At 70.4% G+C, this 55272-nt stretch carries 56 protein-coding genes, 3 tRNA genes and 2 pseudogenes (2 of these 61 only partly in view); 22 read left to right on the top strand and 39 right to left on the bottom strand.

Features of this window, described 5'->3' with window-relative positions; genetic code table 11:
• Window positions 1-630, bottom strand: partial view of a hypothetical protein gene (locus ACGFNU_RS07085; RefSeq protein WP_392590918.1) — the 5' portion only. Its footprint begins 333 nt before the window's first position; only the first 630 of its 963 coding nucleotides appear in the window; its start codon is at window positions 628-630; its stop codon lies off the left edge, out of view.
• 269 nt (window positions 631-899) lie between these two features.
• Between ACGFNU_RS07085 and ACGFNU_RS07080 the strand changes: the two genes are divergently transcribed.
• Window positions 900-1955: an adenosine deaminase gene (locus tag ACGFNU_RS07080; protein WP_392590917.1), complete on the top strand. Its 1056-nt coding sequence runs from the start codon at window positions 900-902 to the stop codon at window positions 1953-1955.
• Here the strand turns inward: ACGFNU_RS07080 and ACGFNU_RS07075 are convergent.
• The 10 genes from ACGFNU_RS07075 to ACGFNU_RS07030 all read right to left on the bottom strand — a co-directional run bounded on the left by ACGFNU_RS07075 (window position 1934) and on the right by ACGFNU_RS07030 (window position 8744).
• On the bottom strand, window positions 1934-3418 hold the full coding sequence (locus ACGFNU_RS07075) for an MFS transporter (protein WP_392590915.1): 1485 nt from the start codon (window positions 3416-3418) through the stop codon (window positions 1934-1936). The genes ACGFNU_RS07080 and ACGFNU_RS07075 overlap by 22 nt on opposite strands.
• A gap of 87 nt (window positions 3419-3505) precedes the next feature.
• On the bottom strand, window positions 3506-4051 hold the full coding sequence (locus ACGFNU_RS07070) for a TetR/AcrR family transcriptional regulator (protein ID WP_392590914.1): 546 nt from the start codon (window positions 4049-4051) through the stop codon (window positions 3506-3508).
• Window positions 4052-4067: 16 nt separating this feature from the next.
• Entirely contained in the window at window positions 4068-4727 is a 660-nt protein-coding gene (locus tag ACGFNU_RS07065) for a GntR family transcriptional regulator (protein ID WP_392590912.1), read from the bottom strand.
• Between the two features lie 202 nt (window positions 4728-4929).
• Window positions 4930-5517, bottom strand: a complete 588-nt coding sequence (locus ACGFNU_RS07060) for a TMEM165/GDT1 family protein (protein WP_392590911.1) — start codon at window positions 5515-5517, stop codon at window positions 4930-4932.
• A 228-nt stretch (window positions 5518-5745) separates the two neighbouring features.
• Entirely contained in the window at window positions 5746-6813 is a 1068-nt protein-coding gene (locus ACGFNU_RS07055) for a UDP-N-acetylmuramate dehydrogenase (protein WP_392590909.1), read from the bottom strand.
• Between the two features lie 95 nt (window positions 6814-6908).
• Window positions 6909-7334 carry a MaoC family dehydratase gene (locus ACGFNU_RS07050; RefSeq protein WP_392590908.1) on the bottom strand — a complete coding sequence of 142 codons (426 nt, stop codon included), beginning with the start codon at window positions 7332-7334 and terminating at the stop codon, window positions 6909-6911.
• The gene (locus ACGFNU_RS07045) at window positions 7334-7771 is read right to left on the bottom strand and encodes a MaoC family dehydratase N-terminal domain-containing protein (protein WP_392590906.1); all 438 of its coding nucleotides are present in this window, start codon (window positions 7769-7771) and stop codon (window positions 7334-7336) included. Before ACGFNU_RS07045 ends, ACGFNU_RS07050 begins: the two co-directional genes overlap by 1 nt.
• A 426-nt stretch (window positions 7772-8197) precedes the next feature.
• Window positions 8198-8362, bottom strand: a complete 165-nt coding sequence (gene rpmG / locus ACGFNU_RS07040; RefSeq protein ID WP_026404241.1) for a 50S ribosomal protein L33 — start codon at window positions 8360-8362, stop codon at window positions 8198-8200.
• A gap of 122 nt (window positions 8363-8484) precedes the next feature.
• Window positions 8485-8558, bottom strand: a tRNA-Met gene (locus tag ACGFNU_RS07035).
• 113 nt (window positions 8559-8671) lie between these two features.
• Window positions 8672-8744 (bottom strand) — tRNA-Thr (locus ACGFNU_RS07030).
• A 133-nt stretch (window positions 8745-8877) separates the two neighbouring features.
• On the opposite strand from ACGFNU_RS07030, the gene ACGFNU_RS07025 reads away from it, so the two are divergent.
• Window positions 8878-9912 carry a hypothetical protein gene (locus tag ACGFNU_RS07025; protein ID WP_392590903.1) on the top strand — a complete coding sequence of 345 codons (1035 nt, stop codon included), beginning with the start codon at window positions 8878-8880 and terminating at the stop codon, window positions 9910-9912.
• 3 nt (window positions 9913-9915) lie between these two features.
• On the opposite strand, the gene ACGFNU_RS07020 is transcribed toward ACGFNU_RS07025, so the two are convergent.
• The 3 genes from ACGFNU_RS07020 to ACGFNU_RS07010 all read right to left on the bottom strand — a co-directional run bounded on the left by ACGFNU_RS07020 (window position 9916) and on the right by ACGFNU_RS07010 (window position 12244).
• Window positions 9916-10656, bottom strand: coding sequence for a protein phosphatase 2C domain-containing protein (locus tag ACGFNU_RS07020; RefSeq protein WP_392590901.1), 741 nt, complete (start codon window positions 10654-10656; stop codon window positions 9916-9918).
• 84 nt (window positions 10657-10740) lie between these two features.
• A complete protein-coding gene (locus ACGFNU_RS07015; RefSeq protein ID WP_392590899.1) occupies window positions 10741-11256 on the bottom strand; it encodes a PH domain-containing protein in 516 nt (171 codons plus the stop codon).
• A 79-nt stretch (window positions 11257-11335) separates the two neighbouring features.
• Window positions 11336-12244: an NADP-dependent oxidoreductase gene (locus tag ACGFNU_RS07010; protein ID WP_392591037.1), complete on the bottom strand. Its 909-nt coding sequence runs from the start codon at window positions 12242-12244 to the stop codon at window positions 11336-11338.
• Window positions 12245-12374: 130 nt separating this feature from the next.
• Between ACGFNU_RS07010 and ACGFNU_RS07005 the strand changes: the two genes are divergently transcribed.
• The gene (locus tag ACGFNU_RS07005; RefSeq protein WP_392590897.1) at window positions 12375-13250 is read left to right on the top strand and encodes an NAD(P)H-binding protein; all 876 of its coding nucleotides are present in this window, start codon (window positions 12375-12377) and stop codon (window positions 13248-13250) included.
• Here the strand turns inward: ACGFNU_RS07005 and ACGFNU_RS07000 are convergent.
• Entirely contained in the window at window positions 13237-13689 is a 453-nt protein-coding gene (locus ACGFNU_RS07000; RefSeq protein WP_392590895.1) for a nitroreductase family deazaflavin-dependent oxidoreductase, read from the bottom strand. The two genes, ACGFNU_RS07005 and ACGFNU_RS07000, sit on opposite strands and share 14 nt — an antisense overlap.
• Window positions 13690-13730: 41 nt before the next feature.
• The gene (locus ACGFNU_RS06995; RefSeq protein WP_392590893.1) at window positions 13731-14489 is read right to left on the bottom strand and encodes a DUF6348 family protein; all 759 of its coding nucleotides are present in this window, start codon (window positions 14487-14489) and stop codon (window positions 13731-13733) included.
• A gap of 323 nt (window positions 14490-14812) precedes the next feature.
• On the opposite strand from ACGFNU_RS06995, the gene ACGFNU_RS06990 reads away from it, so the two are divergent.
• Window positions 14813-15115, top strand: a complete 303-nt coding sequence (locus ACGFNU_RS06990; protein ID WP_392590891.1) for a hypothetical protein — start codon at window positions 14813-14815, stop codon at window positions 15113-15115.
• A gap of 251 nt (window positions 15116-15366) precedes the next feature.
• Here the strand turns inward: ACGFNU_RS06990 and ACGFNU_RS06985 are convergent.
• Window positions 15367-15448 (bottom strand) — tRNA-Tyr (locus ACGFNU_RS06985).
• Between the two features lie 226 nt (window positions 15449-15674).
• Between ACGFNU_RS06985 and ACGFNU_RS06980 the strand changes: the two genes are divergently transcribed.
• Together ACGFNU_RS06980 and ACGFNU_RS06975 are read left to right on the top strand one after the other, a co-directional pair.
• The gene (locus ACGFNU_RS06980) at window positions 15675-16163 is read left to right on the top strand and encodes a YajQ family cyclic di-GMP-binding protein (protein ID WP_392590889.1); all 489 of its coding nucleotides are present in this window, start codon (window positions 15675-15677) and stop codon (window positions 16161-16163) included.
• A gap of 353 nt (window positions 16164-16516) precedes the next feature.
• Window positions 16517-16909, top strand: coding sequence for a hypothetical protein (locus tag ACGFNU_RS06975; RefSeq protein ID WP_392590887.1), 393 nt, complete (start codon window positions 16517-16519; stop codon window positions 16907-16909).
• Window positions 16910-16945: 36 nt separating this feature from the next.
• Here the strand turns inward: ACGFNU_RS06975 and htpX are convergent, their stop codons facing one another.
• From htpX to ACGFNU_RS06940, 7 genes and pseudogenes are all read right to left on the bottom strand, one after another.
• The gene (htpX, locus tag ACGFNU_RS06970; protein ID WP_392590885.1) at window positions 16946-17803 is read right to left on the bottom strand and encodes a zinc metalloprotease HtpX; all 858 of its coding nucleotides are present in this window, start codon (window positions 17801-17803) and stop codon (window positions 16946-16948) included.
• A 105-nt stretch (window positions 17804-17908) separates the two neighbouring features.
• Window positions 17909-19432 carry an NADH-quinone oxidoreductase subunit N gene (locus tag ACGFNU_RS06965; protein ID WP_392590884.1) on the bottom strand — a complete coding sequence of 508 codons (1524 nt, stop codon included), beginning with the start codon at window positions 19430-19432 and terminating at the stop codon, window positions 17909-17911.
• Window positions 19433-19436: 4 nt separating this feature from the next.
• Window positions 19437-20942 carry a NuoM family protein gene (locus ACGFNU_RS06960; RefSeq protein WP_392590882.1) on the bottom strand — a complete coding sequence of 502 codons (1506 nt, stop codon included), beginning with the start codon at window positions 20940-20942 and terminating at the stop codon, window positions 19437-19439.
• A complete protein-coding gene (locus ACGFNU_RS06955; protein ID WP_392590880.1) occupies window positions 20939-22897 on the bottom strand; it encodes an NADH-quinone oxidoreductase subunit L in 1959 nt (652 codons plus the stop codon). The genes ACGFNU_RS06960 and ACGFNU_RS06955 overlap by 4 nt, the downstream gene beginning before the upstream one ends.
• Before the next feature lie 104 nt (window positions 22898-23001).
• A pseudogene (gene nuoK, locus ACGFNU_RS06950) lies at window positions 23002-23298 on the bottom strand (NADH-quinone oxidoreductase subunit NuoK); the annotation flags it as partial.
• Complete coding sequence (locus ACGFNU_RS06945) at window positions 23298-23885, bottom strand: NADH-quinone oxidoreductase subunit J (RefSeq protein ID WP_392590878.1); 588 nt, start codon at window positions 23883-23885, stop codon at window positions 23298-23300. The gene ACGFNU_RS06945 and the pseudogene nuoK, both read right to left, overlap by 1 nt.
• A 91-nt stretch (window positions 23886-23976) precedes the next feature.
• Complete coding sequence (locus ACGFNU_RS06940) at window positions 23977-24513, bottom strand: NuoI/complex I 23 kDa subunit family protein (protein ID WP_392590876.1); 537 nt, start codon at window positions 24511-24513, stop codon at window positions 23977-23979.
• A 60-nt stretch (window positions 24514-24573) separates the two neighbouring features.
• Here ACGFNU_RS06940 and ACGFNU_RS06935 point away from each other — a divergent pair, with 60 nt between their 5' ends.
• Window positions 24574-25410, top strand: a complete 837-nt coding sequence (locus tag ACGFNU_RS06935) for a helix-hairpin-helix domain-containing protein (RefSeq protein ID WP_392590874.1) — start codon at window positions 24574-24576, stop codon at window positions 25408-25410.
• 22 nt (window positions 25411-25432) lie between these two features.
• On the opposite strand, the gene ACGFNU_RS06930 is transcribed toward ACGFNU_RS06935, so the two are convergent.
• From ACGFNU_RS06930 to ACGFNU_RS06915, 4 genes and pseudogenes are all read right to left on the bottom strand, one after another.
• Entirely contained in the window at window positions 25433-26389 is a 957-nt protein-coding gene (locus ACGFNU_RS06930; protein ID WP_392590873.1) for an NADH-quinone oxidoreductase subunit H, read from the bottom strand.
• Window positions 26382-26933, bottom strand: a complete 552-nt coding sequence (locus tag ACGFNU_RS06925) for an NADH-quinone oxidoreductase subunit C (RefSeq protein WP_392590871.1) — start codon at window positions 26931-26933, stop codon at window positions 26382-26384. Before ACGFNU_RS06925 ends, ACGFNU_RS06930 begins: the two co-directional genes overlap by 8 nt.
• A 644-nt stretch (window positions 26934-27577) precedes the next feature.
• Window positions 27578-28021, bottom strand: a pseudogene (locus tag ACGFNU_RS06920) (NADH-quinone oxidoreductase subunit B); the annotation flags it as partial.
• Window positions 28022-28099: 78 nt separating this feature from the next.
• Window positions 28100-28471 (bottom strand): NADH-quinone oxidoreductase subunit A, encoded by a 372-nt coding sequence (locus ACGFNU_RS06915; protein WP_392590869.1) that lies wholly within the window; start codon window positions 28469-28471, stop codon window positions 28100-28102.
• Window positions 28472-28829: 358 nt separating this feature from the next.
• Here ACGFNU_RS06915 and ACGFNU_RS06910 point away from each other — a divergent pair, with 358 nt between their 5' ends.
• From ACGFNU_RS06910 to ACGFNU_RS06885, 6 genes are all read left to right on the top strand, one after another.
• A complete protein-coding gene (locus ACGFNU_RS06910; protein WP_392590867.1) occupies window positions 28830-29972 on the top strand; it encodes a hypothetical protein in 1143 nt (380 codons plus the stop codon).
• A gap of 155 nt (window positions 29973-30127) precedes the next feature.
• Window positions 30128-31261, top strand: a complete 1134-nt coding sequence (locus ACGFNU_RS06905; protein ID WP_392590865.1) for a hypothetical protein — start codon at window positions 30128-30130, stop codon at window positions 31259-31261.
• Window positions 31262-31263: 2 nt separating this feature from the next.
• Window positions 31264-31443 (top strand): putative leader peptide, encoded by a 180-nt coding sequence (locus ACGFNU_RS06900; protein ID WP_392590863.1) that lies wholly within the window; start codon window positions 31264-31266, stop codon window positions 31441-31443.
• A gap of 419 nt (window positions 31444-31862) precedes the next feature.
• A complete protein-coding gene (locus tag ACGFNU_RS06895; RefSeq protein ID WP_392590861.1) occupies window positions 31863-33704 on the top strand; it encodes a 2-oxoacid:acceptor oxidoreductase subunit alpha in 1842 nt (613 codons plus the stop codon).
• An 85-nt stretch (window positions 33705-33789) separates the two neighbouring features.
• Complete coding sequence (locus tag ACGFNU_RS06890; RefSeq protein ID WP_392591036.1) at window positions 33790-34839, top strand: 2-oxoacid:ferredoxin oxidoreductase subunit beta; 1050 nt, start codon at window positions 33790-33792, stop codon at window positions 34837-34839.
• A 666-nt stretch (window positions 34840-35505) separates the two neighbouring features.
• On the top strand, window positions 35506-36294 hold the full coding sequence (locus tag ACGFNU_RS06885; RefSeq protein WP_392590859.1) for a hypothetical protein: 789 nt from the start codon (window positions 35506-35508) through the stop codon (window positions 36292-36294).
• A gap of 33 nt (window positions 36295-36327) precedes the next feature.
• On the opposite strand, the gene ACGFNU_RS06880 is transcribed toward ACGFNU_RS06885, so the two are convergent.
• Window positions 36328-37884, bottom strand: coding sequence for an MFS transporter (locus tag ACGFNU_RS06880; RefSeq protein WP_392590857.1), 1557 nt, complete (start codon window positions 37882-37884; stop codon window positions 36328-36330).
• A 115-nt stretch (window positions 37885-37999) separates the two neighbouring features.
• Here ACGFNU_RS06880 and ACGFNU_RS06875 point away from each other — a divergent pair, with 115 nt between their 5' ends.
• The gene (locus tag ACGFNU_RS06875; RefSeq protein WP_392590855.1) at window positions 38000-38950 is read left to right on the top strand and encodes a LysR family transcriptional regulator; all 951 of its coding nucleotides are present in this window, start codon (window positions 38000-38002) and stop codon (window positions 38948-38950) included.
• Here ACGFNU_RS06875 and ACGFNU_RS06870 read toward each other — a convergent pair.
• Both ACGFNU_RS06870 and ACGFNU_RS06865 read right to left on the bottom strand, forming a co-directional pair.
• Window positions 38947-39786, bottom strand: a complete 840-nt coding sequence (locus ACGFNU_RS06870) for a YceI family protein (RefSeq protein WP_392590853.1) — start codon at window positions 39784-39786, stop codon at window positions 38947-38949. The genes ACGFNU_RS06875 and ACGFNU_RS06870 overlap by 4 nt on opposite strands.
• Window positions 39787-39916: 130 nt before the next feature.
• Window positions 39917-42565 (bottom strand): MFS transporter, encoded by a 2649-nt coding sequence (locus tag ACGFNU_RS06865; RefSeq protein ID WP_392590851.1) that lies wholly within the window; start codon window positions 42563-42565, stop codon window positions 39917-39919.
• 87 nt (window positions 42566-42652) lie between these two features.
• On the opposite strand from ACGFNU_RS06865, the gene ACGFNU_RS06860 reads away from it, so the two are divergent.
• The 3 genes from ACGFNU_RS06860 to ACGFNU_RS06850 all read left to right on the top strand — a co-directional run bounded on the left by ACGFNU_RS06860 (window position 42653) and on the right by ACGFNU_RS06850 (window position 46931).
• The gene (locus tag ACGFNU_RS06860) at window positions 42653-43330 is read left to right on the top strand and encodes a TetR family transcriptional regulator (protein ID WP_392590849.1); all 678 of its coding nucleotides are present in this window, start codon (window positions 42653-42655) and stop codon (window positions 43328-43330) included.
• Window positions 43331-43485: 155 nt separating this feature from the next.
• Complete coding sequence (locus ACGFNU_RS06855; protein ID WP_392591035.1) at window positions 43486-46044, top strand: alpha/beta fold hydrolase; 2559 nt, start codon at window positions 43486-43488, stop codon at window positions 46042-46044.
• Window positions 46044-46931, top strand: a complete 888-nt coding sequence (locus tag ACGFNU_RS06850; RefSeq protein WP_392590847.1) for an ABC transporter permease — start codon at window positions 46044-46046, stop codon at window positions 46929-46931. The genes ACGFNU_RS06855 and ACGFNU_RS06850 overlap by 1 nt, the downstream gene beginning before the upstream one ends.
• A gap of 70 nt (window positions 46932-47001) precedes the next feature.
• On the opposite strand, the gene ACGFNU_RS06845 is transcribed toward ACGFNU_RS06850, so the two are convergent.
• Together ACGFNU_RS06845 and ACGFNU_RS06840 are read right to left on the bottom strand one after the other, a co-directional pair.
• On the bottom strand, window positions 47002-47541 hold the full coding sequence (locus ACGFNU_RS06845) for an isochorismatase family protein (protein ID WP_392590845.1): 540 nt from the start codon (window positions 47539-47541) through the stop codon (window positions 47002-47004).
• Window positions 47542-48045: 504 nt separating this feature from the next.
• A complete protein-coding gene (locus tag ACGFNU_RS06840; RefSeq protein ID WP_392591034.1) occupies window positions 48046-48390 on the bottom strand; it encodes a VOC family protein in 345 nt (114 codons plus the stop codon).
• Between the two features lie 62 nt (window positions 48391-48452).
• Here ACGFNU_RS06840 and ACGFNU_RS06835 point away from each other — a divergent pair, with 62 nt between their 5' ends.
• Genes ACGFNU_RS06835 through ACGFNU_RS06825 form a run of 3 tightly spaced genes read left to right on the top strand, consistent with a single transcriptional unit; the run spans window position 48453 to window position 50669 of the window.
• Window positions 48453-49355 (top strand): LysR family transcriptional regulator, encoded by a 903-nt coding sequence (locus tag ACGFNU_RS06835; protein WP_392590843.1) that lies wholly within the window; start codon window positions 48453-48455, stop codon window positions 49353-49355.
• A 44-nt stretch (window positions 49356-49399) separates the two neighbouring features.
• The gene (locus ACGFNU_RS06830; protein ID WP_392591033.1) at window positions 49400-50095 is read left to right on the top strand and encodes an SDR family oxidoreductase; all 696 of its coding nucleotides are present in this window, start codon (window positions 49400-49402) and stop codon (window positions 50093-50095) included.
• A 46-nt stretch (window positions 50096-50141) separates the two neighbouring features.
• Window positions 50142-50669, top strand: coding sequence for a GNAT family N-acetyltransferase (locus tag ACGFNU_RS06825; RefSeq protein ID WP_392590841.1), 528 nt, complete (start codon window positions 50142-50144; stop codon window positions 50667-50669).
• Between the two features lie 13 nt (window positions 50670-50682).
• Here the strand turns inward: ACGFNU_RS06825 and ACGFNU_RS06820 are convergent, their stop codons facing one another.
• Genes ACGFNU_RS06820 through ACGFNU_RS06800 form a run of 5 tightly spaced genes read right to left on the bottom strand, consistent with a single transcriptional unit; the run spans window position 50683 to window position 53528 of the window.
• The gene (locus tag ACGFNU_RS06820) at window positions 50683-51180 is read right to left on the bottom strand and encodes a flavoprotein (protein WP_392590839.1); all 498 of its coding nucleotides are present in this window, start codon (window positions 51178-51180) and stop codon (window positions 50683-50685) included.
• Between the two features lie 3 nt (window positions 51181-51183).
• The gene (locus tag ACGFNU_RS06815; RefSeq protein ID WP_392590838.1) at window positions 51184-51549 is read right to left on the bottom strand and encodes a hypothetical protein; all 366 of its coding nucleotides are present in this window, start codon (window positions 51547-51549) and stop codon (window positions 51184-51186) included.
• A 41-nt stretch (window positions 51550-51590) separates the two neighbouring features.
• Complete coding sequence (locus tag ACGFNU_RS06810) at window positions 51591-52268, bottom strand: hypothetical protein (RefSeq protein WP_392590836.1); 678 nt, start codon at window positions 52266-52268, stop codon at window positions 51591-51593.
• Window positions 52235-52888 carry a peptide-methionine (S)-S-oxide reductase MsrA gene (gene msrA / locus ACGFNU_RS06805; RefSeq protein ID WP_392591032.1) on the bottom strand — a complete coding sequence of 218 codons (654 nt, stop codon included), beginning with the start codon at window positions 52886-52888 and terminating at the stop codon, window positions 52235-52237. Before msrA ends, ACGFNU_RS06810 begins: the two co-directional genes overlap by 34 nt.
• A 22-nt stretch (window positions 52889-52910) precedes the next feature.
• Entirely contained in the window at window positions 52911-53528 is a 618-nt protein-coding gene (locus ACGFNU_RS06800; RefSeq protein ID WP_392590834.1) for a class I SAM-dependent DNA methyltransferase, read from the bottom strand.
• Window positions 53529-53604: 76 nt separating this feature from the next.
• On the opposite strand from ACGFNU_RS06800, the gene rarD reads away from it, so the two are divergent.
• Together rarD and ACGFNU_RS06790 are read left to right on the top strand one after the other, a co-directional pair.
• Window positions 53605-54501 (top strand): EamA family transporter RarD, encoded by an 897-nt coding sequence (gene rarD, locus ACGFNU_RS06795; RefSeq protein ID WP_392590833.1) that lies wholly within the window; start codon window positions 53605-53607, stop codon window positions 54499-54501.
• Window positions 54502-54613: 112 nt separating this feature from the next.
• The gene (locus tag ACGFNU_RS06790) at window positions 54614-55024 is read left to right on the top strand and encodes a hypothetical protein (RefSeq protein WP_392590832.1); all 411 of its coding nucleotides are present in this window, start codon (window positions 54614-54616) and stop codon (window positions 55022-55024) included.
• A 29-nt stretch (window positions 55025-55053) separates the two neighbouring features.
• Here the strand turns inward: ACGFNU_RS06790 and ACGFNU_RS06785 are convergent, their stop codons facing one another.
• A protein-coding gene (locus tag ACGFNU_RS06785) for a cytochrome P450 (RefSeq protein ID WP_392590830.1) crosses the window boundary here: on the bottom strand, window positions 55054-55272 show its end. 915 nt of this gene lie beyond the right edge of the window; only the last 219 of its 1134 coding nucleotides appear in the window; the start codon falls outside the window, past its right edge; it ends in the stop codon at window positions 55054-55056.

Raw genomic sequence — 55272 nt, 5'->3', positions numbered from 1 at the left:
CCGCAGGCCCTTCGGCAGGATGAAGGTCTTCTCGAGCGAGCCGCCGACCGGCACCGCGGGGGGCAGCTTGTCACAGCTGAGCTTCGGCGCGGCGGGGAGCTTCGGCGAGCCCGGCAGCTCCGGCTTCGGCGCGGCCGTGGGGTTGGTGCTCGGCGCGGTGGACGGCAGCTTGCCGGTGCTGGGCAGGCAGTCCGGCAGCGCCGGGGTGTCCTTGGGCGCGCCAGGGACGTTCTTGGGGGTGCCTGGGACGTCCTTGGGCGCATTCGGGACGTCCTTGGGGACGGCGGGGACGTCCTTGGGAAGACCCGGGACGTCCTTCGGCGCGCCGGGGAGGTCCTTGCCGTTGGGCACGTTCGGGACGTTCGGCAGGTTGGGCTTCGAGGCGTCGGGGGCCTTCGGGACGTTCGGGAGGCTCGGCGCCTTGGCACCCGGCACCTTGGGGAGCCCGGCCTTCGGGAGGCAGGTGGGCGGCGTGGCGGGGAGCGCGTCCCGCACCTTCTCGACGGCCACCGGCGCCTTGGGGGTGCTGCTGCCCATGAGACCGAGATCCGTCTGCCCGGTGGCGGCCCAGGTGACCCCGCCGACCGTGACCGCGCCGGCGGCGGACGCCGCGATAAGGGCTGCCTTCATCGTGAACATTTCGTGTGTCCCTTCGACCCTCTTCGACCCTCTGACCTCTTGCGCCCCTCATATACGCGCGACCCCACAGCGGGGTTGCACGGTCACCCGAAGTATTTTCAGCGACTTTCGGTGAGGGTCCCCGGACAGCCGGTGCGTGCCCGGTGCCATGCCGCGCACTGGTCGTTCCGGGCCATGGGTGATGACCGTCACGGGTGGTCTGGGGGCACCCGCGGGGCATCCGCGCACGTACGGGACCCAAGATCGGGCAACATTGGTTCATGGAGGCCCGTTTCCGACCCGCACCGCGTGATCTCGCCGCACTGCCCAAGGCTCATCTGCACCTGCACTTCACCGGCTCGATGCGGCACTCGACCCTGGTCGAGCTCGCCGCCGAGCGCGGCGTGCACCTGCCGGACGCCCTGGTCGACGACTGGCCCCCGCACCTGCAGGCGACCGACGAACGCGGCTGGTTCCGGTTCCAGCGGCTGTACGACATCGCTCGTTCGGTGCTTCAGACGCCTGATGACCTGCGCCGGCTGCTGCGCGAGACGGCGGAGGACGAGGCCGCCGAGGGGTCGGGGTGGCTGGAGATCCAGGTCGACCCGAGCGGGTACGCTGCGCGCTTCGGCGGGCTGACGCCGACCGTCGAGCTCGTCCTCGACGCGGCCCGCGAGGCCGAGGCGGCCACCGGGGTGGGCATCGGGCTGGTCATCGCGGCCAACCGGACCCGGCATCCGCTCGACGCCAAGGCCCTCGCCCGGCTGGCGGTGCGCTACACCGACCGGGGCGTCGTCGGCTTCGGCCTGTCGAACGACGAGCGCCGCGGCCGGGCGTACGACTTCGAGGGCGCGTTCCGCATCGCGCGCCGCGGCGGCCTGCTCGCCGCCCCGCACGGCGGTGAGCTGCTGGGTCCCCAGAGCGTGCGCGAGTGCCTGGAGACCCTGGAGGCCGACCGCATCGGGCACGGAGTGCGGGCCGTCGAGGACCGCCGCCTGCTGGAGAGGATCGTCGATCGCGGCGTCACGCTGGAGGTGTGCCCGGCCTCCAATGTCGGCCTCGGGGTCGCCCGCACGGCCGCCGACGTGCCCGTGCGCGACCTGTTCGAGGCGGGCGCCCGGCTCGCCCTCGGTGCCGACGACCCGCTGCTGTTCGGCTCGCGGCTCGTCCGGCAGTACGAGCTGGCCCGCTCCAACCATGGGTTCACCGATGCGGAGCTGGCCGAGCTCGCCCGCCAGTCGATCCGCGGATCGGCCGCCCCCGAGGCCGTCCGCAAGCGTCTCCTCGCCGACATCGACGCCTGGCTGGCGTCGCCTCAGGCCGACGTGGGCACCTGAGCCGGAGCCGGCTCGCCGGACTTGCCCGGCTCGACCGGCGCGGTCGGCTCGGCCGATGCGCCCGGCTCGACCGGCGCCGGAGCGGAGGCCGCCTCGACGGGTGCGGGCAGGCGGGCCGGGATCATCAGGGCGATGACGACCGCGACGGCCAGCACGGCGGCGCCGCTCCAGGTCGCGGCGGTGAGGCCGGTCGTGAACGAGGCGGGGCTCTCGAAGTCGCCGTTGGCGGCGAAGACCGCGCCGAGCACAGCGATGCCCAGCACCGTGCCGAGCTGGCGAAGCGCGTTGCTGACGCCGGACGCGACGCCGGTGAACTCCTGCGGCGCGAAGGCGAGCACCAGCCGGGCCTGCGGCGAGAAGAACAGCCCCATGCCGATGCCGGCCAGGACGAACGCGGGCAGCAGCGCCGAGTAGGAGACGGTGGCGGTCGTCACCGCGCTCATCCAGACGATCCCGGCGGTCTGGAACGCCAGCGCGATCACCAGCACGTTGCGCGGGCCGATGCGGGCCATCAGCGGGGCGGTGAGCGGGGCGACCAGCACGGGCATCGCCGTCCACGGCAGGGTCCGGACACCGGCCTCAAGAGGTGACATGCCCTGCACGCCCTGGAGGAACTGCGCGAGCAGGAAGACCGCGCCGAACATGCCGAACGACATCACCAGGGCGGCTCCGTTGACCGCGCTGAAACCGCGTCCACGGAACAGCGCCAGCGGCAGCATCGGGTGGGCGGCGCGCGCCTCGTACACCAGGAAGGCCACCAGGACGGCCGCGCCGGCGATCAGCGACGCGAGGACGAGGCCGCTGGTCCAGCCCCGGCCGTTGCCCTCGACCAGGCCGAGCACGACGCCGAGCAGACCGGCGCTGACCAAAAGCGTGCCGATGAGGTCGAGCGGCTTGCGCGGGCCGTGGCTCTCGGTCAGGAACGGCCGGGCGAGGGCCAGCAGGGCGACGCCGATCGGCACGTTGATCCAGAAGATCCACTGCCAGGTGGCGTAGTCGGTGAGCGCGCCGCCGACGACGGGGCCGAGCGCGACCCCGAGGCCGCTCATGGCGCCCCAGGCCGCGAGGGCCTGGCCGCGCTTGGCCGCGGGCACCGCCGCGGCGAGCATGGTGAGCGTCAGCGGCGTGATGATGGCGGCGCCGGCGCCCTGGACCGCGCGGGCGGCGATCAGCGTGCCGATGCCGGGGGCCAGGGCCGCGGCGGCCGAGGACGCGGTGAAGACGGTCAAGCCGATCATGAAGAGCCGGCGGCGGCCGAACCGGTCGGCGACGGCGGCGCCGGTGAGCAACAGGACGGCGAACGTGAGCGTGTAGGCGTTGACGGTCCATTCGAGCGCTTCGAGGCCGGTGCCGAGGTCGGCCCGGATCGAGGGCAGCGCGTTGGTGACGATCAGGTTGTCGAGGGACACCATGAACAGCGCGATGCCGGTCACGATGAACGTTCTGAGCGGGTGGTGCCGCATGGCCTTTCTCCTTGGTTAGTTATCGGTCACTAACTTTGATGCCGAAAAAAATAGGCGGGCGGAGGCGGACGCGAACGTCCCGGGGTGTCAGGTGTTCTCGGCCCATTCGATGAGCGATCGGCCCAGCTCCGGGCCAGGGGTGTAGGGGACGTCGAGCGCGGTGAGGATGTTGAGCAGCATGCCCCTCGCCACGAACGTCGCGATCGCGTCGGCCGGCTCGCCGGTCAGCTCGGCGATGGTGCGCCACAGCTTGGCCCAGCGGGCGTTCCCGATCTCCCGCACCTCCTCGTCGTCGAGCGCGGTCGCGTAGAGCTGCAACTGGAACTTGAGCTGGACACCGGAGTCGAGCAGCTGCCGGTAGCGGGCGCCCATGGCGACGAGCGCCTCTTGGCCGTACTTGCCGCCCGCGGCCTCGCGCATCGCCTCGTCCATCTCGTCGAAGCAGCGCTCCACCGCGGCGAGGAAGAGGGCGCGCTTGGACGGGAAGAGCCGGAAGAGGTACGGCTGCGACACGCCGACGCGCTTGGCGATCGCGGCGGTCGAGGTGCCCTCGTAGCCGGTGCGCCCGAACTCGCAGATCGCCACGCGGACGGTCTCCTCGCGCCGCTCGTCGGCGCTCATGCGTGGGCTCATGCGGCTAAGTTAGTGGTCAATCACTAACTTCGTCAAGCATCACCCGCCACATTCCCTGCCGTTCCAGATGGGCGATGAGGAGCTCGCCCGCCTGGGTGATGTGCAGCCGCATGGCCTCGCTCGCCGCCTCGGGGTCGCCCAGGCTCAGCGCCGCCATGATCTGGTCGTGATCCCGTACGGCCACGGCCGGCCAGTCCGGCAGCCGCCCGTACAGGCCGCGCGGTACGTAACGCGCGACCGAGCCCAGCGACCAGGCCAGCTTCGGTGATTCCGCCGCCAGATTGATCGCCCGGTGGAACGCGTGGTTGTGCTCCTCGACATGATCGACCCGGCCGGCGCCCACCGCCTGGCCGAGCGCCCGGTGGATCGCGGTCAGCTCCCGGAGCGACTCCGGCCCGATCAGGCCGGCCGCCCGCGTGGTCAGCTGGGCCGCGATGGTCGCCTGTACCCAGAACAGGTCCTTGACGTCCTGTTTGGACAGCGGCGCGACGACGAAACCGCGCCGCGGCTCCAGCTGTACGAAACCCTCACTGCGCAGGGACTGCAACGCCTCCCGCACCGGCGTCACGCTGATGCCGAAGTCGAGCGCGAGCTTCTCCAGCCGGAGGAACTCGCCCGGACGCACCCGGCCTTCCATGATCAGCTCACGGATGCGGGCAGCGACCTCGTCGCTCAACTGAGGACGCAGTCCCAGACCCCGTTGGGGTCGCGGAATGGCCACCTCGTACTCCGCCCCATCAAGGCCCTCGCGGGTGCGATGAGCCTTGCCCCTCATGATGCGCGCGAAATCGCCCATGTGGAACGCACAGAGCACCTGCGACCCTGAGAAAACAATTGTTACCGCCGCGCACGACCTGTCAGCAATTGCTCGCTTCGCGTCACCGCAGGTCGCGGACGCCCTCGGCGAGCAGCAGCACCCCGAAGATCGCGAAACCCGCCGCCGCGCCGTACCGGATCACCCGCTCGGGCAGCCGCCGGCCCAGCATCCGGCCGGCCACGATGGCGAGCGCGTCGGCGGCGACCATGCCGACCGTGGAGCCGAGCCAGACACCGGTCAGGCCGGCCACACCGCCGTGGTCGGCGGCCAGCGTGACCGTGGCGAGCATCGTCTTGTCGCCGAGCTCGGCGAGGAAGAACGCCGCGCCCACCGCGAGGATCGCCGATCCGGTGGCCCGGCGGGCCTTGGCGCGCTCGTCGTCGTCGAGCTCGTCGCCGCGCAGCGTCCAGGCCGCGAAGCCGAGGAACGCCACCCCGGCGAGGACCGAGATCGGCCCGGTGGGGATCGCGGCGCCCAGCGCGGCGCCGAGCGCCACGCTGGCCAGGTGCACCACGGCGGTCGCGGCGGTGATGCCGGCGAGCACCGGAAGCGTCCGGAAACGCGTGGCGAAGGTCATGGCCATGAGCTGGCTCTTGTCGCCCAGCTCCGCGACGAAGATCACGACCAGGCTGATGATGAACGCGGACACCGCTTCCCTCTCACTCGGTAGCCGAGCGGAGGGCGGGAATCTCGCCGGTCAGGGCGCACGACCTCGGCCCGGCATGGCTGCCAGACCGAAGGTCTCGTCCGCCCGCGCGAATGCGGGCCCGGGCGACCGGGCGCCCCCTGAATGCGGGCCGCCAGTATGTCGATCGCTCGATTGGGACTACTCCCCCTCGACGCCGACCAGGCTAGCAGCCAGCCGACGACCCCCAGCTCAGAGGGTGACGCCGATGAAGACGGGCTCGTTGACCAGCTCGACCCCGAACGCTTCGCGTACTCCGGCGCGCACATGCCGGGCCAGCGCCAGCAGATCCTCGGTGCGGCCGCCATCGGGGTTGGTGAGGGCCAAGGTGTGCTTGGTGGAGATGCGCATCGGGCCGAGCGTCTCGCCCTTGGCGAAGCCCGCCCGGTCGATCAGCCAGGCGGCGGAGGTCTTGGTGCGGCCGCCGCTTTCGGGATAGCGGGGGAACGCGGCGTCAGGGCCGAGCCGTTCGGCGACGCGGCGTTCGAGCTCGGCGAGCTGCGCCGTGTCCAGGATCGGATTGGTGAAGAAGGAGCCGGCGCTGCGGGTGTCGGGATCGTCCGGGTCGAGCACCATGCCCTTGCCGCGCCGGAGCTCCAGCACGGCGTCGCGGGCCTCCTTGAGCGCGACACGATCACCGGGCTCGGCGCCCAGCTTGCGGGCGAGCTCGGCGTACGCGATCGGCTGCGACTCCTCGGACTGGCTCAGCGCGTACGTCACGTCCAGGACCACGTAGCGGTCGGAGCCCTTGAAGACGCTGTGCCGGTAGGTGAAACGGCAGGCGTCGCGGTCGAGGGCGACGATCTTGCGGGACTCCCTGTCGTAGGCGCGGACCTCGACGATCGTCTCGCTGACGTCCTGCCCGTACGCGCCGACGTTCTGGATCGGGGTGGCGCCGACGCGGCCGGGGATGCCCGCCAGGCACTCTACCCCGGCGAGCCCGTCCTCGACGCAGCGCGCGACGAACGGATCCCACTCCTCGCCCGCCTGCACCCGCACCAGCACCCGCCCGCCCTCGGCCGGAACGATCTCGGTGCCGCGCGTCCCGACATGCACGACGGTGCCGGGGAAACCCTCATCGGAGACCACGAGGTTGCTGCCGCCGCCCAGCACCAGCACGGGCACGCCGTCCTCGTCGGCCCGCCGGACCGCGGCGACGATCTCCGCCTCCGTCGTCGCCTCGACGAAACGGCGCGCCGGGCCACCGAGCCGAAGCGTGGTGTAGCCGGCCAGGTTCACATCCTCCGCGAACACTGCCACGCGGTCTTCCCCTCCCGTACGTCCACCCCGATCGTAATGGCCCCCACCTCAGGACCGCGGGACGGTGGCTCGGAGGCGGGGGCGGAGACGGAGGGTCAGGCGAGCCGGACCACGGCCTTGGCGCGGGTGAGGACCTTCTGCTCGTTGGACCGGGCGGTCAGCGCGACGACGACCTTGTTGTCGTCGAGCTTCTCCTCGACCTTGCCGCTGATCTCCAGAGCCGCGCCACCCTGGTCGGGCACCACGACCGGCGCCGAGAACCGGACCCCGTAGTCGACGACCGCGCCCGGGTCGCCCACCCAGTCGGTGACGAACCGGCCGCCCTGGGCCATCGTGTACATGCCGTGCGCGATCACGTCCGGCAGGCCGACCTGCTTGGCGAAGCTCTCGCGCCAGTGGATCGGGTTGAAGTCGCCGGAGGCACCGGCGTACATGACCAGGTTGGTCCGGTCGATCTCGTAGGTCTGCGCGGGGATCTCCGTGCCGACCTCGACGTCGCTGTACTTCACCTTGGCGGTCATCAGGCCCCCCGCTCCACGATCGTGTTGAACGTCTTGACGATCAGCTCGCCGTCGACCGTCGAGATGTCGGTCTCGATGTCCATCTTCTCGTTCTTGCCGATCGACTTGATCAGCGTGATCGTGGACGTGCAGGTCACCACGTCGCCGGCCTGGAGGGGACGCCGGTACTCGAAGCGCTGCTCGCCGTGCACCACCATCGCGAGGTTGAGCCCGAGGTCGGGGTCCATCAGCGCGGCGCCGCCGAGCGAGACCACGATCGGGAAGGTCGGCGGGGCGATGACGTCGGGGTGCCCGGCCGCCTTGGCCGCCTCCGGGTCGCGGTAGATCGGGTTGCGGTCCCCGATCGCGTCCGCGAACTCGCGGATCTTCACCCGGCTGACCTCGTACGGCTCACTGGGCGGGAACGTCCGCCCGATGAAATCACGGTTGAGTGCCATGCAATCCGTCCCTCCAGGTGCGACAGGGCCACCGCTGCGGCCCGCGGCAGGCGCGTGCTTCTCGTCTCGGACGGACCGTAACAGAACGACGTTCAGCCCGCCCTCGCGGGTATCCGCGGGGACGGGCTGAGGACGTCAGAGCAAGCGATGGGAAGTCGCCATCCAACCTGATGTGCCGGTCAGGGGCCCTCCGGCCCGTGCGGGCGAGGGGACCTCAGCACGGCGAGCCACCGGCGGTTCGTCGCGACCGGCGGTTCGTCGCGACCGGCGGTTCGTCGCGACCGGCGGTTCGTCGCGACCGGCGACGAGACTCGGGCGGTCATCGCGGAACGGTCACCGCGATCACGATCGCGAGGTCGTCACCGCGATCACGATGCGACCGCGACCGCCGCCGCGACTCGCGGAGAGCCGCCGCCGTCGTGATGACTAGCGGGTCTCGCGGTGCGGACGGTGGGTCCGGCAGTTGGGGCAGTACTTCTTGATCTCGAGGCGGTCCGGGTCGTTGCGCCGGTTCTTCCTCGTGATGTAGTTGCGGTGCTTGCACTCCTGGCAGGCCAGCGTGATCTTCGGCCTAACGTCGGTGGCAGCCACGATGGAGTGCCTTTCTGACTAGGGACTTGGACATACGTTGCAATCCTGGGCCGTCCGGGCGGACAGCCCCTGATCTTGAGCACCGGCCATCCCGCCCGGTGCAGGGACGAGAGGTCGGGTAGTAGCGAGGGCCGGACTTGAACCGGCGACACAGCGATTATGAGCCGCTTGCTCTGCCTGACTGAGCTACCCCGCCGTGATGGTCGGTGTGGACCGATAGGTCAGGATACCCGATGGTCACGACACCTCGGAAAACCGAACAACCCCGGCCCGCTCCGAGCGGACCGGGGGAGGATGCGGGTTTCCTTGAGCCCCTTTACGGAATCGAACCGTAGACCTTCTCCTTACCATGGAGACGCTCTGCCGACTGAGCTAAAGGGGCCTATCGCCTTGGCGACGGGTGTAACCATACACGGCCTGCGGACCGGATACGAAATCAAATCCGGCCCCCTGGCGCACGGCCTCCGGGAACACCGGCGACGGGCGATCACACGCGATATGCCAAGGTGATCGACATGAGTGACTTCCTCCGCCACGTGGACGCCACGGTTCAGGCCGCCGTCGCCGAGGACCAGGCTTTCAGTGATCTGATGCCCCGGTTGATGAGCGAATCGCAGGGCGCTCCCCCCGCCGTCCTCAACATGGCGATGATGAAGATGGGCGAGGGCATCGCCGCCGCGCCGCCGAACCTCGGCTGCTGGCTCGCGGTGATCGCTGGTTCCTGGGTCGAGAACGGCGCCACGGTCTTCGGCGTCGGTGAGCCCGTGCTGGACCGGCTGCTGGCGGTCGCCGAGAGCGGCGTCGCGTTCGCCGCGGCCTGGCAGAAGGCGACCGGCCAGCAACCGCCCGACCCCGAGGGGCAGCCGTCGCAGCAGATCGTCGACACCGTCTCGCGGGACTTCGACGACCCGGTCGCGGCGATGATGTCGTGGTTCTCGATGGAGAAGTTCGCGCTGTCGGCCAACACGATGTTGTCGGCGTCGGCGGACCTGCGCGCCTCGGTGACCGACCGGGAGACCAAGTCCGATCTCGTCCGGCAGCTCGCCGAGCACTCCGCGAAGATGGACTGGGTGGCGCGGCTGCTCCGGGTGCTGGACGGCGAGCGGCTGCTCGTTCTGGACCGTTCCTCCGGGCAGGGCTGGACGGTCTCCATCGGCGGCGTCGGCGACAACTTCCAGCTGCACGTCCTGCTCGGGGGCGCCCTCCTCGGCCGTCCCGGCGGCATGCCGGGCGAGCCGGTGCCGGCCGAGCTGGTCTCGTGGTTCACCGATACCGACGTGCCCGACCGGGGCCCGATCGTGAACAGCTTCTGGAACCTGGTCGACGCGCACGGCGAGTGGATCTACAACGAGGGTGTCCCCGCCGACATCCCCGTCGTCAACGGCGTGCGGGTCGTCGTGCTCGACCCGCCCTCGTACCGGCGGTCCTTCCCGGCGGGCCGGAAGCATCCGATGATGATCGGGCGGCTGACGGTCGAAGGCAGGCACCTGCCGGACGACCTGGCCGGCTGGTGGCAGCACATCGCTCCGGCCAACAACCCCGTCGGATAACCGTCAGAAGCGCACCATCACGGCCGTCGCGTCGTCGTAGCGCTTGCCCCGGAGCATCGTCTCCGTCGCCTCCGCCTCCCTCGTCCGCCTGATGACCTCGCGCGGCCCGGCCTGGTCGAGCAGGTCGAACAGCTCGTCCCAGCCGATGCGTTCGAACCGCTCGACCAGCCGGGCCGCGCCGTCGCTCAGCAGGGCCGCGCGCCGCACCCGATCGATCGAGATCTCGCCGGCGAGCGCCTCGTACGCCGCCTCCGGGCGGGTGCTCGCCACCCAGAAGCCGCCTGGGCTGTTGCGCGCCGCCCGGACCGCCTCGTCGGTGTAGCTCGGCAGCTCGTCCACCCGCCCGTCGCGGACGACCCGTACCTCGTCACCGAGATCGAGCAGGACCGGCGAATCCGCCAGGACGAGGTATTCGATCCGGTCGCCGGCCCGCCGGAGCAGGGCGACGGTGCTGGACGGACTGTCGGGATTGTCCAGGTCGCAGGTGTCCGCGTGGAGCTCGCGCACACCCTTGATCGAGTCGGCCAGCAGGTCCACCAGCGACGTGCCGTCCTCCAGCATCAACCGCGCGCCGAGCTCCGCCCCGAGCCGGCGGACGAGCCAGGCCGGATCGTGGACGCATCCGCTCTCCACGCCGGGACGCGCGGTGGCCCCGTCGAGGACGGCCACCCATCCCGGTCCTGCGACGACGTAGTCCTCGTTTCCCCGCCCGGGCGTCGCGTCGCTCGCGAAACTCACCTGCACGCTGAAGGCCTTCCCCTCACACCGCTCCGGGCGGCTTCCGACGACAACGGCCTTACCTGGGGTACCGCAGCAGTCCCGTCCGGGCTAGGGAACGGTGGCGATGTGTCTCTGCCACTCCTCCCAGAGCTCGGCATGCAGCTTGTAGAGGCCGCACGGCTCGTCTCCTGACGGCTCGTACAGCCGGGTCCCCGGCTCCGGCGACCTGCTCCGGCCGGTGGGGAAGATCACGGCGGCGTGTTCACGTTCGGCCGTCCGCATGTGGAGGTACCAGCCCGGGCCGACCCCCGCGGCGTCCGCCGTGATCTCGGTGATCTCCTCCCATGCCAGGCGCCGCTGGTGGAATCCCCAGACGACCTTGATCCCGGACGCGTCGACGACGGTCCGCGTACGGAGGAACGCGACGCACACCACGGCCAGCACAAGGAACAACGCCCCTCCGATGGCGCGGGTGCCAGCGGAGGGGTTGGACCGGCCGGAGATCTCCCCGGTGAGGAGAAGCGTGGCGGTGAGCCCGCAGAACGCGGCCATGACGACCATCACACCGAGGAATCGCCAGCCACGCAGCGTCCGGGGATACGTTGCGGTGTCGCTACCTGACATGCCGCCACAATTTCACGGCATCCACCCAAAGCGCGATCAGCCGTTGGACGGAAGCCCTGGGGGATCGCGGCAAGGCGCGTCAGATCTCCAGCACGATCTTGCCGGGAACGCCGCGCTTGCCCTGGAACGCCGCCTTCGTCTCGGCCAAGGGGTGAACGGCGCCCACATGCGGCCGGAGCCGGCCCGCCTCGGCACGCCGTCCGAGCTCGGCGAGCTGATCACGGTTGGGCTCGACGATGAAGAAGAGCGCCCGTCCCTCTTCAGGCCGGACGGGCGGCGGGGCGGTGACCGAGACGAGCGCGCCGCCCGGCTTGACCTTCGCCGCCGAACGTTCGAGCAGCTCGCCCCCGATGGTGTCGAAGACCAGATCGACCGCCTCCACGTCCTCGAACCGTTCCCGCTCCAGATCGACGAACGTCTGGGCGCCCATCTCCATCGCCACTTCAGCGGCCCGTCCCCGGCCCGTGGCGATGACCTCGGCCCCGGCCTCGCGGGCCAGCTGCACGGCCATCACGCCGGTCCCGCCGCCGGCTCCATGGACGACGACGCGCTGACCCGGCTTCAGCCCACCGTGGGCGAAGAGCCCCTGCCAGGCGGTCAGCCCGGCCAGGGGCAGCGCGGCCGCCTGGACGTAGGTCAGCGACTCGGGCATCAGCGCGAGGTTGCGCGCCTCGACGGCCACGTACTCCGCCGCCGCACCGTCCCGATGCCAGTCGGTCAGCCCGAAGACACGGTCACCGACCGCCAGGCCACTCGTTCCGTACCTGACCTCGGAGACGACACCGGCGACCTCATGGGCCGGAATCGACGGCGTCCGGTCTCGGCCCGCCCGATCGACCCACGTCGCGGGCCACTCCAGTTCATCCGGAACGAAGCCGGCCGCGCGAACCTCCACGACCACGTCGCCGGTGGCGGCGTGCGGAAGCGGCGCGTCCTCCAGGACGAGCCCATCGCTCCCACCGCGTTTATGAATACGCACTGCTCTCATGGTCACCCATCCTCTCCTTCATGCCAGGTAGACAACGCAGCCCACCCGTATGTGACAAGAGCTCGAAAGCGGCCAGAAGCTGTCCTCTTTCGTTCGTAGGGTTCCCATCGAGCCGACAGAGAGGAACGTCATGACCATCGCCGTCACCACTCCGACCGGGCACGTCGGGTCCCGCGTGGTCCGGTTGCTGCTGCAGGCAGGCGTCCGGCCCCGGGTCCTGGTCCGCGACCCGGCGCGGCTGGACGCCGCGACCCGCGAGCGCGTCGACGTACGGCGCGGTGACCTGACCGACGCCGCGTTCGTCCGCGAGGCGACGGCCGGCGCGCGGACGGTCTTCTGGGTCGACCCGACTCCGCCCTCCGCGGAGGACCCGATCGAAACCTCGGAACGGACCGCCTCCGGCATCGTGGAAGCCGCCCGAGCCGGCGACGTCGCGCGGGTGGTGCTCCTCAGCAGCGTCGGCGCCGAGAAACGTCACGGCGCCGGCCACATCGACGCCCTGGCCCGGATCGAGGAACAGCTCGACGCCACCGGCGCCGACACACTGCACCTGCGCTGCGCCTACTTCTTCACCAACCTGCTGATGGACCTGGACGACCTGGCCCGCGGTGTGCTGACCACAGCGTTCACGCCCGACATGCCCATGCCGTGGGTGGACCCGCGCGACATCGGCGACGTCGTGGCCGCCCGGCTGCTCAACGACGCGTGGAAGGGCCGCACGGTGCAGGCCGTCCACGGGCCCGAGGACCTCACGTTCGAACAGGTCGCGCGAACGCTGACCGAAGTACTGGCCCGTCCCATCCAGCTCAAGCCCGTCGGGGACGACGACGTCCGTGCCGCGCTGCGTTCGGCGGGCCTGTCTCCCAGCGCCGTGGACGGCATCGTGGGCATGACCGCCGGGACACGCGACCTGATCCCCGAGCAGCCACGCGACCTGGTGACCACGACGCCCACGACCCTCGCGGCCTGGGCCTACGTCCACCTGCGCCCGGCTATGGCAGCGTAAGCCGGACAATCGGGTATTCGCGGTCGGACTTGCTCTGGTACTTGGCGATCCGAGGCTGAGCCTTGGCGATGCGCTCCCAAGCCTGCTCACGCTCAGCGCCCTCAAGCCGCTGCGGCGTCACCGGCTTGGCCTCCTGCCCCGGCAGTTCCACCGAGGCCTGCTCGGGGTGCGCCATCAGATTGACGTACCAGTCCGGGTCGAGGTCTCCCCCACCCGACCCGATGGCCAGCCGGCCATCCTCCCCGTCGGGGAACCACACCACGGGCGTCTCCCGCGCCTGCCCGCTCCGCCGCCCCACGGTGTGCAGGACCAGCACGTCCATCCCCATGAACTTGTCACGGCCCCGCCGCATCTTGCGTATCAGACGGTTGTTCATCCGGTGCTGCATCCACCGGGAGAACGCGGACGTCCCCTTCTTGGCCTTCTGCTCCTGCGCCATTGCCTACCTCCAGTCGTCGTGAAGGCAACGCTAGGCGCGGCTCAGGGACCGACGCTTCTCGAATCCTGATCGCTGACCGGCACAAGAAGACCAAAGAGCCGCACCGCGACACGTCCCTCGGCCAGAGGCGCCCGACTCCCTGCCACCACCGCCTCTCCACCGACCCACCGTTCGCCGTCCAGAAGCACCTCATTGGTCTGCAACCGGCCATCGAGGTAGGCGATGAAGAAACGTAGCCCGTGCACCTTCCGGATGAGCGGCTCCGAGCGCAGCGCCTCCAGCAGCCGATCGAGCAGGGGCCCGGCACCCGGCACTGGCCGGTCGGTGAACATGTTGAGCTGAGCACCCAGAACGAACTCGAACCCCCCATCCGGGTGCTCATACCGCTCCCGCTGCACCTGGTCAGGAGCAGCACGAAACAGCCCCTCCACAATCGGATGCAAAGCACCACGTTCGAACTTGTTCACCGCCCCACCAACAGCCTCGCGCCAAGTAACACCGTGCCCGGCGAAGCTCTCCACCAGTGTCTTGGCCAGAGCCGGATGCGACACGGCGAAGTCGACCTGAGCCATCACACCGGCCGGCGCCGGGTGAGCAAACAACTTCGCGCCAACCCTGACGTCTCCGTTGAGCACCACGCCATGCCCTCGCAGAAGGCCCTCGAAAATCCCCAGCGCCGAAGGCACACCACCATCGCCTGCCTCGACCAGCAGCAAATCCTCGGTCAATGCGGCCTCGCTGAACACCAGATCCGATAGCCGCGACCCGGCGTGCGCCAACGCCGCCACGAACGGGCTCACCCGAAAGGCTCACCCGCCCGCCGGGAGTCACCACCCCGTCCGGAAACGCGACGTCCGGCAGCAGCCGCCGCGTGTACGCCATGGGCAAGAAAATGAGCAGCCGCTCAGCAAGCCAAGGCTCGACACCGCCCCCACACTTCCTCATCAGTGGGCGGCTCCTCACCCGCACAAAACGCGGCGACCCCAACCTCAACGGCATCATCAAAGAGCATCGCGAAACCCTACCCCCGCGGCCATAGCCTGTAAGCCCCAAGGTCGCCCAGCCATCTCAGATCAACCGCGTCGCTGAAGGGGAAGTTGAATGAGCGGAGGACCCGTCAACGGTGTGGCACTCAGCCCAGGGGTGGGGAGTCCTCGTTTCACCCGACGTCCCCGGCGACGTTCGGGTGCACTTCTCGGCGATCTGGAACAACGAGCCAGACACCTTCCGGAGCCTGTCCCCCAAAGAACCAATCGTCTTCACCTGGGAGCGAGCCGATCAAGACGGCTACTCCTTCACCGCGGCCGAGGTGCGCCGACCAGAAGACGTCGGCGACTCCACAGTCTGGGGCATGCCCCAACCCACCACACCAGCCGGCGGCAATGCCTACTCCTCCACCCTGCACATCACCTGGGACCCAGAGTGACAACCACCTGGGCCGGATTCCCAGTCCTCCGACGAAACGCCCCGCCTGTCGCGCCCAGAGAGTTCAAGATCACCGCCACCGAGGCCATATCGCCTCCAATTGCGACGTGCACACACCCTGCGCCACACCGCAGCGCCTCGGATTCGAACCGGCCAGCCGTGGGGGCCATAGACGAACGAGTGCGGTCCGACAGCAACAAAAACGGCCTCTCGCCAGTGTCAGCACTGGTGAGAGGCCGTTTCTCTGTGGTGTGGCGGGTGCAGGGTTCGAACCTGCGTAGGCTAAGCCGACGGATTTACAGTCCGCTCCCATTGGCCACTCGGGCAACCCGCCGTGGCGTCGCTCTCGCGACGGCACTGGAAAGAATAGCGGACCCCGGCAGTGCTCGTGACATCAGTATCGGCGGTTGACGATCAGGGGTTGCGGGCGTTGGGGCGGCGCCCGGTGATCCTCGGTGGTCTTCTCCGAGGACGGTGCGCTGCGGCGGCCGAACGTGTCTGGCGCGGCGTCTCGCTACGCTCTGGGGACTACCACAAGAAGCAGACGAGAATGGTGTTCCATGGCCGACTCATCGTTCGACATCGTGAGCAAGCTGGACCGGCAGGAGGTCGACAACGCCCTGAACCAGGCCGCCAAGGAGGTGGCCAACAGGTTCGACTTCCGGAACGTGGACGCCGGGATCAAGTGGTCCGGCGAGACCATCGAGGTCCAGGCCAACACCGAGGAGCGGGCGAACGCCGTCCTGGACGTCCTGAAGGACAAGCTGGTCAAGCGGAGCATCTCGCTGAAGGCCATCGACCCGGGCGAGCCCAAGCTCTCGGGGAAGGTCTACAAGCTGAGCGTCGCCCTCAAGGAGGGCATCTCCCAGGAGGACGCCAAGAAGATCGGCAAGATCATCCGCGAGGAGGGGCCGAAGGGGATCAAGGCCCAGATCCAGGGGGACGAACTGCGGGTGAGCTCGAAGAAGAAGGACGACCTGCAGGACGTCATCTCCCTGCTGAAGGGCAAGGACCTCGACGTCGCCCTGCAGTTCACGAACTACCGGTAAGACACGCGGCCGGCACGCTGAGGGGATGACGTGCCGGCCGCGAGTGCTTTCAAGCAACGAGCGCGCCGGCCGTCTTCCCCCGCAGAAGGCGCCCGGCGCGCCCGCACTACTTATGACGGGGGAAGGCGCCGGAAGGTTCAGAACGAATTTTGAGCCCGTGGCAGAGCGCCGACAGGACGTGGTCAAGGGCCGTGGCGGGCGCAACTGGCGAAGTCAATGACTTTTAGTTGTTTGCTTTGCACTGATGGTAGTTACCGGTGGTGGGCAACGGGAAGACCCGTCTCGGCGCCCTTCAGGCGTCGCCCGGACGCAAACGTTCGGGGAAACCAGATCACCGAACTCCGGGGAAGACCATGCTCAGCACGAAAAAGCTGTTCGCGTCCCTGACTCTCAGCACGTTCGCCGTCGGTGGCGCCATGGTCGTGGACGGGGCGGCGCAGGCGAGCACCGCCGACGTCGCGACCACGTCCGCGGCACCGGCGCCCGCCGCCGAGCCCTTGTGCAGGTTCAAGGTCCGCAGCAAGTACCGCCGGGTGATCGTGCGCAAGGCCAAGAAGAGGGGTCACTACCTCCGTGTCGGCAGGCCGATCGGCTATCTCAAGCCGCGAGAGGAGACCATCGGCACCTGCAAGAGCTACCGGGGCTGGCACATCGTCGGCGGTCACCGGTTCGGCAAGCCCAAGGCGAAGGTGGCCGGCGCCGTGTGGCACTCCTCCCTCTTGAGGATGGGCAAGTTCGTGCAGTAGGTGCTGTTCGCCCGGCGGCCTCAGGGCCGCCGGGCGTCAGCGGGAGTGGCCGGCCATCCGCTCCAGGCGGGCGATGCGCTCGGCCGTCGGCGGGTGGGTGGAGAAGAGCTTGCCCATGCCGCCGCCCCGGAACGGGTTGGCGATCATGAGGGAGCTGGTCGAGGCCAGCTCGGGGTCCTGCGGGAGCGGCATCGCCTGCGTCCCGGCCTCGATCTTGCGGAGGGCGCTGGCCAGCGCCAGGGGGTCGCCGGTGAGCTGGGCCCCGGACGCGTCGGCGGCGAACTCGCGGGTGCGGCTGATCGCCATCTGGACGACCGCGGCGGCGATCGGACCGAGGATCATCATCAGCAGGGCGCCGAGGAGACCGGGGCCGTCATCGTCGTCGGAACGGCCGATCGGCAGGAAGATCGCCAGGTGCGACAGGTACGTGATGACGGTCGCGATCGCGGCGGCCACGGAGGAGATGAGGATGTCGCGGTTGTAGACGTGGGAGAGTTCGTGGCCGAGCACCGCCCGCAGCTCCCGCTCGTCCAGCATCCGCAGGATTCCGCGCGTGCAGCAGACCGCCGCGTTGCGCGGGTTGCGCCCGGTGGCGAACGCGTTGGGCTGCATGGTCTCCGACACGTAGAGCCTCGGCATCGGCTGCCGCGCCGACGTCGCCAGCTCGCGGACCAGCCGGTAGAGCACCGGTGCCTCGACCTCGCCGACCGGGTGGGCGCGCATCGAGCGCAGCGCGATCCGGTCGCTGAAGAAGTACGCGATGCCGTTGGTGCCCAGCGCGATGAGAAGCGCGATGAAGAGGCCGGCGCTGCCGCCCAGTACCCAGCCCACCGCGAGCATCAATGCCGACAGCGCACCGATCAGAGCCGCCGTCTTGACGCCGTTGAACTGCACTTCTGTCCTGCCTCCCCGTTCGTCCCGTCCCTTGTAAAAACGGTTTGACCTGGCCGAATGTTCCACGGTCAGGCGCCGTCAAACAGGTGTGGAAGGGCTGGCAGGTCAGCTCACTGCGGTGACGGTCTGCAGGACCAGCTGCGGCGCCACCGAGAGGACGACGGCACCGGCGGCCGTCGCCGCGATGGCTGCGCGCACCGGGAAGCTTCCAGGCCCAGCGGCGACCAGGTACGGGCGTCCCGCTGGCGTCGCGAACAGCCGGACGGCCCAGACCAGGTAGTAGTAGAGCCCGATCACGGTGTTGATCGCCATGACGACCGCCAGCCACGTGACGTCGCCCGCGACCACTGCGCGGAACACCACCACCTTGGCGAAGAGGCCCATGACGCCCGGCGGCAGCCCGGCCAGGCAGATCAAGAAGAACGCCAGGGACGCGCCGATCGCCGGGTTGTGACGCGCCAGTCCGCGATAGTCGTCCAATGTGTCCCACTCGGCGGTGGCGCCATGCTCGGCGAAGCCTTGGTTCATCCGTGCGCGGAACGCGATGACCACGGCGAACGCACCTAGGTTCATCACCGCGTAGAGCGCGACGTACGCCGTCGTGGCGGCGACCGCCTCCGGCAGGCGGTGAGTGCCTACCGCCAACGGCGCGAGCATGTATCCCGACTGCGCCACCGACGACCAGGCCAGCAGGCGGATCGCAGTGCGTTGCCGCAGGGCCATCAGGTTGCCGAGCGTCATCGTCAGCGCGGCCAACAGCGCGACCACCGGACCCCAGACGTGCGCGTACGCGGGGAAGCCGAGCGCCAGGACGATCGCCAGCCCCGCGAACCCGGCCGCCTTGGACACCACCGAGAGGAACGCGGCGACCGGCAGCGGCGCGCCCTGGTAGACGTCGGGCGCCCAGAAATGGAACGGCACCGCGGCGACCTTGAAGCCGAAACCCACCAGGACGAGCACGATCCCGACGCCCACGACCGGGTCGTACTCGCTGGGCAGGCGTTCGAGTGCCGGCGCGATGCGGTCGAGGTGCATCGCGCCCGTCGCCCCGTACACCAGGCTGATCCCGAACAGCATCAGCGCCGCCGAGACGACCGAGACCAGGAAGAGCTTCAGCGCCGCCTCCGAGCCCGTGCCGCTGTACCTCTTCAACGCGACGAGCGCGAACACCGGCAGCGACAGCGTCTCCAGCGCCACGACCAGCAGCACCAGGTCACGCGCGGCCACGAGGCTCAGCGCACCGACGATCGCCGACAGCAGCAGGAAGTGGTACTCCCCCGCCGGCATCTCCGACTCGGTGATCTCGCGCAGCGACAGCAGGACGACGATGACGGCGGCCGCCAGCACGACGCCCTGGAAGAGCAGCGTGAAGTCGTCCGCCACGTACGAGCACGACCGCGGGCCGTTGCCGCGCAGGTCACCCGGCAGGCAGAACGTGGCGCGGCGGTCGCCGAACGCCAGCGCCACGACGCTCAGCAACGCCGCGGCGAGCGCTCCGCCGCTGAGCAGGCCGATGAGCCGGCGCGGCAGGTCGAACGCGTCGGCCAGCAGCAACACGATCGCGGCCACCGCCACGATCAGCGCCGGCGCGATCGCGGCGTAGTCGATGCTCTGGATCACCTGGCCCATGACGTCAGCCACCTCCCAGCAGCGCCCGTACGGGGGCGGTGGTCACTTCGAGCAGGGCCTTGGGCCAGAGGCCGACGAGCAGCGTCAGGACGATGAGGGGCGTCCAGGCCGCGTACTCGTACACGGAGATCCCGGCTACCTGCCGCGCGGCGACGACCTCCGACGGCGGCCCGTGGGTGATCTTGGCGAGCATGCGCAGGAAGTACGCGGCGGTCAGCACCGCGCCGAGCCCGCCGATCGCCATGAACGTGACGAACGTCTCGCGGGGCAGATCGCCGTGCGGCTTGTACGCGCCGAGCAGCGCCAGCATCTCGCCCCAGAATCCCGCCAGCCCCGGCAGTCCGAGGCTCGCGACCGAGGCGAACGTGAGGATCGAGGCCAGCCGGGGCGCCTTCGCCAGCATCCCGCCGCCCAGCACGTCCAGGTCACCCGTGCCGTACCGCTCCTTGACCGCCCCGGCGAGGAAGAACAGCAGCCCTGTGATCAGGCCGTGCGCGATGTTGCCGAACAGCGCCGCGTTCAGCCCGACCGGCGTCAGCGTCGCGATGCCCAGCAGGACGAAGCCCATGTGCCCGACCGACGAGTACGCGATCATCCGCTTGAGGTCGCGCTGGGCCAGGCAGGCGAGCGCCCCGTACACGATCCCGATGACGGCCAGCAGCCCCAGCCAGGGCGCCCAGAACTCGGCGCCCTCCGGCGCTCCGGGCACCGCGACCCGCACGAAGCCGTACGTGCCCATCTTCAGCAGTACCCCGGCCAGCAACACCGAGCCGACCGTCGGCGCCTCGGTGTGCGCGTCCGGCAGCCAGGTGTGCAGCGGCCACATCGGGGCCTTGACCGCGAACCCCAGCCCCATCAGCAGGAACGCCGTCACCTGGATGCCGTGGCCGACCCCGGCGCCCTGCCGCGTGGCGAGCTCGGTCATGTCGAGCGTGCCCGCGTTGACGGCGACGAGCAGCATGCCGACCAGCAGCAGGCCGGACCCGAGAAGCGTGTAGAGGATGAACTTGTACGCGGCCGCCCGCCGTCCCGCGCCGCCCCACAACGCGATCACCACGTACATGGGAATCAGGACGACTTCGAAGAACACGAAGAAGAGCACGAGGTCGAGCGCCACGAACGTGCCGAGGAGCCCGACCTCCAACACCAACAACAACGCGGTGAGTAGCCGTGCTGACCCGCCGAGCGGTGGGTGGTTGATTGTGTAGAGGAAGCACAGGAACGTCAGTAGGGCGGTGAGGACTACCAGCGGCAGGGAGATGCCGTCCACGCCTAGGTGGAAGCGCAGTCCGACTGAGGGCGCCCACTTCTCGTTTACGCCGAACTGCATGCGCGTGGGACTGCCGAAGTCGAACGCGGCCAGAGCCACGACCGCCACTAGCAACGTCAGCCCGGAGACTGCCACGCCGTAGCGGCGGACGGCCACGTCGCCCGGGAGGAAGCGCGCCGCGGGCAGGAGCAGCAGCAGCGCTCCGGCGAGCGGTATCCCCACCATCAGCAGGAGGATCACAGGAAGATCACCACCCCGGCGACGATGACGACGGTTCCGGCGAGGACGCCGGTGAGATAGGCCTGCGGGTTGCCGTTCTGTGGCAGGCGCACCAGCTCGCTGAGCCGCCGCGCCGTCCGCGCGGTGCCGACGACCGCGGCGTCGATGCCCCGGCCATCGAACGTGACGACGTACCGGGCCAGCGCCCGTACGGGCCGGACGACCACCGCGTCGTACACCTCGTCCACGTAGAAGGCCCGCAGGAAGACCAGCCGCGCGGGGCCGAGGGCACGGGCGGGGTCGAGCGCCGGGTCGCGGTTCCAGATCACGAACGCCGCGCCCGCACCGGCGAGCACGAACAGCAGCGCCAGCAGCGCCGAGCCGAGGTGCGGCCGCAAATCCTCTTCGCCGCCGCCGAAGAAGCCGATCAGCGCCGAGGGGACGGCGAGCACGGTCACCGTGCCGGCCATCAGCATCGGCGCTTCCTTCAGCTCGTAGGCGTCCTGCCCGCGGTTCTCGCCGAAGAAGGTCATCAGCCACAGCCGCGTCGCGTACGCCGCCGTCACCGCGACTGTCACCAGGAGGCCGAGGTAGACCAGCCAGTCGGCGACCGACGCGCCGTCGCGCGTGGCGGCGTGCTGCGCGGCCTCGATGACCGCGTCCTTGCTGAACCAGCCGCTGGTGGGCGGGACGCCGACGAGCGCGGCGAGGCCGACCGTCATCGTCCAGAAGGTGATCGGCATGCCCTGCCGCAGCCCGCCGTAGTCGCGCAGCATGTTGGAACCGGTGACCACGATGACGCAGCCGGCGGCGAGGAAGAGCAGCGCCTTGAACGCGCCGTGCGTGAGCAGGTGGAAGACCGCGCCGTTCTTGGCGCCCACGGCGAGGCCACCGGCCATGACGGCGAGCTGGCTGACGGTGGAGTAGGCGAGGACGCGTTTGATGTCGTCCTGCGCGAGCGCCGCCAGCGCGGAGCCGAGCATGGAGATGACCGCGAGGACGCCGAGCACGGTGAGCGCGGCGGGCGCCGCGACGAAGACGTCGTAGACGCGCGCGACGACGTAGATGCCGGCCGCGACCATCGTCGCGGCGTGGATGAGGGCGCTGATCGGCGTCGGGCCCGCCATCGCGTCCGGCAGCCAGGTGTGCAGCGGGAACTGCGCGCTCTTGCCCGCCACCCCGGCGAGCAGCAGCAGCGCCGCCGCCGTGACGGTGGTGTGCGGCATCGACGGCGCCTCGTCCAGGACGCGTTCGATGGAGAACGACCCGGCGCCGAGGCCCAGCACGAAGATGCCGAAGAGGAAGCCGACGTCACCGAGCCGCGTCACCAGGAACGCCTTGACCGCGGCCCGCGAGTTGGCCCGCTCCTCCCAGTGGTGGCCGATCAGGAAGTACGAGCAGACGCCCATGACCTCCCAGCCGACGTACAGCAGGAGCAGGTCGCCCGCGAAGACGACCAGCAGCATCGCGGCGGTGAAGATCGAGATGAACGCGGCGTACGAGGAGTAGCGCGGTTCGTGCTTGTTAGGGGCAGGGCTCATGTACGCGACGGAGTAGACCTGCACCGCCAGCGCCACGCAGCAGACCATGAACGCGACGACGGCCGACAGCCCGTCGATCCGCAGGCCGAGCTCGATCTCGACGGTGCCGGTGGGGACGCGGGTGAGGACGCCGGTCCGGTCGCCCGGGTCACTCCACACGGTCAGCCCGATGATCGCGGCGAGGACCGTCGACACGGCGATCGGCACGCACGCGATGAGCGCCGGGCCGTTCTTGAGGAACGAACGTTCGGCGTCGGTGGCGCTGCCCTGCCAGGCCTCCGCGTCTGTCTCCGGTCCGCCGCCCGGCACGGGTTCGGGTGCGGGGGCGGTGGTGGTGCGGGCGCCCAGAAGGCCGCTGAGGCGCGGGCCGAGAAGCATTCCGGCGAACGCGGCGAGGAACGGCAGCAGGATGAGCGCAGAAGCGAGCCCGATCATGTGGGGCTCCCCTCGGTGTGCACGACCGCCCCGCTCTCCGCGTCCCGGCCGCTCTTCCCGTCTTGTTCGCCCTCTTCGAGAGCGTCGCCGCCGGTCTCCTCGGCGAGCGCCCGCAACCGGTCGACGTCGATCATCTGGCGGTTGCGGTAGACCAGCAGGACGATCGCCAGGCCGAGCCCGACCTCGGCGGCGGCGATCACGATCGTGAACAGCGTCAGCACCTGCCCGCCGTGCAGCCGGTCGCGCCACCAGATGTCGAACGTGACGAGGTTGAGGTTGACGGCGTTGAGCATGAGCTCGACCGACATCAGGATCAGGATGGCGTTGCGGCGCGCGAGCACCCCGTACACGCCGATCGAGAACAGCAGCGCCGCGACCACCAGCGGGTAGGCGAGATGCATCAGCCGTTCCCCTCCCCGCGCCCGTCGCGTGCCGGGCCGGGACGGCCAGCGTCCGGGCCGCGCTCAGTCGCCGGACGGCCGCGTCCTGGACCGATGTCCGAACGCGACAGGACGATCGCCCCGACGAGGGAGGCCAGCAGCAGCACCGACAGGACCTCGAACGGCAGCACCCACGTCCGGAACACGCTGGCGCCGAGCTCGTCGGCCGAGCCGCCACCCGGCTTCAACGGCGTGTGCGCGTCGCGGAAGCCCATCACCAGCACCGTCACCAGCACGGCCGCCGTGGCCACCGCGACGCCCGCCGCGACCCACCGGTTGCCGGAGTCGAGGTCCAGCGACTGCCCGATCGGCGCGCGGGTGAGCATGATCCCGAACAGCAGGAGCACCACGATCGCGCCGACGTAGATGAGCACCTGCACCCACGCGACGAACTCCGCCGTGAGGACGAGGTAGCCGCCCGCCAGCGCGCCGAACGACACCACCAGCCACAGCGCCGCGTGCACCAGCTGCCGGGTGGTCACCACGAGCAGCCCGGACCCGACCGCGACGATCCCGAGCAGCGTGAAGACGACCTCCTGCCCGCTCACGCCGCCTCCTCACCTGGCGGCTCGTCAGCCACCTCGCCCAGCGGCTCGGCCATGCGTGAGCTCCGCCGCCGTGCTTTCCGGTTCGCTTCGCTCACGGGGCGCCTCCGGGAGTCCGTTTGGGACGGGCGGCCGCCTTCTCCGCGGCGGCGACCTCCTTGGGCGGCTCCGCACCCGGGTCGTGGGCCTGGGGCGGCGGCACCGTCCACATCCACTCGCGCAGCCGTTCTTTCTCGTGCGTGAGCTCGTTGATGTCGTACTCGGCGTACTCGAACTCGGGCGACCAGAACAGCGCGTCGAACGGGCACGCCTCGATGCAGATGCCGCAGTACATGCACAGCGCGAAGTCGATCGCGAACCGGTCGAGCACGTTCCGCGTCCGCGCGCGGCCACCGCCCTCCGCGGGCAACGTCTCCTTGTGCGAGTCGATGTAGATGCACCAGTCGGGGCATTCGCGCGCGCAGAGCATGCAGACGGTGCAGTTCTCCTCGAGCAGCGCGATCACACCCCGGCTGCGCGGGGCCAGGTCAGGCGCCACTTCCGGGTACTGGCGCGTGATCGAACGCCGGGTCATCGTCCGCAACGTGACCGCGAGCCCCTTGGCCAGTCCGCTTCCTGGTAGCCGTCCCACGCGCCCCATGATTCCTTACGAAGGGCCTCGGGGGAACGCGCGGGGAACGCAAGGCGGGTCATGTTCGTCCAACTGAACGTGAGCCACGGCGTCGACGGCCCGTACGATCCCGGCGAGGACGACCCGCCGGTCCGGCGGCCGCGCCCGCACGGCGGACGCGGCTACCACCACCCCGGACGCCCTCCCGCCCCACCCGGATGGCGCCCGCCGTACCCGATGCCTCCCGTGCCGCCGATGGCGCCGATGGCGCCGGTCCCGCCGCCCGCGCCGACGACGCCGACCGGGATTTTGTGGGCTTTTGTTCCCTTCTTGACGTTCGGTTTCGGCACGCCGTTCTCGTTCCTGTACGCCGCCGTGCGACGCGGCTCGGCGAGCCTCGGGGCGACCGCGGCCGGCTACGGCGTCGGGCTGGGCATGGTGCTGTTGCTGACGAACGCGGGCGACGCGGTGCTGGGCGCCATCGGCGCCTTCATGTTGATGATGTTGTGGATCGCGGGCACGGTGCACGCGTTCGCCGTCCGGCCGTCGGTGTTCCCGCGGTCGGGCCCGCGCAGCCGCCAGAACGAGTACGCGATCCACGTCGCCAAGTACCGCCGCATGCTCCGCGAGGACGCCCGCCTGATCGTCAGCGAGGACCCGGCGCTGGCACACGAGCTGCACATCGGCCGTCCCGACCTGCCGCGCGCCTACGACGACGGCGGGCTCATCGACGTCAACCACGCCCCGGCCGCCGTCCTCTCGACGCTGCCCGGCATCACCACCGAGCAGGTCGAGCGCATCCTGCGCCGCCGCGACGGCCAGGGAAGTTTCATCTCAGCAGAGGAGCTCGCGGTGGACGCCGACCTCCCGCCCGATCTGCTCCCGCACCTGACCGAGTACGCGATCTTCCTGCCCTGATCTGAGCCGAGCTGCGGCTCGCTCAGGCGAAGGCGACCTTGAGCACGCCGGTGAGGGCGAGCTGGGCCAGCGACAGCGGCACGAGGTAGGCCCAGGCGAGCTTCTGGAGCTGGTCCTCGCGCATCCGCGGGTAGCTGACGCGCAGCCAGATCACCAGGAACGCGAGCACGAAGACCTTGAGGAGCGTCCACAACCAGCCGAGCTCGGTGTCGAGGAACGGACCCTTCCAGCCGCCCAGGAACAGCACGGTCGTCAGCGCGCAGAGCACGATGATGCCCGCGTACTCCGCGAGCAGGAACAGCGCGAAGCGCAGCCCGCCGTACTCGGTGTACGGGCCGAAGATGATCTCGGAGTCGGCGACGGGCATGTCGAACGGCGGCCGCCGCAGCTCGGCGAGCCCGGCCACGAAGAAGACGACCGCGCCGATCGCCTGCCAGGGCAGCCAGTACCAGCGCCACTCCTCGGCGATGCCGGAGAGCGACAGCGTGCCCGCCGCCATCGCGACGGACGAGGCCGCGAAGACCATCGGCAGCTCGTACGACATGAGCTGCGCGGCGACCCGCATGCCGCCGAGCAGGGAGTACTTGTTGGCACTGGCCCAGCCCGCCATGATCGCGCCGATCACGCCGACGCCCATGATCGCGAGCGCGAAGAAGAGCCCGACGCCGAGATCGAGCACCACCTGGCCGTCCGGCCCGACCGGCACGACGATGAGGACCAGCAGGTACGGGACGAGCGCCACGCCCGGGGCCAGCTTGAACACCCAGCGGTCGGCCGCCGCCGGGATCACGTCCTCCTTCTGGGCGAACTTCACCCCGTCCGCGACGAGCTGCGCCCAGCCGTGGAAGCCGCCGGCGTACATCGGGCCGAGCCGGCCCTGCATGTGCGCCATGACCTTGTGCTCGGCCTGCCCGACCAGCAGCGGCAGCAGCGCGAACGCGGCCGCGACCAGCGCGAGCTTGACGACGATCTCAAGCATTCGGCCCCCAGTCGTCGGGCACCCCGGGCGGCCGGACCCGGCGGCGGCTCGGCGCGCCGTGACCCGACTCGCCGGGCTCCTTGGCGCCCGGCCACGGCTTGGCGACGCGGGCGGCGAGCACGAACTCCTTGCGCAGCGGATGCCCCTCGAACCCGTCGGGCAGCAGCAGCGGCAGCGGGTTGGGATGGCCCTCGAAGACCACGCCGAACATCTCCTGCGTCTCGCGCTCGTGCCAGTTGGCACCCCGGTAGACGCCCGTGGCCGTCGGCAGCACCGGCGTCTCGCGCGGGATCCGCGTGCGGACGAGCAGATGGTGGCGTCGCTCCAGCGAGTACACGTGGGCGACGATCGCGAAACCCTCGGTCAGCTCGTCGACCCCGGTCAGCCAGTCGAAGAACCCGCAGGACAGCTCGTCCCGGGCGAACGTGAGGGCCTCGACCCACACCTCCGGCGGCACGCCCACGGCCAGCCCGCCGAACGTCTCCTCGGTCGACACCTCGTCGCCGAACCGGTCGGTCCAGGCGGCGGCCAGCTCGGCGCTCACCGCTCCGACCGCCCGATCTCGTCATCGTCCTCATGGTCGGCCAGCCCCGGAATGATCGACGGATCATGCTCCCGAGCCCGCCGCGCCCGCGAGCTCGCCCCGGGCGTCTCGTCCTCGACCGGCGTGATGACAACCGTCTCGTCGTCCGGCCCCGGCACGTCAGGCTCATCCACCACCGGGACGGGGCGCGTCTCAGCATCCGGCGCGGCGGCGTCCGGCTCTTTCACCTTGGGTACTGGGCGCGTCTTGGCGTCCGGGGCTGCGGCGTCCGGCTCCTTCACCACGGGCACGGGGCGGGTTTCAGCATCCGGCGCGGCGGCGGGCTCGACGGCCTCCACGGGGCGCGTCTCGTCGTCCGGCCCGGGCGCGTCAGGCTCGGTCACCACGGGCACGGGGCGCGTTTCGGCGTCTGGCTCGGCGGTCGGCACGGGGCGGGTCTCGTCGTCCGCGCCGGGGGTCTCGGGCTCGGCCGCCATCGGGACGGGGTGGGTCTCGTCGTTGGGGCCTGGCTCGTCTTCGTGGAAGGCGTTGGACGGGGTGGGAGGCGGGGGTTTGAGGGGGCGGCGAAGGACGGTGGCCGAAAGCGGTCGCGGCGGGGGCGGCGGGGTGACCGGGTCGGCGGAGCCGTTGTAGCGGTCGCCCAGCGACTCGGCGGCGATCTTCTCCTGGAGGCGGATGATGCCGTGCAGGAGGGCCTCGGGGCGGGGCGGGCAGCCCGGCACGTAGACGTCCACCGGGATGATCTGGTCGACGCCCTTGGTGACGCAGTAGGAGTCCCAGTACGGGCCGCCGCAGTTGGAGCAGGCGCCGAACGAGATCACGTACTTCGGCTCGGGCATCTGCTCGTACAGCCGTTTGACCGCGGGCGCCATCTTGTCGCTGACCGTGCCGGAGACGACCATCAGATCGGCCTGGCGCGGGCCGGGGGCGAACGGGATGACGCCCAGCCGGATGAAGTCGTGGCGGCTCATCGACGTGGCGATGAACTCGATCGCGCAGCAGGCCAGCCCGAAGTTGAAGACCCACAGCGAATAGCGGCGGCCCCAGTTGAGCACGAACTTGACCGGCTTGGGCGCGAGCCGCGACAGCGGCCCGACGCTTGGCGGGGGCAGATCTACAGTGCTCACAACTGCATTCTTACAGCCCGTGCCGATCTCGCCAGCGCCTCAGACCCACGAGAGCACACCCTTCTTGCCCGCGTAGGCCAGCCCGGCGGCGAGGAAGCCCAGGAAGACGAACATCTCGCCCAGCGTCGTCATGCCGTAGCCGGGCGCCGAGAAGACCGTCGCCCAAGGAAAGAGGAACACCGCGTCGACGGCGAAGACCACGTACAGGTAGGCGAACACGTAGTAGCGGACGTAGGACTGCGCCCAGTTGTCGCCCACGGGATCGACGCCGCACTCGTAGGTGGTCAGCTTCTCGGCGGTGGGACGGCTCGGCCGCAGCAGCCGGTTGGCGGCCAGGCCACCGCCGACGATGCCGCCGCCGACCAGCAGCAACACCACCAGGACGACGTACGAGTCGAAATAGTCGGCCACGGTGTCCTTCCAACCTCGCGGAGCGCGTCCCGTCAAGTATCTCCCAAGGAAAGATCGGCCACACTCGGGCCCGTGGCGGTAAATGACCACACACAAAGCCCGACGGGTGCTGCACACTAGAGGTGATTTGGGGTCACTTGACCTGGAAGGACGTGACCGGATGAGCAACCCTCCACCGCCCCCGGGCTGGGAACCCCCGGGCGGTTCCTCCTGGCCGCCTCCGCCGCCCCCCGGATCGGGTGGGCCGCCCGATCCCGGCGGCCCCGGCGGGCCGGGCGGGCCAGGTGCTCCCGGAGCGCCGGGCGGATTCGGCGCGCCACCCCCGCCGGGCCCAGGGATGCCGCCCCCACCGGGGCAGATGCCGCCTCCCGGTGCCTATGGCGGCCCCGGGACGCCGCCTCCGTTCTTTCCGCCGCCGGGCGGGCAGCAGCCGCCGCGCGGGTCGAGCCGGGGCCTGCTCATCGCGCTGCTCGGCGGCGGCGGGCTGATCGTCATCGTCGTGATCGCGCTCGTGCTGGCGTTCACGGTGTTCAAAGAGGACAAGATGACGCCCTCGGAGCGGCTGGCCGCGACGGCGACCACGGTGTCGACCGCGCGGGCGCTGGCGTACAAGGGCACCTTCTCCGGCGGCGGCGACACGCTGCAGGGTGAGCTGAAGGTCACCAAGGGCGGGCGCGCCGCCGGTCAGGTCTCCTGGGACGGCGACAACGTGACGGTGCTGAGCGCCGACGACAAGCTCTTCGTCAAGGCGCCCAAGTCGTACTGGTCCACCAAGGTCACCTCGTCCTCGGCGATGCTCAAGGACGGCGACCAGTGGGGCAAGGTCAGCTCCAGCGACCTGAGCCTGGACGTGGAGAAGGACCTCACCCCGGCCGCCCTGTCCCGGGTGCTGCGGACGACCTCGGCCCTCAAGTCCTCGCTGAAGGAGACCAAGACCACGGTCCAGGGCCGCAAGGCGCTGCGGATCGGCACGGTGTCGTCGACGTTCTACGTCACCGACTCCGAGACCCCCGAGCTGCTGCGCTACGAGAGCTCGTTCCCGCGCGTCCAGGTCGACGTCACCGCCTACTCCGCCGCGACGGCCGCCACGACGATCGGCGACATGCGCGCCATGATGGGCCAGCTCAAGGACTCGTTCGACAGCGAGGCGCGGGTGAGCCTGGTCGACACCAAGAAGGGGCTCTGCACGACCAACAGCTCCAGCTGCCGGGTGCGCGGCCAGGTCCGGCCGCCGTCGCTCACGTCGGGCTCCACCAAGATCGAGATCAAGTTCAAGCTGACGGCCGGTTCCACCACGGGCCGCAACCTGGGCGACTGCACGACCTCGCTCAACGCGTCCTCGTCCAGCCCGACCTGGGTCGAGTGCCGGGTCAGCAGCAGCGCTTGGTCGAGCTGGTCGCGCAGCGGCGAGACCCGCTACTACACGCAGGCCGAGTACCGGGTGCAGGGAGCCAGCGAGTCCGAGATCCAGGCCCTCCAGAGCGGCCTCGACCGCGAATGACCTGACGCCCCCAGGCGTTTCGATCGCCGGGCGATGCCCAGTCCTGCTGCGCAGGCGGGCATCGTCCGGCAATCTATGTCTGGCGTTGGTGTGGCTGTCAGGAGTTGTCGTGAGCGGAGTTTCCCTGCGTGAGTGTTGAAAACGAGGGGCCGGCTGTGACGGACCCTCATCCCCCCGTCCCACCCACGCCGGGCAAACGGCTTTTCGGGCTGCCGGCGCCTCGGGTGGTGATCGCGGGCGGGCTCGTGGTGCTCCTCGTCGTCGCCGCCGCCGTCGCGTACGTGGTCTCGTCCGGTGACGGCGGCTCGGCCGGAGAGACTCGCGGCAAGGGCAATGTCGCCGTGGGGTGGTCGCAGCAAGCCGCGCGGCAGCTGCGGGCGGCACCCGGCCTGCAGTACGACGGCACGCTGTCGGCGGATGGACGGCCCGTCCAGGTGCGGCTCAGGGTGACCCGAGCCGGATCGGCGTCCGGGTCGCTGACCGTGGCGGGCCTGCGAGCCGACCTCGTCTCGGTGGGCGGCCGGACGTTCATCAAGGCGAACGCGGCGTTCTGGCGCACGTACGGCGGCGAGAGCTCGCACCCGGAGAACTTCGCCGGCCGCTGGAGCAAGGCGCCGGCCACGCTGTTCCGGCTGGACGTGGCGGACGTGCTCGGCGCGGGCTCGATCGCCGATCTGCTGGCCAAGACCACCGCCCGGCCCGCCGAGGAGACCATCGGCGGCACGGCGGCCTACCGGCTCCGCACGCAGCGGGCCGACTACTTCGTGACCGCGGCGGCCCCCCACCGGCTGCTCCGCGTTCACCCGGCGGGCCCCGGCGACCCGCGGCTGTCCGCGTCCGGCTTGGCCGCGACCGGCCCGCTGATCGCCGAACTGCGCCCGCGGGTGGCGGCTCTGGGGGGCGCGGCCGATCCCGCGCTGCGCTTCCGGCCGGGCAAGCTGACCTTCGTCAACTGCGAGGACAATCTCAGCGGTTGCACGGTGCGGGTGCCCGCGTCCCTGACCTCGCCCGAGGGCGCCGTCCCGGCCGGAGCCCGCGCCGCGCTCCGCACGACGATCACCGCCGGGACGCGCCGCCTCGGCTCCTGCACCGCGTCGGGACCGGTTCCGGACAATCGCGAGGTGGTGCTGCGCTGCACGGCCGGCGGCCGCGCCTGGAGGGCGTGGTTGCGCCAGGTCCGCGACACGCCCGGCGCGCACCCGTACGGGGCGACCGCGCGGGTCGTCGGCGAGGCCGTGGCCAGCGCGGATGTCGGTGATCTTCTCAAGAAGATCGATCGGGAGCGCTGACGGTGAGCCGCGGTTCCCAACCCGGGGGCCGGTGGATCCGAACGGAATTCGTGCTGTCTATAGTGCGGGGCGTGAATTCCGTGCCCCCGGGAAGCCTCGGCTCCTCGCCGAGCCCTCCCCGGCTCGTCCGGCGACTGCATGTCGACCTGTGCCGCTTGGCCAGCTGTCTGTGTTCACCCTGAGCGGTTCACCCTGAGCGGCCCGAGAGCCCACGACTCGGGTTTCCGATGAACCCGTGGGCCGCCTAGGTCGTACCTCTGGTTAGGACCTGCCCGAATCCGGCGAGGACGCATGAACGTCTGGCCAAGGTGATACCTCTTGTGTTACGGGGTCAGACCTCCCTGGAAGAGGGATGTCACATGACGGGCGGAACATCGGCCACGGCTGATCCTTTGAACCGCGGTCGAACGGCGACCAAGCCGAAAGCAAGCCTGCCTTTGGCGTCACGGCGCATGATGGCCGTCGCGCCAGTCCCCGCAGCCTCCGGCCCCCCGGAACAAGCAGTACATACCGGACATACCATGAAGGTAAGCCTAAGTAGCATCACGATCCTGGGAGCCTCCCCCGGTTCTGGTGCTGCGCGTCGAGGAGGTCTTCCTCTGTGACCAAACAGGTCCAGCAACTCGACCGCGTCATCATCCGCTTCGCCGGTGACTCCGGTGACGGCATGCAGCTGACCGGTGATCGCTTCACTCAGGAGACGGCGGCGTTCGGCAACGACCTGTCGACCCTCCCGAACTTCCCCGCCGAGATCCGCGCCCCGGCAGGGACCCTCCCCGGCGTGTCCAGCTTCCAGTTGCACTTCGCCGACCATGACATCCTGACCCCCGGCGACGCGCCCAACGTCCTGGTCGCCATGAACCCCGCCGCGCTCAAGGCCAACATCGGGGACCTCCCCCGGGGCGCCGACCTGATCGTCAACACCGACGAGTTCACCAAGCGCGCGCTGGCGAAGGTCGGCTACGCCGGCAATCCCGTCGAGGACGGGTCGCTGAGCGAGTACCACGTCCACGCGCTGCCGCTGACGTCGATGACGGTGACCGCCCTCGCCGACTTCGACCTGTCCAAGAAGGACGCGGAGCGCGCCAAGAACATGTTCGCCCTCGGGCTGCTGTCGTGGCTGTACCACCGGCCCACCGAGGGGACGATCTCCTTCCTGGAGAAGAAGTTCGGCAAGAAGCCCGAGATCATGAAGGCCAACATCGCGGCCTTCCAGGCGGGCTGGAGCTTCGGCGAGACCACCGAGGCCTTCTCGGTCTCCTACGAGATCAAGCCGGCCGAGCAGAAGCCGGGCCTCTACCGCAACATCACCGGCAACGTCGCGCTCTCCTACGGGCTGGTCGCGGCGGGGGTGCAGAGCGGGCTGCCGATCTACCTCGGCTCCTACCCGATCACCCCGGCCTCGGACATCCTGCACGAGCTGTCCAAGCACAAGCGGTTCGGCGTGCGGACGTTCCAGGCGGAGGACGAGATCGCCGCGGTCGGCGCCGCGCTGGGCGCCTCGTTCGGCGGTTCGCTCGGCATCACGACCACGTCCGGGCCCGGCCTGGCGCTCAAGAGCGAGACGATCGGCCTCGCCGTCGCCACCGAGCTGCCGCTGCTGGTGATCGACGTCCAGCGGGCCGGTCCGTCCACCGGCCTGCCGACCAAGACCGAGCAGGCCGACCTGCTGCAGGCCATGCACGGCCGCAACGGCGAGGCGCCGGTGCCGGTGATCGCGCCGCGGTCCCCCTCGGACTGCTTCGACGCGGCGCTGGAGGCGGCCCGGATCGCGGTCGAGTACCGCACCCCGGTCATCCTGCTGTCGGACGGTTATCTGGCGAACGGCTCCGAGCCGTGGCAGCTGCCGGACGTGGACGCCCTCCCGAAGATCGAGCCCGGCTTCGCCGAGCCCGGTCAGGAGGACTTCCAGCCGTTCAAGCGCGACCCGGAGACCCTGGCCCGGCCTTGGGCCATCCCGGGCACGCCAGGGCTGGAGCACCGGATCGGCGGTCTGGAGAAGGCCGACGGCTCCGGCAACATCTCCTATGACCCGTCCAACCACGACCGTATGGTCCGGCTCCGCCAGGCCAAGGTCGACGGCATCGCCGCCGGCATCGCGCCGCTCGCGGTCGACGACCCGTCGGGCGAGGCCAAGGTGCTCGTGCTCGGCTGGGGCGGCACCTACGGCGCCATCTCCGCGGCGGTACGGCGCATCCGCAAGGCCGGCGGCCAGATCGCGCAAGCCCACCTGCGCCACCTCAACCCGTTCCCGGCCAACATCGCCGAAGTGCTCCGCTCGTACGACAAGGTGGTCGTCCCGGAGATCAACCTGGGCCAGCTGGCGTTGCTGCTGCGCGGCCGCTACCTCGTCGATGTGATCAGCTACAACCAGGTCCGTGGCCTGCCCTTCAAGGCCGAGGAACTCGCGGGCGTCATCCAGGATGTGATCGACAGTGAGTGACACCACCGTGAACGGCGTCAACGGCAACGGTCATGGCAACGGCAATGGCAATGGCAACGGCAACGGTGTTGCCAATGGCCATGGCATCCGCGCCGGCAGGGACGCGCTCTCGCTCGTGCCCAAGACCGACGAGAAGCAGACCCTGAAGGATTTCAAGACCGACCAGGAGGTGCGCTGGTGCCCCGGCTGCGGTGACTACGCGATCCTGGCGGCGGTCCAGTCCTTCCTGCCCGAGCTCGGCCTGCGCCGGGAGAACATCACGTTCGTCTCCGGCATCGGCTGCTCGTCGCGGTTCCCGTACTACATGAACACGTACGGGTTCCACTCGATCCACGGCCGCGCGCCGGCGATCGCGACCGGCCTGGCCACCTCCCGTCCCGATTTGTCGGTCTGGGTGGTGACGGGGGACGGGGACGCGCTCTCGATCGGCGGCAACCACCTGATCCACGCGCTGCGCCGCAACGTCAACCTCAAGATCCTCCTTTTCAATAACCGGATCTACGGGTTGACCAAGGGCCAGTACTCGCCCACGTCCGAGGTCGGCAAGATCACCAAGTCGACGCCGATGGGCTCGCTCGACGCCCCGTTCAACCCGATCTCGCTGGCGATCGGCGCGGAGGGCACCTTCGTCGCCCGCACGATCGACTCCGACCGCAAGCACCTGCAGTCGGTGCTGCGGGAGGCCGCCCAGCACGAGGGCACCGCGCTCGTCGAGATCTACCAGAACTGCAACATCTTCAACGACAACGCGTTCGAGCCGCTGAAGGACGCCGAGGTCCGCGACGACATCACGATCCGGCTGGAGCACGGGCAGCCGATCACGTTCGGCGCCGAGGGGCAGAAGGGCCTGCGCCGCACGGCCGGCGGTTCGTTCGAGGTGGTGAACGTGGCGGACGTGCCCGCGTCCGAGATCGTGGTGCACGACGCGCACAACCCGGACCCGTCGCAGGCGTTCGCGCTGTCGCGGCTCGACTCCCCGGCGTTCGAGCACACCCCGATCGGCATCTTCCGCAACGTCGACCGGCCGTCGTACGACGAGGAGATGCGCGCCCAGATGAACGACGCCGTCGAGCAGCAGGGCAAGGGCGACCTCGCCGCTCTGCTCGGCAGCGGCGACACCTGGCGGATCGACTAGCCGCCACGGCGCCGGTTTCGGGCGGCACCGGTTTCGGGCGGCACCAGTTTCGGGCGGCGCCCGTCCCGCATGGCGGCATGCGCACAAATTGATAAAAGCGGCCCTGGGCATGAGGTGGACAACCGCATGATCACGCGAGTTCTCGCGCGATCATGCGGTTGTTCGTGTTCAAGGCTGGTGGCCCGGGCGGGACGCGACTAAGTTGCCGTTCGTCGGCGCCTACCGCGTGCTGGAAGACTGCTCGGACGATCAATGATCATGCAGACGGGGAGATGAACGATGCGGGTCGTTCCGCGCCGTACCAGGGACCGCCGGCGCCCGGAGGCAGCGGAGCCGACTCCCCCGGTGGCTCCCGAGCCCCGGGAGGCTTCGGAGCAGGCGCTTGAGCCGTCCGAGAAGACCCCCGCGCCATCCGAGAAAGCCTCTGCGCCGCCCAAGGAGACCTCGGCCCCGCCTCAGATGGCCGCTCGGCCGTCTGAGAAGGCGTCTCCGGCCTCTGAGGAGGCGTCCGAGGCTCCCGGGAAGAAGATCTCCCAAGCGTCGGAGAACGTCCCTCAAGCGGCGGCGAAGACGCCCGAGAAAGCGTCTGAGAAGGCGACTTCCGAGCAGGCGACCGTGCCTGCCCCCGCCAGCGTTCCTGGCCCCGTGGCGCCTCGTCCGGGAAAGTTGCCCAAGCAGACCCGGGCCACCAGGCGGGCCGCGAAGAAGGCGGCCAAGAAAGAGACCCTCCAGAGCAAAGGCAAGGAGCCCACCCCGCCCCCGGTGCCCCCATCGGCCACGGCGACCACGGCGGTCGTCGCAGGCGGCGGTGCGGACGCCAAGGCGACGGACGACCCGGACCAGAAGCGCCGCGCCCGCTCCTTGGAACGCCAGCGCCGCGCCGCGCAGATCAAGCGGGATCGGCACGGAGCGAGCGGCCAGGGCGCCCCGCAGGCGTCGGCGGGCCGCGAGCACCGGTCCGCCCTGCTCGTCATGATCCTCACCTTGGGGCTGCTGATCGCGGCGGTGGCGGTCACCGGCGGGCTGATCGCCTCGTCCATGCGCACCCGGCCGGTCACGCTGGCGGCGCCGCTGCACATCTACCCGGTCGCGGCGACGGTCCCGGGCCAGTGCCAGGCCGGTACTCAGGGGATCAGCTGGCCCACCGCCACCGGCCCGACCTGCTACGTGCTGACCCAGGGCATCGCCATCCGCCGGGTCGCCGACCTCCGCCTCCAGCGAAGCAAGGCGCAGGGAGCGTACGACGTGGCGCTGACGCTGCGGACCGCCGACCGCAAGGCGTTCGCCGACCTGACCCGCGCGATGGTCGGCCGCGACCTGGCGTTCGTCGTCCGCGAGCGCCTGGTCACGGTGCCCCGGGTCGAGATGCCGATCTCGGACGGCAAGGTCGTCATCACCGGCACGAACTCCAAGGCCGACGCCGAGAAGCTCCTGCGCGAGCTCAAGGGGAAGTGACCGACCGGCCGGCTGAGGGAGGTGACCGGCCGGCTAAGGGGAAGTGACCGGCTCGGCGACGAGATGCTGGCGGTCCGGTAGGGGCTTGGCGGAACGGCGGTCGCGCATCAGCAGGGCCACCGCCGGGACGGCTAGAGCGCACACCGCGGCGATGATCCAGGCCACCAGGTGCAGCGCGCCCGTGTAGGCGGCGGCAGCGTCGTGCACGAACGCCACACGCGCGGGCCCGGCCGGAACGTTCGCGGCGGCTCCGGCCATGTTGCCCTGGTTGAGCAGATCGGCGGCATCGCCCGGACGCGCCGCCACCGCCGCCGAAGCCGTCCCGGCGAGCCGGCTCGTCGTGAAGCTGACCAGCAGCGTGCCGACGACCGCGATCGACACGGTCTCCCAGCCGATCCGCATCGTGTTGAACATCCCCGCCGCCATGCCGGCCCGTTCGGGTTCGACGCTGCTGACGGCCAGGCCGTCCAGCAGGCCGAACGAGAGGCCCACGCCGGTGCCGATGAGGACGAGCGGCCCCGCCACCCCGAGCGGGCCACCGCCAGGGTGGACGGAGGTGAGCCAGGCCGCGCCCGCCCCGCCCAGCGCGATCGAGGCCACGAGCTGGTGTCGCGGCGCCACCCACCGCGTGAGGTAACCGGCGATCACTGGGAAGAACAGCGTCGGCACGCCCAGGAAGAGCAGCCAGATTCCGGCCGTCCGCGCGCTGATCCCGTCCACCGCGATGAAGTACGAGGGGAGGCCGACCGCCAGCGGAGTGAAGACCGTGACCATGGCAGCGGTCGTGACGCAGAGGCCGAGGAACTTGGGCCGCGCCAGCAGTGACAGATCCATCATCGGGTCGGCCTGCCTGCGTTCCACCACGACGAACGCCGCCATCGACCCCACCGAACCCGCGAAGGCGCCGAGCGTCACCGGCCGTCCCCAGCCCGCCTGCGGCCCTTCGGTGAGGGCCAGGATGAACAGGGCGAGCGAGCCGGTGAACGTGATCGTGCCCAGGCGGTCCACGCGCCGGGCGGCCCGGTTGCGGGACTCGGGCAGCAGCGGGGTCAGCGCGAGGGCGGTCCCACTGATCGCCACGCACAGCCCGAACACCGCTCGCCAGCCGTAGGCGCTGGTCAGAGCACCCGCCATGGTCGGCGCCAGGGTGAGCCCGAGGCCGATGACCGTACCGAAGACGCCGAACGCGCGGGCCCGTGCGGGCCCCTCGGCGAAGGTTTCCGCGAGCATCGCGCTGCCGCCGGTGACCAGGGCCGCCGCGCCTGCCCCGGCCAGGACGCGCGCCGCGTTCAGCAGCACGATGTCGCCCGCCAGGAGGCACGCGAGCGAGGCCGCCACGTACAGCCCGACGCCGATCGAGAACAGGCGCCGGCGGCCGAAGAGGTCGGCGAGCGAGCCGAAGGCCAGCATGGTGCTCGCGAACGTGAGGCTGTAGCCGTTGATGATCCACTGCGTTCCGGCCAGGCCGGTGTGCAGGTCCGCGGCGAGGTCCGGCAGCGCGACCGAGACCCCGACCATGCCGAACGGCGCGGCCAGCACGGCCGCGCAGACCGTGCCCAGCACGAGCGCCGGGCGGGCTCGCTGTTCCATGACGTTCACTCCTTGCTCCAGAGGGATGGAACCAGGAAATCCGCAGGTCAGAGGGCACGTCCAACAGCTCTTCGCGGGTTTTGACAACCGCCGGTTGTCGGGCAAGGTGGAGGACGTGGATCTCGATCTCGCGCAGGTCCGGGCGTTCGTCGTGACCGCCGAGCATCTGCACTTCGGGCAGGCGGCGGCCGAGCTCTTCCTGACCCAGCAGGCCCTCTCCAAGCGTGTCGCGCGGCTGGAAGAGCTGCTCGGCGTGCGGCTCTTCGACCGCACCGGGCACGCGGTCCGGCTGACGGCGGCCGGGCGGCGGTTCCTGGAGCCCGCGCGGCGGGCCCTGTCGGCCGCGGAGACGGCGGTGGCGGCGGCCCGCCACGACGACCGGCCGCTGCGCGTCGACACGTGGGGCCAGCTGTTCACGCCGATGCGGACGATTCGCCAGGTCGTCGGCCGCCGTCCCGATCTCCCCATCGAGCTGAGCATGCGGCGCGGGCTGCCGGCCACGGTCGCGGCGCTCCAGCGGGAGGAGATCGACCTCGGCTTCGGGCGCGTCCACGTGCTGGCGGACGAGCCGTTCCCGGACGTGCTGGCGCACCGGCTCGTGCGGCTGGAGCCGATGGCCGCCGTCCTCAGCGACGAACATCCGCTGGCGAGCGCGCCGCGGCTGAGGCCGGCGGACCTGAGGGAGACCAGGCTGTGGTTCCCGGCCGCGATCGGCAAGCTGGACTTCCTGCGGCAGGTGTGCGATCGCTTCGGGCTCGACGGCACGTTCGGCGGGGTGAATCTGGGCCTGGAGCATCTCGTCGATCATCTGCGCGATGACCCGGGCCAGGTGTCGATGCTGCCGGTGAACATGCCGCTGCCGGAGGGTGCGGGCGTCCGGGCCGTTCCGCTGGTGGACCCGGTGCCCCTCTATTCGTGGTCGCTCGTCTGGCGGGCCGGCGACCAGCATCCGGTGCTGGGTCCCTTGCTTGCGGAGTTCGCCGACGTCGCGCGCGAGGAGGGCTGGCTCGACTACGACCCGGCCCGGCACTGGCTCCCGCCCACCGAACTGGACGAAGGGCCTTAGACCTCGGGCAGGTGCTCGCCCTGGACCGCCTGGATCTCCAGCTCGACCCGGAGCGTCTCGCCGACGGCGGCGATCCCCGCCTCCAGCACCTGGTTGAACTTGATCCCGAAGTCGGCCCGGCGGAGCTCGGTCGTGGCCCGGAAGGCCGCTCTGACGCCGCCCCAGGCGTCCGGGCCGGTGCCCAGGTAGCTCAGCTCGAGGTCGACCGGCCGGGTGATCCCGTTCAGCGTCAGCGAGCCGTGCACCGTCCAGCGGTCCGGGCCCACCGCCGACAGGCCGGTCCCCGCGTACTCGATCAGCGGGTGGCGGACGGTGTCGAGGAAGTCCGCCGACCGCAGGTGATCGTCACGCAGCTTGTTGCCGGTGTCGATCGAGGCGGCCTCGATCCGGGCGGTCACCCGGGAGTCCTCGACGCGTTCGGCCACCTCGATCCGGCCCTCGAACGAGCCGAACCGGCCACGGACGCTGGACAGGCCGAGGTGCTGGGCCACGGCGCCCACGGCGGAGTGCACCGGGTCGATCGTCCAGGGGCCGGGCGGGGGCAGCTCGGTGCCGCCGGCCCGCCCCAGGACGAGGGCGCCGAGATCGGCCGTGCCCGACGGTGGAACGATCAGTGTCCGGGCGGCGGGCGCGTAGCCGACGGCCGTCACGATCACGGTGTACGTCCCGCCCGGCAGCGGCGGCGCGGCCAGCGCGCCATCGGCGTCCGCCTCGATCCGCGCGACCTGGCCGCCCATCATGTCGGTGACGGTGACGATCGCGTGCCGTACCGCCCAGCCGTCCTTGGTCCGCACCGACCCGCGCAGCCCGCGGGCCGCCGCTCCCGTCTCGTTCATCGAAGCCTCGTTCGTCACAGCGCCGCCATTCCTAAATCCGTCGACCGTCCGACCGTCCGCCCGCGTCACACCGGGACCCGCGTCACGCCGGAGCCCGCCTCACACCGCACCTGCGAGGCGGGTCCGGGCCTCATCCCTCCGGGTGGCCCAGCCGGATGTCGTGGCCCTCCTGGTCGCTGCCCGGCAGCGCCAGCGAGGACGCGACCGGCGGGTAGCCGGAGGCGATCACGGTGTACTGGCCGCCGGTCAGATCGGCGAACGCGTACTCGCCGTCGGGGCCGGTGATCACCATCGCGACGACGTCGCCGGCGCCGTCGACGAGCGTGACCCGGGCGTCCCCGAGCGGCCGGCCGGCCGGGTCGCGCACGGTCCCGCGCACGCTGGCACCGGGCAGCAGATCCACATCATGGCGGGTCTGCCCCTGCCTGGCGACCTGGACGGGCGCGGCGGCGGGGCGGTGCCCGGCGGCGCTGACCGCGAGCGTGTAGGTCCCGGCGACCACGTCCTTGAACGTGAAGCCGCCGTCGGGCTCGGTGCGCGCCGTGCCGACGACCTCGCCGCGCACGTCGGTGACCACGACCATGGCGCCGTCGACCGGGGCCCCGTTGCCACCGCGCACCGTGCCGACCAGGCCGCCGTTGCCGGCGAGCCGCAGGTCGTAGTCCAGCGGCCGGTCGCCCGCGACGAGGGTGACGGCCTGCGGTTCGTGGTCGCCCGCGGCCGCGATGAGCACGTACGTGCCGGGGCCGGGCGTCGGCATCGAGTACGAGCCGTCGGCGGCCGAACCGGCGCGGCCGAGCTGGCGCCCGGTCACGTCGATCAGGGTCAGCGCGGCCGCGGCGACGGGCGAGCCGTCGACGCCGCGGACCACCCCGCGGATCGCGCCGCCCGCCGGCTCGCCGGGAGCGGGGTCCGGCGAGCCGGTGGCGGCGGGGCTGTGTGCGGCACCGTTCGGCACGAGCCCGTTCGGCACGAGCCCGTTCGGCGCAAGCCCGTTCGAGGCGAGGCCGTCGGGCGCGAGGCCGTTCGGCGCGAGGCCGTTGGACGGGACGGTCGCGGCGACCAGTTGCCGCTCGATCAGGGGCTCGGGCACCTCGTAGCCGCGCGCGTGGCGGCCGACGGCGTTCGAGCCACCGGCGGCCGCGGCCCCGGCGACCGCGACGGCCTCGGGGACGTCGCCGCCGTCCGTGCCGTCCGCCCCGCCCGTCTGCACCGGCTTGGCGGCGGATCCGCGCAGCGGCAGCTCCTTCAGCAGCACGACGGCGAGGAATCCGAGGATCGCGATCGGGATGCCGACCATGAAGACCGACTCCAGCGCCTTGGTGAACGAGTCGAGCACGAGTCCCTTGAACGGCTCGGGCAGGTTGTGCACCTGGTCCGGCGAGCCGAGGCTCGTGCCGCTCGCGGGCGGGCGGACGTGCGCGGACGTCAGTGCGTCCTTGAGTTCGGCGGTGAGCCGGTTGCTGAGGATGGCGCCGAACGCGGCCACGCCCATGGCGCCGCCCAGGTTGCGGAAGAACGAGACGCCCGCGGTCGTCGCGGCCAGGTCGGCGGGCGCGGAGGCGTTCTGCGCGGCGAGGATCAGGATCTGCAGCGTCAGGCCGAGCCCGACGCCGAGCACCGCGACGTCCGCCCCGATGATCAGGTTGCTGGAGTCGGTGTGCAGCCGCGACAGCAGGAACATGGAGCCGCCCACGAACAGCAGCCCGATCACCGGGAAGATCTTCCAGCGGCCGGTCCGGGTGACGATCTGGCCCGAGCCGGTCGAGGTCACGAACATGCCGATGACCAGGGGCAGCGTCATCAGGCCTGAGGCCGTCGGGCTCATGCCCTTGACGATCTGCAGGTACTGCGGCAGGTAGATCATGCCGCCGAACATCGCGATGCCGATGCACAACGAGGCGATGCTGGCCAGCACGAACGTCCTGTTGCGGAACAGCCGCGGCGGCAGGATCGGCTCACTGGCGAAGCGTTCGGCGAAGATCGAGGCCACCAGCAGCACGGCGCTGATCGCGCCGAGCGCGTACGTCCAGGTCGAGTTCCAGTCGAACTCCTTGCCGCCCAGCGAGAGCAGCAGCATCAGCGCGGTGGCGCTGCCGGTGATGGTGAACGCGCCGAAGATGTCGATCCGGGTGTCCCGCTTGACCTTGGGCAGCTTGAGGACCTTCTGGATCACCAGGAACGCGATGACCGCGAGCGGGATGCAGACGTAGAAGCACCAGCGCCAGCCGAGGCCGTCGGCGTCCACGATGAACCCGCCGAGCAGCGGCCCGGCCACGGTGGCGACGCCGAACACGGCGCCCATGTAGCCCGCGTAGCGGCCGCGCTCGCGCGGCGGCACGATGTCGCCGAGGATGACCTGAGCTAGTGCGGAGAGGCCGCCGACGCCGAGGCCCTGGAACGCGCGGGCCGTGATGAGCTCGGCCATGTTCTGCGACATCCCGGCGCCGATCGACGCGAGCACGAAGATCAGCAGCGCGCTCTGGAACATCAGCTTGCGGCCGAAGATGTCCGACAGCTTGCCCCAGAGCGGCGTCGAGGCCGTCATCGTGAGCAGCGACGCGCTGGCCACCCACGAGAGCTGGTCCTGACCTCCGAGATCGCCCACGATCGTCGGCAGCGCCGTGCCGACCACCGAGGTGGAGATCATCGCGGTCAGCATCGCCATCATCAGCCCGGCGAGGATCTCCAGGATCTGACGATGTGTGTAGACCGGCCGCGCCTGGTCGTGGGTCGCCGTCCCCCCCGGACTCCGGCCCACCACGCCTGCTTGCGACACCCTGCCCCCTCGAAGCTTTAATTACCTGTGTTTTGCACATATCTTATGTAGTCACTTGTTTACTTGCAAGCGGGGGATACTGTGACGGTGCTGACGCAGGCGGATCAGGAACGACCGGATCAGGGACGGGCGGACCAGGGACGGCCGGATCAAGAGCAGCCGGTCCCAGGCCCGGCCAAGCGGCCCAAGCGGGACCGGGAGGCGACCCGGCGGCGGCTGCTGGAGGCCGCCCGGGACCTCTTCAGCGAACACGGCTACGACCACGTCTCGGTACGGATGATCGCGGCCGCCGCCGGCGCCAACGTCGCCCTGGTCAACCGCTACTTCGGCTCCAAGGCGGCGCTCTTCGGCGAGGTCCTCGCGGGCGAGTCCACGCTGGTGCAGGTCGTGCAGGGCGACCCCGCGGATCTCCCGCGCCGCCTCGCCGAACACGCCGTCCGCCAGGTGCACCGCGGCCCCGCCAGTCCCGTGCCGCGCATGCTCGACCGCTCGATCGGCAACCCGGAGATCCTCCCGATCCTCCAGCAGCACATGGAGAACATGCTGGTCACGCCCCTGGCCGACCAGCTCACCGGCCCCGGCGCCCGCGCCCGTGCCACGCTGGCCGCGACCGTCATCATGGGCGGCGGCCCGGTCCGCCGCCTGCTCGGGCTGGACGACCTGCGCGCCGCCGACCCGGACGACCTCACCGACCGTCTCACCGCCATGTTCGAGATCGCCCTGAGGCCCGCCACGACCGGAGACCCTCTACGACCTGAGGCGTAAAGCGAGGCGCCGCCGTACGGCAGCGGGCGCAGGCGCCCTCCACTTCGCGGCGGAGGAATGCCCCGTACCGGCCGCATAGGGTTGCTGACCATGAGTCTGTGCCACCAACGGCGAGCAAGCCGCACGCGAGGCGAGGGCCGGAGGCCGTGAAAGCGATGAAAACCGCTCAACGACTTCGGCAGCGGTGGGGCAAGACTGGGCGGTTCGGCCGGTCGGTCACGGCTGCCGGCGCCGCGGTCGTTCTGGCGGGCGGTGGCGGGCTCGTCTGGGGGCTCGGCGGCGGGGACGCGCCCGTCCGGACGCTGGAGCAGCGCGTCCAGGTCGTGGACGGCCCGAAGGACGATCAGCGGGTGACTTTGGACACCACGTTCTACCGTCCGGTCGGCCGTTCCAAGGGCCCGGCGGTCATGCTCGGGCACGGGTTCGGCGGCTCGAAGGACGACGTCCGGGCGGAGGCCGAGGGCCTGGCGCGCGACGGTTACGCCGTGCTGGCCTGGTCGGCCCGGGGGTTCGGCAAGTCGACCGGCGAGATCGCGCTCAACTCGCCCGACTACGAGGTCAAGGACGTCCGGCAGCTGATCGACTGGCTGGCGAAGCGGCCCGACGTCCAGCTCGACGGGCCGGGCGACCCGCGGGTGGGCATCGCGGGCGAGTCGTACGGCGGCGCCATCGCGTTGCTGACCGCCGGGTACGACAAGCGGGTCGACGCGATCGCGCCGCAGATCACCTGGAACAACCTGGCGGAGGCTCTGTTCCCCAACGCCACCGGTGACGGCCCCGACAACGGCGTCTTCAAGAAGTTGTGGGCCGGGATCTTCTTCTCCAGCGGCATGGGCGAGGGGCCGGCTGCACAGGCGAACGCGTGCGGGCGGTTCATGCCGGCGGTCTGCGACATGTACCAGGAGATCGCCGAGACCGGGCGGCCCACCGCCGAGGCGGTCGAGATGCTGCGGCGGTCGAGCCCGGCCGCCGTCGCCGGCCAGATCAAGGTCCCCAGCCTCATCGTCCAAGGGCAGGCCGACTCGCTCTTCCCGCTCGACCAGGGCGACGCCAACGCCAAGGCCATCGCCCGCACCGGCGCCCCGGTCTCGGTCGTCTGGTTCCAGGGCGGGCATGACGGCGGAGACCCCGAGACGGGACGCGTGCGGGGCCTCGTCCGCGACTGGTTCGACCGGTACCTCGACCGCGAGACGCCGTCGAGGAGCACGACCGACAAGGGCTTCACGGTCACGCGGGCGGGCGGCATCGACTCGTCGACGCAGTCCGTGGTGATCGAGGCCGCCGGGACGCGCACGTACCCCGGCCTGGCCTCCGATCCCCGCACCGTCGCCCTCACCGGGCGCGAGCAGACGATCCACAACCCGGCGGGCGGCTCGCCCGCCTCGATCTCGGCGCTGCCCGGGCTGGGCGCTCTGGGCAGTCTCGGTGATCTCGGCGGCGCCGGGCTCGCGGGCCAGCTGCCGGTGGACATGCCCGGGCAGTCCGCCGCGTTCGACACGGCCCCGCTCACCGCCCCGGTGCGGCTCACCGGCGCCGCGAGCGTCCGGATCAAGGTGACGGGCAAGGGCGACGTCCCGCTGTTCGCCAAGCTGTACGACGTCGCGCCGGGCAGGTCGGCCGGCGCGGCTCCGGCGCGGCGGATCGCCGCTCCGCTGCGCGTGGCGAAGGCCGACGGGGGCCGCGAGGTCACGGTGTCGCTGCCCGCCATGGACTACAGGTTCGACCGCGGGCACAAGCTGCGGCTCGTGGTGGCCACGACCGACATGGGTTTCGCGACCCCGCCGCGGCCCGCTTCGTACAAGGTCGCGGTGGTGTCCGGGCTGACCGTGCCGACCGTCCCGTCCCTGCGCACGGCCGCCGCGCCGCTGCCCGCCTGGATCTGGATCCTCCCCGCCGTCGCGCTCGCGGTGGCCGCCGGGATCCTCGTCACCGGGCGCGGCCGGCGCCGGACCGCCACCGAGCCCTTCGACGCGGCGCGGGCCGGCGTACCGCTGGAGATCACCGGCTTGACGAAGGCGTACAAGAGCGGGCACCTCGCCGTCGACGACCTGAGCTTCAGCGTCGAGAAGGGGCAGGTCCTCGGGCTCCTCGGGCCGAACGGGGCGGGCAAGACCACGACGCTGCGCATGCTCATGGGGCTCATCCACCCGGACGCCGGCGAGATCCGGATCTTCGGGCGCCGGGTGGCGCCGGGCGCGCCGGTGCTGTCCCGGCTGGGCTCGTTCGTCGAGGGCCCCGGCTTCCTGCCGCACCTGTCCGGCCGCGACAACCTCGACCTCTACTGGCGGGCCACCGGACGCCCGGCGGACGAGGCGCATCTCGACGAGGCGTTGCGGATCGCCGACCTCGGGACCGCGCTCGACCGCGCCGTCCGCACGTACTCCCAGGGCATGCGGCAGCGCCTCGCGATCGCGCAGGCCATGCTGGGCCTGCCCGACCTGCTGGTGCTGGACGAGCCCACCAACGGCCTCGACCCGCCCCAGATCCGGGAGATGCGCGACGTCCTGATCCGGTACGCGGCGGAGGGGCGGACGGTCATCGTCTCCAGCCACCTGCTGTCGGAGGTCGAGATGACGTGCACGCACGCCGTGGTCATGTCGCGCGGCCGGCGTGTCGCCGCCGGCCCGGTGGCCGAGATCGTCGGCTCCGGCCGGCGGCTGGAGGACGCGTTCCTGGAGATCATCGGCACCGGCAACGGAAAAGGGGAGGCGTGATGAGCACGACGACGCCGCTCAACGGCCGCCAGGCGGCCGACACCGCCCCGGAGGCCGGGCCCGGCTACGACGTGCGGCGAACGCTGCCGCTGCGCGTGGAGGTCGTACGGCAGTTCCGGCGGCGGCGCACGCTCGTGGCGTTCGGCATCCTGCTCGTCCTGCCCTGGATCCTGGTCGCCGCGTTCAAGCTCGGCGGCGACCCCGAGCCGGACGGTATCCCCAGCCTGGTGGACGTGGCGACCTCCAGCGCCCTCAACTTCGCGCTGTTCGCACTCTTCGTCTCGGTAGGGTTCCTGCTGGTGGTCGCGGTGGCGCTGTTCTGCGGCGACACCGTGGCGAGCGAGGCGGGCTGGTCATCGCTGCGCTACCTGCTGGCCGCGCCCGTCCCACGGGCGCGGCTGCTGAGGCAGAAGCTGATCGTGGCGCTGGGGTACGCGGCCGTCGCGGTCGTGAGCCTGCCGCTGATGTCGCTGGTGGCGGGGACGGTCGCGTTCGGCTGGGGATCGGTGGAGCTGCCCACGGGCGGCTCGGTCCCGGTCTCGACGGCCCTCGGCCGGATGGGGATCATCGTCGGGTACGCGCTGATCAGCCAGCTCGTGGTCGCCGCGCTGGCGTTTCTGCTGTCGGTCACCACCGACTCGCCCCTGGGCGCGGTCGGCGGCGCGGTCGGGCTGGTGATCGTGAGCAACATCCTGGACGCGGTCACCGCGCTGGACGACTGGCGCGACTTCCTGCCCACCCACTGGATGTACTCCTGGATGGACGCCTTGCAGCCCCAGATCCAGTGGACGGGCATGGTGAAGGGCACCGCGATCTCGGTCACCTACGCGCTCATCCTGTTCGCCCTGGCGTTCCGCCGCTTCCGGACACGCGACATCGTCTCCTGATCCGCAGGCGCGGACGCGGACGCGGCGCGGGCGCGGGCTTGGAAGGCGAACGCGGGGATTTGAGGGTCGTTCAGGCGGTCTTCGGGCGGAGGGCTGGCAGGAGGGCGTCCGTCGTGCAGACCGTGCCGAGCAGCGGGAAGATCTTCTCGACCGCGAAGTCGTGCATCCCGGCGCTGAACGACGCCATCGCGTCCCGCGGGAACAGCAGGTCGTAGCCGTGGTCGCTCGCCGTCCGGGCGGTGGACTCGACGCCGGCGTTGGTCATCAGCCCGCAGACGACGACGGCGCCGATGCCCTGGCCCCGCAGCTTGTCGTGCAGCCCGGTCTCGTGGAACGCGTCCCACGCGCGCTTGGTGATCAGCAGATCGCCCGGCCGGGGCTCCATCTCGCTGACCAGCTCGCTGCCCGGCGGCTGCTCGGGGACGCCGGGACGTTCGGCCTGGACGATCACCACGAGGCCGCCGTTCTCGCGGAAGGCCTCGGCCAGCCGCATCGCCTGCCGGACGACGTTCGCGCCGGTGGACGGGCCGGTCTCCATGCCCACGATGCGAACCTGGAGATCTATGACGAGAAGCGCCGTACGAGGGGCGTCGATGGTCAAGTCAGTCATATAGCGGCATTCTAGAGAGAGCGTGCCGAAGGCCCCGACTGTACGGGAGACAGCGGGTACGACACCGGCCGAATCAGCGGTGGCCGGGACCGGCCGCGTCATCTCCACCCCTATCGGACGGCACCGAACGTACTGCCCCGCATACGGATCGCGATACCGGCTTCCGTAAATTCGGTCGAACGGGTCGAGGTTGTCGCATAAGCTCAGCGAACCTCACAGGCGGGGACGCCGTCTTACTGAGTGAGCACGACATCGGCTCGATCGGCGGATTAACTCCGGCCGCAACGGGGGAGATGATCACCATGGCACGGCAGCAGCTCATCAAGCGCCCACGACCGCCACGTCAACCGAGCCCGCTCGACCTCCGGACTCCAACCGGTCGTCTTCTGCCCTACTGAGCGCCTCTTGACGTACTGACGCCATAACGACAGCCTCCTCCGCCTCCCGCGGAGTCACACAGGACGCAGGGCCCCCTCGACGGCGAGGGGGCCCTGCGGCGTTCCGTCACCGGTGGCCCACCACGTTGACGATGTTCCCGTCGGGGTCCCGGACGAAGAACCTGCGGACACCCCAGGGTTCGTCCCGCAGCTCGTAAACGATCTCCGACCCGGCCGCGCGCATCGCCGCGTACGCGCCGTCCACGTCGTCCACCTCGATGCTCATGGCGGGCTGCGGCTCCGGCTCGTCGTGCCGGAAGAGGATGATCTGGGCGGTGGGGTTGTCGGGCGAGGCCAGCGTCGAGACCCAGCCCAGGTTCATGACCTCCTCGAGCCCCAGCCGCGCGTAGAACGCGCGCGCGGCGTCGAGGTCGGCGGACCGCAGATCGGGCACCACCCGGCGGATCTTCATCTCAACAGCCTCCATGATCGCCTACTGCCCCCCTGCCATCCCGGCTTTCGTACCATGACCGGGTGGAACTCCGGCAGATGCGGTACTTCGTGGCGGTGGCCGAGGAGCTTCATTTCGGACGCGCGGCCGGCCGGCTGCACATCTCCACGCCTACCCTCAGCCAGCAGATCAAGGCCGTCGAACGCGAGATCGGCGCACCGCTGCTGATCAGGCACAGCCGGGGCGTGCGGCTGACGCCCGCGGGCGAGGTCCTCCTCCGTACCGCCCGCGAAACCCTCCGGTCAGCCGACCACGCGCTCCGGGAGACCCGGCGGGCGGCGGGCATGACCGCCCCGATCCTGCGGTTCGGACTGCTGAACGGGGTGCCGCCCTGGCTGCCGGAACGGATCGAGGGTCTCCTGACCGAGCTGGTGCCGGGCAGCGGGATGACGATGCACGGCGGCACGACCACCGACCAGCTGCGGATGCTGGAGAACGGCGAGGTCGATCTCGCTCTCATCCGGATCCCGTCGACGTCCCCGCCGGGCGTACGGCAGGTGGAGGTCGCCGAGGAGGAGCTGGGCGCGCTGGTGTCCGGAAACAGCCCCCTTGCGACACGGCAGATGCTGGTCTGCGACGATCTGGCGGGCCGGGAGCTCATTCTGTTCGCACGCGAGTTCGCCCCGGAGGTGCACGACGGCCTGGTGGCGGCGGTCATGACGATGGCCCCCGAGATCACGCTCAGCGCAAGCGCCATGGCCCACGCCCAGCTGCGATCCGTCCTTCCGCTGCGCCCGGAGGCGTTCAGCCTCAGCTCGCCGCGCGCCGCCGCGCCACCGGACCTCGTATGGCGGCCGTTCCAGCGCCGCATCCTGACCATGGCCTATGCGGCCGCCTGGCGGTCCGACACACGCAACCCCGCGGTTCAGGCCCTGATACCGACCCTGACCAGGGGCATTAGCCAGCACCTAACAGACGTTCGCTAACGCGACGTGGACGAACGATCCCCTTCGCTGATGTCGTGATCTCCATGCACATCGTCATCGTCGGCGGCAGTTCCGGAATGGGACTCGCCCTGGCCGAAACCATGCTCGCCCAGGGTGCCGAGGTCACCGTCGCCGCCCGCTCCCCCGAACGGCTGGCGGACCTCGAACAACGCCTCGCCGTCCGCACCGTCCCCACCGACATCACGCGCGAAGAGGACGTCAAACGCCTCTTCCACACCACAGGCCCAGTGGACCACGTGGTGACGACCGCGGTGGACGTCACCGGCGCCTATAACCCAGTCAAGGCCCTAGACCTCACCGCCGCAGCACAAGTGATCGACGCCAAGCTCATGGGCGCGCTCCTCCTTGCCAAGCACGCGGTGATACGCCCCGGCGGCTCGCTGACCTTCACCTCGGGCGTCGCCGCCGAACGGCCCATGCCCGGCGGTTCGGTGATCGCCGCCGTCAACGGCGCGCTCGCCTCGTTCGCCCGCGCCCTGGCCCTCGAACTAGCTCCAATCCGGGTGAACGTGATCTCGCCGGGCTGGGTCGAGACTCCGATGTGGGACGCCATCGCCGGCGACGCCGCCCCAGAACGTCTGGCCGCCGTGGCCGAACGCCTCCCCGCCGGCCGCGTCGGCCGCCCCGAGGACATAGCCGACGCCATCACAGCCCTGCTCCGCAACACCTACATCACCGGCACGGTCCTGGAGGTGGACGGCGGCCACCGCCTGATCTGAGCCACCCGACCCAACCACCCACCCCAGGATCCGCACACTGGAGATCATGAGCACGCTCGAAACGGAACGCCTGATCCTGCGCCCCCTCACCGGTTCCGACTTCGACGACTACGCCGCGATGATGGCCGACCCCGACGTGGCCGGCGGCCTCGCCGAGCCCTCCGGCACCTCCCCCGACGACGCCTGGCGCAGCCTCGCCACGTTCATCGGGCATCGCGAGATCCGCGGCTTCTCGCACTGGGCGGTCGTCGAGAGATCCACAGGCGAGTTCGCCGGACGCGCCGGCCCCTGGCAGCCGCACGGCTTCCCGGGGCTCGGCGTCGGCTGGTGCCTGGCCCGCGACCACTGGGGCAAGGGCTACGCCACCGAGGCCGCCCGCGCCGCCCTCGCGTTCTGCTTCAACGACCTGAACGCGGACGAAGTGATCTCAGTGATCGTCCCCGGCAATGAACGTTCGATAGCGGTGGCAAAACGCATAGGCCACCACCACCTACGGGACGCCAAGTACCACGGCCAGCCCGTCCACATCTACGGCCAAAGCCAGCACGGCAGCCTCCGCCATATGGAGGAGTGATGCGTTTCGGCCCTCAAGCGCCGCTGTTCAGCTCTGTGAGGACGTCCTGCCAACTGGGCAGGGGTGCGCCGGGGTCGAAGAGCACGTGGACGCCCATGGAGCGCAGGGCGTCCAGGTTCGACTTGAACACCGCATGGCTGGCCAACTCAGCCTTGACCTGTGGGACGGCCAGGGTCGGGACGCCCATGCCGACGTGCTCGCAGAGCATGCCGACAGCGACGGTGTCCGTGATGCCCAGCGCCCACTTGTTGATCGTGTTGAACGTAGCGGGAGCCACCACGATGGCGTCGGCGGGCGGCAGGCCGTTCGAGGTCTCGTGCGGCAGCCGGAAGTCGGTCCGCACCGGCCCGCCGGTCAGGGCCGCGAGCCGCTCCACGTCCAGGAACTTGACCCCCATCGGGGTCGCGATCACCCGGACGTGCCAGCCCGCGGCCTGCGCCAGCTCTACGAAGGTCGCCAGGCCGGACGCCGCCGGAGCACCGCACGCGATCGAGTAGAGAACCCTCTTCATGCGCTAGCTCTGGCGCAGCTGATGCGCCAGGACGACGAACTCGCCGTACCCGTCGTCGTTGACCGACCGGTGATCGATGGCGACCCGGACACGGCCGCCAGGGAGATCGCGCTCCAAGACGACCGCGTCCAGGTGCACCGGGATCGGAAACCCGGCATCAGCCTCTGGCTCATCGGCCCAGAAGAGAGGCGTCTTGTCGATGATCGAATGTTGCTTCCCGTCCGCGTCGGCGAAGACGACCTCGACGATGAAGGGATACCCATCGAGATCGACCCATCGAATGGCCTCAGCAACCAGCAACGCGAACTCGGAATCGTCAGCCATCGGCAGGGGCGACGCCGATTGGGCAAGAGAGGCCTGTGCCGCCAAGACTGCGCTGCCATGCGGCCGTTCGGCGCCGCAAGCCCGGGTTAACCATTGAGGCCCCAAGTGTCCAAGCCTGAGTAGATGAGCATGGCTCGACAATCCGGTGCGGAAAGACACTCCGCCTCACCGTTGTAGACCGCCACGAGCGAATCCTCTCCGCGCCACCATGTGTCCGCCAACCCCGCGATCTCGGGAACCGGCTCGTAACCCTCCAGCCGCAGTGCCTCCACGCCGTCACCCGCCACTCTCGTGATCTCCTTGGCCCACAGGGAGGCGTGGTAGGCCAGCGCAACCGACTCGACCCATCCCTCGACTGTCGCGTGAAGCGGCACCCACCGTTCACTGTGGATGCCGAACTCTCCGTTCGGGCCGATCATGAAGGCATAGGGCACCGAGCATCGCTGGGGCCCTGCATCGAACCACCAGCCCTCAGCCGGAGAGCCTTCAGGCGTGTCAGGGCACAGGATCCTTGGGCCGCCCTCGTAGTGAGGAGCTGGAGGCAGCACCAAGCCACCCCAGCGGCTGCTGTACACCGCCGCCCGGTCGATCTCAGCGGCGGGGATGCCGAGATCGAGCCAGCGAACCCGCCACTGCTCGACCGCCAGCGACTCAACCCTGACGCCATGCACGCGAACGAAGTCGCGAGCTCGACGGGTCAGGCCGTCAGGAATGTCGGCGGAATGCGGCGTCACTCGCTCGGTGCGATGCCCGTTGGGCACCATCGACCTTCGGGAGGGTCACCTAGGGGTAGACCGGTGCCGCCTAGGCCGCAGTAGCCGTTGGGCACTTTGTGCAGGTACTGCTGGTGGTAGTCCTCGGCGAAGTAGAACTCGGTGGCTGGGGCCAGTTGGGTCGTGATGGGGCCGTAGCCGGCTGATGTCAGGACTTGCTGGTACGCGTCGCGGGAGGCTTCGGCGGTCTTCTGCTGGGCTTCGTCTCTGTAGAAGATGGCCGAGCGGTATTGGGTGCCTACGTCGTTGCCCTGGCGCATGCCTTGGGTGGGGTTGTGGGCTTCCCAGAAGACGCGCAGGAGGTCTTCGTAGGAGACCTTGGCGGGGTCGTAGACGACGCGGACGGCCTCGGTGTGGCCGGTGCGGCCGCTGCAGACCTCTTCGTAGGTCGGGTTGGGGGTGTAGCCGCCCTCGTAGCCGACGCTGGTGGAGACGACGCCGGGGGTCTGCCAGAACTTGCGTTCGGCGCCCCAGAAGCAGCCCAGGCCGAACTCGGCGATCTCCGCCCCGTCGGGGTAGGGCGGTGCCAGAGGGCCGCCCAGGACCTCGTGGCGCGGTGGCACCGGCATGGGCTCGTCGCGGCCCGGGAGGGCCTTGTCGGGAGTGATCATCTCGGTTTTCGCGAACACTCCTTCAGGCTACGCGGTGAGCGAGTATGTAGGCGCGGGTGGTTTCTGCTTCGGTCGGATAGGGGTGGCGTTCTACGTAGGCGTCTATGGCGAAGCCCGTTTCTTGCAGGGCCGACTCGATCTCGGAGCGCAGGTAGAACTGGAAGTCGAGGGAGACGGGGTGCTGCCACATCTCGTCCAGGTGCCGGACCTCGTCGCCCAGGTGGAACGAGATCAGGGCGACTCCGTTCGGCTTGAGGACGCGGTGGAACTCGAAGAAGGTCGCGGGGATCTCGGGCGGGGTGATGTGGATGATCGAGTAGAACGCGACGATGCCGCCCCAGGCCTGGTCGGGGACGTGGAGTTCGCGCATGTCCGCCGTGTGGAAACCGATGCCCGGGTGTGCGGTTGTGGCGATCTCCACCATGCGGGGGGACAGGTCGATGCCGAGGGTCGGGGCGCCGCGTTCGTGCAGGTAGCGGGCCACCTGGCCGGGGCCGCAGCCGAGGTCGGCGATCGGGCCGTTCACCTGGGCCGCGACGAGGTCGAGCAGGGCGCGGTCGAGCGGCTTGCCCGAGAGTTCGTCCAAGAACCGCTCGGCGTAGGTGTCGGCGATCTCGTCGTAGCTGTCGCGCGTGCTCATCCGTCCCCGTCATGACCGTGTCGAATTTGGCTGCTTACTCACTGATATTGTGCGGTTTGTGGTGAACCGTCGCGGAATGGTATTCGGCTTCACGGCCTACGTGCTGTGGGGGCTCTTTCCCCTCTACTGGCCCCTCCTGAAGCCGGCCGGTGCGCTGGAGATCCTCGCCCACCGGATCATGTGGTCCCTGGTCGCGGTCGTCGCCATCCTGGCCGTCCGCCGCAACTGGGCCTGGATCCGGAGCCTCACCCCCCGCAAGCTCGGCGTCCTGACGGTGGCCGCGGTGGTGATCACGGCCAACTGGGGCACCTACATCTACGCGGTCAACACCGGGCACACCATCGAGGCGGCCCTCGGCTACTTCATCAATCCCCTGATCAGTGTGCTCCTCGGTGTGGTCATCTTCCGGGAACGGCTGCGTCCCTGGCAGTGGACGGCCGTGGGCCTGAGCGTGGCCGCGGTCGTCGTCCTGACCGCCGACTACGGCCGGCTGCCCTGGATCGCGCTGGTCCTGGCCTTCTCGTTCGGTACGTACGGGCTGTTCAAGAAGTTCGCCAACATGCCGTCGGCGGAGAGCCTCGCGGTGGAGACGACCGTGCTGCTCGTCCCGGCGCTCGGCTTCGCCCTCGCGCTCCAGGCCCGGGGCGACGCCGCGTTCGGCCACGAGGGCGCCGGCAACATGGCCCTGCTCGCCGCGGGCGGGATCGTGACGGCGATCCCGCTCATGCTCTTCAACGCCGCCGCGGTACGGATCCCGCTGAGCACGATCGGGATGCTGCAGTACCTCGCCCCGGTGCTGCAGTTCCTCATCGGCCTGCTCGTGCAGCACGAGGAGATGCCGCCGAGCCGCTGGGCGGGCTTCCTGCTGGTGTGGGCCGCGCTGATCATCTTGACGACCGACGGTGTGCGCGCCGGACGCCGCACCCGGCGCGAGGCGCGGATCGTGGCGGAGCCGGTGCCCGAGTCAGCCTGACCGAAGGTTCGACAACTTTTCGACGATTCTGTGCATCTCTATTGTGAACGACCGCGAAGCCACTAGAGTGCCGGACGTCACACCCTCCGCCACCTTGACCCGAGGAGTCCCCTTGCGTCTGCTCAGCCTCAGCGCCATGGGAACGGCCCTCATCGGCGCCGGTCTCGTCGCCCCCGCGGTGGGCGAGGCGACGGCCGGCGGCGCGAACGGCGTCAAGACCACTCCGAGCGTCGCCCGCCCCGGGCAGCGGGTCGACCTGACGGTCCCCGGCTGCTCCGTCGGCCGTACGCGCCACTGGGCGGCTTCCAAGGCCTTCGTCAACGACGTGACGCTGGGCGGCAAGGCCGATAGCGGCCACGGCACCGCCACCGTCAAGCGCGACATGGCCTCCGGAACGTACGACATCGTCGCGCACTGTGACGGCCGCAAGATCTCCGGACGGCTGAAGATCTCGACCAAGCGCTCCTGGCCGTCCCTCGTCCCCACCGGCCTGAACCGCCCCGAGGTCACCCTCGGCAAGTGACCCCCGCGCCCACGGCTCGGACGGTTCCGTCAGCCGGTCGCCGGAATGACGATCGGGACGCTGGAGATTCCGATGACACCGGTGGGCCACTCGACCTTCGGATGAGCACCCGGGGCTAGCCCGTACTCGGGTATGCGGCGGTGCCACTCTTCGAGGACCACCCTCAGCTCCATGCGCGCGAGATGGATCCCGAGGCATCGATGCGGCCCACCGCCCCAGGTGAGGTGGTTGTGATCGCGGCGGGGATC

The sequence above is a fragment of the Spirillospora sp. NPDC048911 genome (genome assembly GCF_043198015.1).
Classification (GTDB): Bacteria; Actinomycetota; Actinomycetes; order Streptosporangiales; family Streptosporangiaceae; genus Spirillospora.
This window is presented reverse-complemented; position numbering and strand designations above follow the sequence as displayed.

Bases quoted from the DNA above. Each gene is read 5' to 3' on its own strand.
- ACGFNU_RS07025 (WP_392590903.1), top strand. From the start codon at position 8,878: ATGAGTGACTTCCTCCGCCACGTGGACGCCACGGTTCAGGCCGCCGTC.
- ACGFNU_RS06870 (WP_392590853.1), bottom strand. From the start codon at position 39,786: ATGAACGAGACGGGAGCGGCGGCCCGCGGGCTGCGCGGGTCGGTGCGG.
- rarD (WP_392590833.1), top strand. From the start codon at position 53,605: ATGGTATTCGGCTTCACGGCCTACGTGCTGTGGGGGCTCTTTCCCCTC.
- ACGFNU_RS06955 (WP_392590880.1), bottom strand. From the start codon at position 22,897: ATGATCGGGCTCGCTTCTGCGCTCATCCTGCTGCCGTTCCTCGCCGCG.
- ACGFNU_RS07070 (WP_392590914.1), bottom strand. From the start codon at position 4,051: ATGAGCCCACGCATGAGCGCCGACGAGCGGCGCGAGGAGACCGTCCGC.
- ACGFNU_RS06820 (WP_392590839.1), bottom strand. From the start codon at position 51,180: ATGAAGAGGGTTCTCTACTCGATCGCGTGCGGTGCTCCGGCGGCGTCC.
- ACGFNU_RS06930 (WP_392590873.1), bottom strand. From the start codon at position 26,389: ATGCTTGAGATCGTCGTCAAGCTCGCGCTGGTCGCGGCCGCGTTCGCG.
- ACGFNU_RS06840 (WP_392591034.1), bottom strand. From the start codon at position 48,390: ATGAAGATCCGCCGGGTGGTGCCCGATCTGCGGTCCGCCGACCTCGAC.
- msrA (WP_392591032.1), bottom strand. From the start codon at position 52,888: ATGATCACTCCCGACAAGGCCCTCCCGGGCCGCGACGAGCCCATGCCG.
- ACGFNU_RS06800 (WP_392590834.1), bottom strand. From the start codon at position 53,528: ATGAGCACGCGCGACAGCTACGACGAGATCGCCGACACCTACGCCGAG.
- ACGFNU_RS07080 (WP_392590917.1), top strand. From the start codon at position 900: ATGGAGGCCCGTTTCCGACCCGCACCGCGTGATCTCGCCGCACTGCCC.
- ACGFNU_RS07000 (WP_392590895.1), bottom strand. From the start codon at position 13,689: ATGGCGCAGGAGCAGAAGGCCAAGAAGGGGACGTCCGCGTTCTCCCGG.
- ACGFNU_RS06910 (WP_392590867.1), top strand. From the start codon at position 28,830: ATGCCGCCTCCCGGTGCCTATGGCGGCCCCGGGACGCCGCCTCCGTTC.
- ACGFNU_RS06880 (WP_392590857.1), bottom strand. From the start codon at position 37,884: ATGGAACAGCGAGCCCGCCCGGCGCTCGTGCTGGGCACGGTCTGCGCG.
- ACGFNU_RS06830 (WP_392591033.1), top strand. From the start codon at position 49,400: ATGCACATCGTCATCGTCGGCGGCAGTTCCGGAATGGGACTCGCCCTG.
- ACGFNU_RS07005 (WP_392590897.1), top strand. From the start codon at position 12,375: ATGACCATCGCCGTCACCACTCCGACCGGGCACGTCGGGTCCCGCGTG.
- ACGFNU_RS06965 (WP_392590884.1), bottom strand. From the start codon at position 19,432: ATGGGCCAGGTGATCCAGAGCATCGACTACGCCGCGATCGCGCCGGCG.
- ACGFNU_RS07010 (WP_392591037.1), bottom strand. From the start codon at position 12,244: ATGAGAGCAGTGCGTATTCATAAACGCGGTGGGAGCGATGGGCTCGTC.
- ACGFNU_RS06980 (WP_392590889.1), top strand. From the start codon at position 15,675: ATGGCCGACTCATCGTTCGACATCGTGAGCAAGCTGGACCGGCAGGAG.
- ACGFNU_RS06935 (WP_392590874.1), top strand. From the start codon at position 24,574: ATGTTCGTCCAACTGAACGTGAGCCACGGCGTCGACGGCCCGTACGAT.
- ACGFNU_RS07050 (WP_392590908.1), bottom strand. From the start codon at position 7,334: ATGACCGCCAAGGTGAAGTACAGCGACGTCGAGGTCGGCACGGAGATC.
- ACGFNU_RS07075 (WP_392590915.1), bottom strand. From the start codon at position 3,418: ATGCGGCACCACCCGCTCAGAACGTTCATCGTGACCGGCATCGCGCTG.
- ACGFNU_RS07015 (WP_392590899.1), bottom strand. From the start codon at position 11,256: ATGTCAGGTAGCGACACCGCAACGTATCCCCGGACGCTGCGTGGCTGG.
- ACGFNU_RS06975 (WP_392590887.1), top strand. From the start codon at position 16,517: ATGCTCAGCACGAAAAAGCTGTTCGCGTCCCTGACTCTCAGCACGTTC.
- ACGFNU_RS06845 (WP_392590845.1), bottom strand. From the start codon at position 47,541: ATGACTGACTTGACCATCGACGCCCCTCGTACGGCGCTTCTCGTCATA.
- ACGFNU_RS06850 (WP_392590847.1), top strand. From the start codon at position 46,044: ATGAGCACGACGACGCCGCTCAACGGCCGCCAGGCGGCCGACACCGCC.
- ACGFNU_RS07045 (WP_392590906.1), bottom strand. From the start codon at position 7,771: ATGGCACTCAACCGTGATTTCATCGGGCGGACGTTCCCGCCCAGTGAG.
- ACGFNU_RS06855 (WP_392591035.1), top strand. From the start codon at position 43,486: ATGAAAACCGCTCAACGACTTCGGCAGCGGTGGGGCAAGACTGGGCGG.
- ACGFNU_RS06825 (WP_392590841.1), top strand. From the start codon at position 50,142: ATGAGCACGCTCGAAACGGAACGCCTGATCCTGCGCCCCCTCACCGGT.
- ACGFNU_RS06810 (WP_392590836.1), bottom strand. From the start codon at position 52,268: ATGGTGCCCAACGGGCATCGCACCGAGCGAGTGACGCCGCATTCCGCC.